Origin of the sequence: Desulfovibrio sp. UIB00 (genome assembly GCF_022508225.1) — a bacterium.
Lineage (GTDB): Bacteria > Desulfobacterota > Desulfovibrionia > Desulfovibrionales > Desulfovibrionaceae > Desulfovibrio.
Genome location: NZ_JAETXJ010000005.1, coordinates 1 through 57,671, shown reverse-complemented (window position 1 = coordinate 57,671; position 57,671 = coordinate 1). Strand labels below are relative to the sequence as shown.

The 57,671-nt window shown below is 59.5% G+C and carries 45 protein-coding genes (1 of these 45 running past the window's edge); 20 read left to right on the top strand and 25 right to left on the bottom strand.

What is annotated here, in order from left to right; translation table 11 throughout:
- A protein-coding gene (locus tag JMF94_RS09490) for an MG2 domain-containing protein (RefSeq protein ID WP_240824863.1) crosses the window boundary here: on the top strand, nucleotides 1–2,350 show its 3' portion. 3,392 nt of this gene lie to the left of the window's left edge; only the last 2,350 of its 5,742 coding nucleotides appear in the window; its start codon lies beyond the left edge, outside the window; its stop codon occupies nucleotides 2,348–2,350.
- A 55-nt stretch (nucleotides 2,351–2,405) separates the two neighbouring features.
- Nucleotides 2,406–4,721: a penicillin-binding protein 1C gene (gene pbpC, locus JMF94_RS09485; RefSeq protein ID WP_240824862.1), complete on the top strand. Its 2,316-nt coding sequence runs from the start codon at nucleotides 2,406–2,408 to the stop codon at nucleotides 4,719–4,721.
- Between the two features lie 60 nt (nucleotides 4,722–4,781).
- On the opposite strand, the gene mutM is transcribed toward pbpC, so the two are convergent.
- From mutM to ffh, 5 genes are all read right to left on the bottom strand, one after another.
- Nucleotides 4,782–5,642: a bifunctional DNA-formamidopyrimidine glycosylase/DNA-(apurinic or apyrimidinic site) lyase gene (gene mutM / locus JMF94_RS09480; protein WP_240824861.1), complete on the bottom strand. Its 861-nt coding sequence runs from the start codon at nucleotides 5,640–5,642 to the stop codon at nucleotides 4,782–4,784.
- A 149-nt stretch (nucleotides 5,643–5,791) separates the two neighbouring features.
- A complete protein-coding gene (gene rimM, locus JMF94_RS09475; RefSeq protein ID WP_240824860.1) occupies nucleotides 5,792–6,370 on the bottom strand; it encodes a ribosome maturation factor RimM in 579 nt (192 codons plus the stop codon).
- A 129-nt stretch (nucleotides 6,371–6,499) separates the two neighbouring features.
- A complete protein-coding gene (locus tag JMF94_RS09470; RefSeq protein ID WP_192113339.1) occupies nucleotides 6,500–6,730 on the bottom strand; it encodes a KH domain-containing protein in 231 nt (76 codons plus the stop codon).
- 220 nt (nucleotides 6,731–6,950) lie between these two features.
- Nucleotides 6,951–7,190, bottom strand: coding sequence for a 30S ribosomal protein S16 (gene rpsP / locus JMF94_RS09465; RefSeq protein ID WP_192113338.1), 240 nt, complete (start codon nucleotides 7,188–7,190; stop codon nucleotides 6,951–6,953).
- Between the two features lie 124 nt (nucleotides 7,191–7,314).
- On the bottom strand, nucleotides 7,315–8,859 hold the full coding sequence (ffh, locus tag JMF94_RS09460) for a signal recognition particle protein (protein ID WP_192113408.1): 1,545 nt from the start codon (nucleotides 8,857–8,859) through the stop codon (nucleotides 7,315–7,317).
- Nucleotides 8,860–9,256: 397 nt separating this feature from the next.
- Here ffh and JMF94_RS09455 point away from each other — a divergent pair, with 397 nt between their 5' ends.
- From JMF94_RS09455 to JMF94_RS09405, 11 genes are all read left to right on the top strand, one after another.
- Nucleotides 9,257–9,397 (top strand): hypothetical protein, encoded by a 141-nt coding sequence (locus JMF94_RS09455; RefSeq protein WP_240824859.1) that lies wholly within the window; start codon nucleotides 9,257–9,259, stop codon nucleotides 9,395–9,397.
- Nucleotides 9,398–9,552: 155 nt separating this feature from the next.
- Nucleotides 9,553–11,010 (top strand): IMP dehydrogenase, encoded by a 1,458-nt coding sequence (guaB, locus tag JMF94_RS09450; protein WP_240824858.1) that lies wholly within the window; start codon nucleotides 9,553–9,555, stop codon nucleotides 11,008–11,010.
- A 310-nt stretch (nucleotides 11,011–11,320) separates the two neighbouring features.
- Entirely contained in the window at nucleotides 11,321–12,856 is a 1,536-nt protein-coding gene (gene guaA, locus JMF94_RS09445) for a glutamine-hydrolyzing GMP synthase (RefSeq protein WP_240824857.1), read from the top strand.
- Between the two features lie 9 nt (nucleotides 12,857–12,865).
- Entirely contained in the window at nucleotides 12,866–13,558 is a 693-nt protein-coding gene (gene tatB, locus JMF94_RS09440; RefSeq protein WP_240824856.1) for a Sec-independent protein translocase protein TatB, read from the top strand.
- Nucleotides 13,555–14,739 (top strand): twin-arginine translocase subunit TatC, encoded by a 1,185-nt coding sequence (tatC, locus tag JMF94_RS09435; protein WP_240824855.1) that lies wholly within the window; start codon nucleotides 13,555–13,557, stop codon nucleotides 14,737–14,739. Before tatB ends, tatC begins: the two co-directional genes overlap by 4 nt.
- 5 nt (nucleotides 14,740–14,744) lie before the next feature.
- Nucleotides 14,745–15,335: an imidazoleglycerol-phosphate dehydratase gene (locus JMF94_RS09430; RefSeq protein WP_240825012.1), complete on the top strand. Its 591-nt coding sequence runs from the start codon at nucleotides 14,745–14,747 to the stop codon at nucleotides 15,333–15,335.
- On the top strand, nucleotides 15,335–15,994 hold the full coding sequence (locus JMF94_RS09425) for a hypothetical protein (protein WP_240824854.1): 660 nt from the start codon (nucleotides 15,335–15,337) through the stop codon (nucleotides 15,992–15,994). The genes JMF94_RS09430 and JMF94_RS09425 overlap by 1 nt, the downstream gene beginning before the upstream one ends.
- Complete coding sequence (gene hisA, locus JMF94_RS09420) at nucleotides 15,991–16,722, top strand: 1-(5-phosphoribosyl)-5-[(5-phosphoribosylamino)methylideneamino]imidazole-4-carboxamide isomerase (protein WP_240824853.1); 732 nt, start codon at nucleotides 15,991–15,993, stop codon at nucleotides 16,720–16,722. The genes JMF94_RS09425 and hisA overlap by 4 nt, the downstream gene beginning before the upstream one ends.
- A 362-nt stretch (nucleotides 16,723–17,084) precedes the next feature.
- Entirely contained in the window at nucleotides 17,085–17,552 is a 468-nt protein-coding gene (locus JMF94_RS09415; protein WP_240824852.1) for an SMR family transporter, read from the top strand.
- Nucleotides 17,552–17,890 carry an SMR family transporter gene (locus JMF94_RS09410; protein ID WP_240825011.1) on the top strand — a complete coding sequence of 113 codons (339 nt, stop codon included), beginning with the start codon at nucleotides 17,552–17,554 and terminating at the stop codon, nucleotides 17,888–17,890. The genes JMF94_RS09415 and JMF94_RS09410 overlap by 1 nt, the downstream gene beginning before the upstream one ends.
- A 33-nt stretch (nucleotides 17,891–17,923) precedes the next feature.
- Entirely contained in the window at nucleotides 17,924–18,463 is a 540-nt protein-coding gene (locus tag JMF94_RS09405) for a hypothetical protein (RefSeq protein WP_240824851.1), read from the top strand.
- 48 nt (nucleotides 18,464–18,511) lie between these two features.
- Here JMF94_RS09405 and JMF94_RS09400 read toward each other — a convergent pair whose 3' ends face one another.
- The 10 genes from JMF94_RS09400 to JMF94_RS09355 form a co-directional block, all read right to left on the bottom strand.
- Nucleotides 18,512–19,087 (bottom strand): histidine phosphatase family protein, encoded by a 576-nt coding sequence (locus tag JMF94_RS09400; protein WP_240824850.1) that lies wholly within the window; start codon nucleotides 19,085–19,087, stop codon nucleotides 18,512–18,514.
- Nucleotides 19,084–20,331: a DVU_1551 family NTP transferase gene (locus JMF94_RS09395; protein WP_240824849.1), complete on the bottom strand. Its 1,248-nt coding sequence runs from the start codon at nucleotides 20,329–20,331 to the stop codon at nucleotides 19,084–19,086. The genes JMF94_RS09400 and JMF94_RS09395 overlap by 4 nt, the downstream gene beginning before the upstream one ends.
- An 87-nt stretch (nucleotides 20,332–20,418) precedes the next feature.
- Nucleotides 20,419–21,543 carry a DVU_1553 family AMP-dependent CoA ligase gene (locus tag JMF94_RS09390; RefSeq protein WP_240824848.1) on the bottom strand — a complete coding sequence of 375 codons (1,125 nt, stop codon included), beginning with the start codon at nucleotides 21,541–21,543 and terminating at the stop codon, nucleotides 20,419–20,421.
- A complete protein-coding gene (trsS, locus tag JMF94_RS09385; RefSeq protein ID WP_240824847.1) occupies nucleotides 21,543–23,012 on the bottom strand; it encodes a radical SAM (seleno)protein TrsS in 1,470 nt (489 codons plus the stop codon). The genes JMF94_RS09390 and trsS overlap by 1 nt, the downstream gene beginning before the upstream one ends.
- Nucleotides 23,009–23,473: a DVU_1555 family C-GCAxxG-C-C protein gene (locus JMF94_RS09380; protein ID WP_022659532.1), complete on the bottom strand. Its 465-nt coding sequence runs from the start codon at nucleotides 23,471–23,473 to the stop codon at nucleotides 23,009–23,011. Before JMF94_RS09380 ends, trsS begins: the two co-directional genes overlap by 4 nt.
- A complete protein-coding gene (gene trsM, locus JMF94_RS09375; RefSeq protein ID WP_240824846.1) occupies nucleotides 23,470–24,315 on the bottom strand; it encodes a DVU_1556 family methyltransferase in 846 nt (281 codons plus the stop codon). The genes JMF94_RS09380 and trsM overlap by 4 nt, the downstream gene beginning before the upstream one ends.
- Entirely contained in the window at nucleotides 24,312–24,527 is a 216-nt protein-coding gene (locus JMF94_RS09370; RefSeq protein WP_192113326.1) for a DVU_1557 family redox protein, read from the bottom strand. Before JMF94_RS09370 ends, trsM begins: the two co-directional genes overlap by 4 nt.
- A complete protein-coding gene (locus JMF94_RS09365) occupies nucleotides 24,524–27,037 on the bottom strand; it encodes a pyridine nucleotide-disulfide oxidoreductase/dicluster-binding protein (RefSeq protein ID WP_240824845.1) in 2,514 nt (837 codons plus the stop codon). Before JMF94_RS09365 ends, JMF94_RS09370 begins: the two co-directional genes overlap by 4 nt.
- A 257-nt stretch (nucleotides 27,038–27,294) precedes the next feature.
- On the bottom strand, nucleotides 27,295–30,021 hold the full coding sequence (locus JMF94_RS09360; protein WP_240824844.1) for a molybdopterin-dependent aldehyde oxidoreductase: 2,727 nt from the start codon (nucleotides 30,019–30,021) through the stop codon (nucleotides 27,295–27,297).
- A 76-nt stretch (nucleotides 30,022–30,097) separates the two neighbouring features.
- The gene (locus tag JMF94_RS09355) at nucleotides 30,098–31,123 is read right to left on the bottom strand and encodes a molybdopterin-binding protein (protein ID WP_346770018.1); all 1,026 of its coding nucleotides are present in this window, start codon (nucleotides 31,121–31,123) and stop codon (nucleotides 30,098–30,100) included.
- Nucleotides 31,124–31,431: 308 nt separating this feature from the next.
- Between JMF94_RS09355 and JMF94_RS09350 the strand changes: the two genes are divergently transcribed.
- The 5 genes from JMF94_RS09350 to hcp all read left to right on the top strand — a co-directional run bounded on the left by JMF94_RS09350 (nucleotide 31,432) and on the right by hcp (nucleotide 36,744).
- Complete coding sequence (locus JMF94_RS09350; RefSeq protein WP_240824842.1) at nucleotides 31,432–31,818, top strand: DVU3141 family protein; 387 nt, start codon at nucleotides 31,432–31,434, stop codon at nucleotides 31,816–31,818.
- 96 nt (nucleotides 31,819–31,914) lie between these two features.
- Nucleotides 31,915–33,711: a polysaccharide biosynthesis/export family protein gene (locus JMF94_RS09345; protein WP_240824841.1), complete on the top strand. Its 1,797-nt coding sequence runs from the start codon at nucleotides 31,915–31,917 to the stop codon at nucleotides 33,709–33,711.
- Nucleotides 33,712–33,850: 139 nt separating this feature from the next.
- On the top strand, nucleotides 33,851–34,540 hold the full coding sequence (locus JMF94_RS09340; RefSeq protein WP_240824840.1) for a Crp/Fnr family transcriptional regulator: 690 nt from the start codon (nucleotides 33,851–33,853) through the stop codon (nucleotides 34,538–34,540).
- A 164-nt stretch (nucleotides 34,541–34,704) separates the two neighbouring features.
- Nucleotides 34,705–35,058, top strand: a complete 354-nt coding sequence (locus JMF94_RS09335) for a cupin domain-containing protein (RefSeq protein WP_240824839.1) — start codon at nucleotides 34,705–34,707, stop codon at nucleotides 35,056–35,058.
- A 60-nt stretch (nucleotides 35,059–35,118) separates the two neighbouring features.
- Nucleotides 35,119–36,744 carry a hydroxylamine reductase gene (gene hcp / locus JMF94_RS09330; protein ID WP_240825010.1) on the top strand — a complete coding sequence of 542 codons (1,626 nt, stop codon included), beginning with the start codon at nucleotides 35,119–35,121 and terminating at the stop codon, nucleotides 36,742–36,744.
- A 524-nt stretch (nucleotides 36,745–37,268) separates the two neighbouring features.
- Here hcp and JMF94_RS09325 read toward each other — a convergent pair.
- The 5 genes from JMF94_RS09325 to JMF94_RS09305 form a co-directional block, all read right to left on the bottom strand.
- Nucleotides 37,269–38,813: an outer membrane homotrimeric porin gene (locus JMF94_RS09325; RefSeq protein WP_240824838.1), complete on the bottom strand. Its 1,545-nt coding sequence runs from the start codon at nucleotides 38,811–38,813 to the stop codon at nucleotides 37,269–37,271.
- Between the two features lie 470 nt (nucleotides 38,814–39,283).
- Nucleotides 39,284–40,348, bottom strand: a complete 1,065-nt coding sequence (locus JMF94_RS09320; RefSeq protein WP_240824837.1) for an ABC transporter ATP-binding protein — start codon at nucleotides 40,346–40,348, stop codon at nucleotides 39,284–39,286.
- A 2-nt stretch (nucleotides 40,349–40,350) separates the two neighbouring features.
- A complete protein-coding gene (locus JMF94_RS09315; protein WP_240824836.1) occupies nucleotides 40,351–42,042 on the bottom strand; it encodes an iron ABC transporter permease in 1,692 nt (563 codons plus the stop codon).
- A 93-nt stretch (nucleotides 42,043–42,135) separates the two neighbouring features.
- On the bottom strand, nucleotides 42,136–43,191 hold the full coding sequence (locus tag JMF94_RS09310) for an ABC transporter ATP-binding protein (RefSeq protein ID WP_240824835.1): 1,056 nt from the start codon (nucleotides 43,189–43,191) through the stop codon (nucleotides 42,136–42,138).
- A gap of 140 nt (nucleotides 43,192–43,331) precedes the next feature.
- Nucleotides 43,332–44,321, bottom strand: a complete 990-nt coding sequence (locus JMF94_RS09305; RefSeq protein WP_240824834.1) for an ABC transporter substrate-binding protein — start codon at nucleotides 44,319–44,321, stop codon at nucleotides 43,332–43,334.
- Between the two features lie 276 nt (nucleotides 44,322–44,597).
- On the opposite strand from JMF94_RS09305, the gene JMF94_RS09300 reads away from it, so the two are divergent.
- The gene (locus JMF94_RS09300; protein WP_240824833.1) at nucleotides 44,598–45,704 is read left to right on the top strand and encodes an alanine--glyoxylate aminotransferase family protein; all 1,107 of its coding nucleotides are present in this window, start codon (nucleotides 44,598–44,600) and stop codon (nucleotides 45,702–45,704) included.
- A 316-nt stretch (nucleotides 45,705–46,020) separates the two neighbouring features.
- A complete protein-coding gene (locus tag JMF94_RS09295; RefSeq protein WP_240824832.1) occupies nucleotides 46,021–47,658 on the top strand; it encodes a bifunctional diguanylate cyclase/phosphodiesterase in 1,638 nt (545 codons plus the stop codon).
- 72 nt (nucleotides 47,659–47,730) lie between these two features.
- Here the strand turns inward: JMF94_RS09295 and JMF94_RS09290 are convergent, their stop codons facing one another.
- The 5 genes from JMF94_RS09290 to JMF94_RS09270 form a co-directional block, all read right to left on the bottom strand.
- Nucleotides 47,731–49,008: a glycosyltransferase gene (locus tag JMF94_RS09290; protein ID WP_240824831.1), complete on the bottom strand. Its 1,278-nt coding sequence runs from the start codon at nucleotides 49,006–49,008 to the stop codon at nucleotides 47,731–47,733.
- A gap of 18 nt (nucleotides 49,009–49,026) precedes the next feature.
- Nucleotides 49,027–51,162: an HD domain-containing phosphohydrolase gene (locus JMF94_RS09285; protein ID WP_240824830.1), complete on the bottom strand. Its 2,136-nt coding sequence runs from the start codon at nucleotides 51,160–51,162 to the stop codon at nucleotides 49,027–49,029.
- 106 nt (nucleotides 51,163–51,268) lie between these two features.
- Nucleotides 51,269–53,230, bottom strand: a complete 1,962-nt coding sequence (locus JMF94_RS09280) for an HlyD family type I secretion periplasmic adaptor subunit (RefSeq protein WP_240824829.1) — start codon at nucleotides 53,228–53,230, stop codon at nucleotides 51,269–51,271.
- A 74-nt stretch (nucleotides 53,231–53,304) separates the two neighbouring features.
- Entirely contained in the window at nucleotides 53,305–55,656 is a 2,352-nt protein-coding gene (locus JMF94_RS09275) for a type I secretion system permease/ATPase (RefSeq protein ID WP_240824828.1), read from the bottom strand.
- Between the two features lie 220 nt (nucleotides 55,657–55,876).
- The gene (locus JMF94_RS09270; protein ID WP_240824827.1) at nucleotides 55,877–57,277 is read right to left on the bottom strand and encodes a TolC family protein; all 1,401 of its coding nucleotides are present in this window, start codon (nucleotides 57,275–57,277) and stop codon (nucleotides 55,877–55,879) included.
- Nucleotides 57,278–57,671 lie beyond the last annotated feature (394 nt).

Genomic DNA, 57,671 nt, shown 5'->3' with positions numbered 1-57,671 from the left:
CCTTACCGCCCCGGCGCGGGCCTTGCCGGGCGATACCGTCACCGTGCGGCTTACCTCCCGGGTGCCGGGCCGCGCGCTGATTTTTGCCGTGGATGAGGGTGTGCTGCAACTCACGGGCTTTACCACGCCAGACCCGCTGCGCGACCTTTTAGGTGACCGGGCGCTGGATGTGAGCACCGCCCAGATATTTGATCTGCTCATGCCCGACCATGCGCGCCTGCGCGGGCGCATTCCCGGTTTCGGCGGCGACATGTCCGGCCCCGGCGGGCGCTTCCTTAATCCTTTCAAACGCAGGGGCGAGCCGCCCTTTGCCCTGTGGCAGGAAATTGTGCCAGTGGACGCCAAGGGTACTGAGGTGCGCTTTACCGTGCCGCAGTACGCCAGCGGCAAAATCCGCATCATGGCCGTGGGCAGCGCCGCACCCAGACAGGGCATTGCCCTGGCGGGCAGAACAGAGGCTTCCATGGAAGTGCGCGGCACGCTTATTCTCAAGCCCTTGCTGCCGCTGGCAGCCGCCCCCGGCGACGAGTTTGACGGCGCGCTGGTTGTGGCCAACACCATTGAAGGCAGCGGCCCCGGCGCGCGGGTACGCGTGAAGATGGAAAGCGCCTCCGGCGGGCTGGCCTTTGCTCAGGAACCCGCACCCCAAACCGTGACCGTGGATGAAAACGGTGAGGCAACCATCAACTTCCGCATGCGGGCGCAGGATATCCTTGGCGAAGCCGCCGTGCGCTTTACGGCAAGCCTTGAAAATCCCAAGGCAGACAAAGCCGGAGCGGACAACGTCAAGGCTGGCAAGCCAGTTATCCGCACACAGACTGTATCCATACGCCCGCCCATGCCGCGTCTGCGCACGGAGAGCGTTACCCCGCTGCGCGGCCCCACAAGCGTTGACGTGCAGCGCAACCTGTATCCTTTTGAGGCCCAGGGACAGGCCAGTGTGGGCGCCATGCCCGTGCTTGCCCTGCGTTCGCTGCTTGCGCGGCTGGACACCTACCCTTACGGCTGCACGGAGCAGCTCATCAGCCGAGCCATGCCCTACGCCGCCCTGCTGGGTTCGCCCGAGGCGCGGCACGAGGTATTGCGCAATCCCAACATCAGCCCCGAGACCATGCTCAAGCGCGGCAACAAGGTTATCAGCGCCGCATTGAGCGCCATCATGGGCAACTTTACCCAGTATGAAGGCGTAAGCCTGTGGCCCGGCGGCACAGCCAATGACTTTGTCACCGCCTACGCGGCGGACTTTCTGCTGACCCTGCGGGACAGCGGAACCGTCACGCCCGAGGGGCTTTCGCACAACCTGCTCGATACCCTTGAATCCATTGTGGGCCGCTCGCCCACCGACATGGCCGATGCCCGCGTCAAGCTCTACGGGGCCTGGATTCTGCAACGTGATGGCCGCATCATGACTCAGGATCTGGAGCGCATCGAGCAGTGGCTCAAGGACAACTTCAAGGGATGGGAAAACGACATAGCCGCCGCCTTTCTGGCGGACAGCTACGATATGCTGCGGCTGCGGCGCAGGGCCGAACAGCGCATGCCTGCGGCACTCACCCGCTGCGATGACGAATTCATGAGCAATGGCGCTGTCCGGGCGCTGCATGCCCTCATGGTGGTGCGGCACTTCCCGGAAAAGAAAAAACAACTGCGCATGGCCGACCTGCTGGACAGCGCCTTCAGCACTAATGCCACCACGGTGGATATGGGCCTTGGGGCTAGGACCCTGCTGGTCATGGGTGAAGCAACCGCCCTCAAGGCTGACAACCTCAGCCTGACCTGCCAGCAGTACGCGCAGGGCTTTACCCCGGCGGAGGGCAAGGCGTCGCCCCTTGGCGGAGCGCTTGTTCTTGATGCGCCGGGCTGCACCCGCTACCGCGTCGAAATGCCGCAGGGCGAACCATTGCTCAGCCTGCTGGTAACCACAGAAGGTTTTGACCGCGCGGTCATGAGCGATGCTTCCAATGGCATCAGCCTGCAACGACGCTACCTTGACTCCAAGGGTGAGACCATAACCGCAGCCAGGCTTGGCGATGTCATCACGGTTGAACTGGCGGTTCAGGCCAGTGGAGAAATCAACAACGTGGTGTTGCTGGATCTGCTGCCCGGCGGCTTTGAACCCGTGCTGGAAAAGAACGGGCAGAGTCAGCCGCAGGACGGGCTGGTGCGCTATGAACGCCGCGAGGACAGGGGCATCTTCTTTGTGGATCTGAACGGCGACCGCCAGACCTTTACCTACAAGGTGCGGGCGGCCTCCAGAGGGCGCTTTGTGCTGCCCGCAGCCACTGCTGAAGCCATGTACAACCCGGCTGTAAACGCCCGCACGGGCGGCGGTAATGTCACTGTCGAATAAGCTTCTGACCCGGTTCCGTATGGCTTTGCCGCTTGTGCGGAACCGGGCTGCCCATATGCCAGACGCCTTCTGCGCCCTGTTGCGACGCAGAAGGCGTCTGGCACTTGCCGCAGGCATGCTGGCTCTGCCGCTGGCGGCTCTTTTGCTCTGGCTGGCCTTTGCTCCCTGCCCGCACCCGCTGGCGGGTGTGGAATTCTCGCGCATGGTGCTGGACAAACGCGGCGGCATCATGCGGGTCAGCCTTTCCGCCGATCAGAAATACCGCATCCGCACACGGCTGGCGGATATTCCCCCTGCTGCCGTGGATACTGTTTTGCGCTACGAAGACAGATTTTTCTGGTATCACCCCGGCATCAATCCCCTTTCGCTCTTCCGTGCTGCCGCAGGCATTATGACGGGAGGCCGCCGCATGGGCGGCTCCACTATCACCATGCAGGTGGCCCGGCTGGCATACGGGCTGGAAACCGGCAAAATGGGGGCCAAGCTGCGGCAGATGCTGCTGGCCCTGCAACTGGAATGGCACTACAGCAAGGAAGAAATCCTCGAGGCCTATTTCAACCTTGCGCCATACGGCGGCAATGTGGAGGGTCTGGGCGCGGCGGCGGTGTGCTATTTTCACAAAACTGCCGCCCAGCTTGCCCCTGCGGAAAGCGCCGCCCTCATGCTGGTGCCGCAAAACCCCTCCCGCCGCAGACCGGCCCGCGACAACAAGGCCTTCAGCCAGGCCGTGCGCAGGCTCAACGAAACGTGGTTCGGCAAAAAGGAATCCGCTCCCCTGCGCGTCTACGGCCCGCAGGACATGCCCTTCATCGCGCCACATCTCAGCACCGAGCTGCTGCAACGCCCCGGCGCGGACATACTGCGCACAACGCTGGATACCACGGCCCAACGCCGCACAGAGCGCCAGCTTGCCCGTTTTGCAGCGCGGCACAGTGCCTACGGCCTCACCAACTGCGCGGCCCTGCTGCTGCACTGGCCCAGCATGGAAGTACGCGCGCTGGCTGGATCCGCCGACTTTTTCAACAAATCCATCGAAGGACAGGTGGACGGCACGCGCGCGCGGCGCTCCCCCGGCTCCACCCTCAAGCCCATGATTTACGCTCTTGCGCTGGAGCAGGGCCTCATCCATCCGCAAAGCCTGATGGCAGACACGCCGCACAGCTTTGCAGGCTATGATCCGGAAAATTATGACGGCGCGTTCCGTGGCCCCCTTTCTGCGGCTGAAGCCCTGCGCGCCAGCCGCAACGTGCCCGCCATAACCCTTGCAGCCAAACTGACCCGCCCGAGCCTGTACGAATTTTTGCGCCGCGCCGGGGTGGAGTTTGCCGATGGCGCAGACCACTACGGCCTGTCGCTGGTGCTTGGCGGGGCGGAAGTGAGCATGCGCGAACTGGCGGGCCTGTATGCCATGCTTGCCAACAAGGGCGTATGGCGGCCCCTGCGCTTTCTATCAGACGAAGCGCCGTCAGCACCCGCCCTCCCCCTGCTGACGCCGGAGTCGGCCTTTGTGACCCTCTCCATGCTTGAAGCGCCGGACCCGGACAAGATAGCCCGCTCGCAGGGCGGCGCTGTGCTGCCCGTACGGCTTAAAACCGGAACGTCCAACGGCTTTCGGGATGCCTGGGCCGTAGGGCAGTTCGGCCCATACGTGCTAGCCGTGTGGGTGGGCAATTTCAACAATACGGCCAATCCGCTGCTGGTGGGCGGCATGGTGGCCGCGCCGCTGTTTATGGATATGGCCCGCGAGCTGACGGCGGCGGAACCCATGACTGACCCTTTCCGCGATCCGGCCCCCGGCCTCAATGTAGAAAAATTGCGCGTCTGCGTGGCAACGGGCGATCTAGATACGTCCCTCTGTCCAGAAACCACGCTCACATGGTTCATCCCCGGAGTATCACCTGTTGCGCCGTCAGGCGTGTTCCGCAGCATCCTGATAGACAAGGCCAGCGGTCTTCGGGCCTGCGCCCCGCAGGATGGCCGCACGGAGCAGCGCGTATGGGAGTTCTGGCCCAGCGATCTGGCCCGCATGTTCGCCCGGGCGGGCATGCCCAAGCCGCCGCCACCACCTTTTGAGGAGCAGTGCCGCCGCGAGCAAAAAATCTCCGGTCAGCCGCCCACCATCATTCAGCCCAAGAGCGGACTTGTGTACCGCCGCACTGCTGACGCGCAAAATGGCAGCATGGTTTTTATGGCCCATGCCGAGGCAGGCGTGAACGAACTTTTCTGGTTTGCCAACGATAGCTATGTGGGCAGCACCGCACCGGGCGAGCCGCTGCTCTGGCAGGCCACTGCAGGCGATGTGAGCGTGAGGGTGGTGGACGATGCGGGCCGGGCCACACGGCGGAACATCCGTGTGAGACCTGCTCCCTAGGGGCGGGTCGTTTGACGTTCGGGAGTGTTGCGGGGGAAAGAAGCAAACGCCCGCTGAATGCTACTTCTGGCAGTGGGGGCAATACACCGTGGCGCGGCCCGCCACCTTGATTTTTTCAAGTGCGCGCCCACAGGCCTTGCAGGCCTGACCGTTGCGGCCATAGACGGCAAAACTGTTCTGGAAAGCTCCCACATTGCCGTTGGCATCACGGTAATCGCGTATGGAGCTGCCGCACTGCGATATGGAAAGTTCCAGCACATCCTTGAGGCAACGCAGCAAACGGCTGCGCTGCGCTGCGGAGAGCGAGCCAGCCTTGCGGCGCGGGTCGATGCCTGCGGCAAACAGGCTTTCATCCGCATAGATATTGCCCACGCCCGCAATGACCTTCTGATCCAGCAACACTGCCTTGATGGCCGAATTTCTGCCGTCAAGCCGAGCAGAAAAGGCGGCGTCCGTCAGTTCCAGCGGCTCGGGCCCAAGCTCCCGCCAGAAGCTCCACTGCTGCATGGTTTGCGGCGTTCCTGCCAGCAGCAGGCCAAAGGCCCGCACATCATCAAAAAAAAGGCGGCGCGTTTGCCCTTGAGCATCTTTCAGGTCAAACACGCAGCGTGTATGCGGGCCAGGCGCGGTGTGGGCGGGGTAAGTCATGAGGCGGCCGGTCATGCGCAGGTGCAGCGCAAGGCGCAGGCCGATTGCGCCGCGCAGGTCTGCCCTGGCAGCTTTTGCGGCGTCCAGCTCAAGCAGCAGCAGTTTGCCGCGCCTGCCCACGCCAGTGATGACGCAGCCCTGCAAATCTTCGGGCCGCAAGCTCAGAGGATGCAGGCTGGAATCGCGCAGCAGGGTTGCGCCCATGATGACGCAGCCTTCCACATGGGGGCGCAGGGTGCGCGCCACCGTTTCAACTTCTGGCAATTCCGGCATGGTCATTCCTGTGTGTGGCTGGCGGTGCGTACAATGACTTCGGGGGAAGAACCTTCCGCCGAAAGCTCCTCCCCCGTTTCAGTGCGGCTCATGCCGCACGATCAAATCTTGCCCGCCAGAGCAGCGGCAAAAATCTTGCGGCGCGTGCCTTAACTGTTTTCGGACTCGCCCTCGGCCTTGTTCTCTGCCTTGCTCTCGGCCTTGCTCTCGGCAAGATAAATATCCAGCAGCCCCTCGGGCGGGTCAATGACCACAGCGGGAATTTCCAGATCAAAACCTGCAATAAATTCAGGCCGCGCAGGAAAGAGAACTTCCTTGTCGTCATCAGTCATGATGACCCACATTTCAAGGCCCGCAGGGTACTCAAAATGGTCGAGCCTGCCGATGCGGGCACCGTCCGGCAGGACCACGTCGCAGTCGAGCAGATCTTCCAGATAGACCTCGTCGTCATCAGGCTCCGGCAGATCCTCGCGCCGCACAAACAGCTTGCAGCCGCGCAGGGCTTCTGCCGCTGTGCGGTCAGCTACACCCTCAAGCAGGAGCAGGGGCCGCTCCTTGTGGCTGCGCACAGCCGCAATCTTGACACGGCGCGGCGCGTCCTTGCCCTTCTGTAGCCAGAGAGGGGTATCCAAAAGCAAGGGGGAGTCCGCATGCCAGTCGATGCAGATCTCCCCTTTGATGCCGTGGGGCCGCGCCAGCGTACCCATATGAATCCAGGTTTCCGTCATACTTCCAGTTCTGCCGGGTTTCCGGCGGGCTGAGGCGTAGCTGCAATGCCAGGCATTGCAGCAGGCGGAACCGGGTTTTTCCCATTCCCCGCTTCCCTCAGGAAGCAGAAGCATGGAAAGAACGCGGCGCTACTCCAGAATTTCCAGCACTGTGCGTTTTTTGCACTTGATGGAAGCGGCGCTCAGAATGGTGCGCATGGCCCTGGCCGTGCGCCCCTGCTTGCCGATAACCTTGCCCAGGTCCTCTTTGGCGACCTTGAGCTCAAGAACCGTAGTCTGCTCGCCTTCTACTTCGCTGACTTGCACTTCTTCGGGATTATCCACCAGGGATTTGGCAATGTATTCTATCAGGGCCTTCATGTGTACCTCCAGTGGGGGTCAGCCAGTGGGCCTCGGGCGCGCCAAGCGCGCCCCCGGCTCAAACGGGGCCTGCTTGCAGACCACCGCCGGTTCTGATGAACCGGGACAGATATTGCCTGAGCTTTCCCAAAAAACAGCCAACAGCAAAGTTCTCCTTCAGGGCATGCCTGAAAGAGATTTGCCGTAGGCTCTGCGTTGCCGCAAAGATAAGCCCAATAAACTAGCCCAGGTGCTCTTTGATAAGAGCGCGCACGGTATTGGTGGGCTCAGCGCCACGACCCAGCCATTCCTTGATCTTTGCGGCATCAAGCTTCACTTCAGCCGGATTGACCATGGGGTTGTAGTAGCCCAGGAATTCCAGCGGACGGCCATCACGACGGGTTTCGTCATTCGCGGCCACCACACGGTAGAAGGGGTGCTTTTTGCTGCCGAGGCGGGTCAATTTCAACTTTACTGCCATGAGTCCAACTCCCTTTGATTGATGTTATGTTAGCGTTGCGCCCGGGAAAGGGCAAGGGCGGGAAGCCCTGGCGCAAAGAGATTCATCGCCGCGCGTGGCGGCGCTCCTTGCCCCGTAAATATTGTTACTTTTTCTTGCGCTTGGGACGCTCTTTTTTCTTGCGCTTTTTAGGCGCAGCCTTGGTTGCGCCAGCGCGAGCGCCGGGCATACCTTCCATACCGGGCATTCCAGGCATTCCACCCATCCCCGGCATGCCGGGCATTCCGCCCATGCCGCCAAGATTGGGCATACCGCCAAGCCCCTTGGGCAGGTTCATGCCAGGGGGCATGCCGCGCATGCGCGGCATTGCGGGCATTTTGGCGCCCTTGCCACCCATCATGCCCTTCATCATCTGGCGCATCTGCTCAAACTGGCGCACAAGCTGATTGACCTGGGCAACAGTAACGCCTGCGCCCTTTGCTATGCGCGCCCTGCGGCTGCCGTTGAGGATGTCGGGATTGCGGCGTTCAGCCATGGTCATGGAACTGATGATAGCCTCGGTGCGCGCCATTTCCTTTTCAGGCATGGCCCCGCTGGCCTCGGCCAGCTTGTCGCGCAGGCCGCCCATGCCGGGGATCATTTTAAGGATGCTGTCGAGCGAACCAAGCTTTTTGATACGGCGCATCTGGGTGCGGAAATCTTCAAGATCAAAGCTGGCCTTCTTCATCTTGAGGGCCAGTTCTTCGGCTTCTTCTGCGTTGATGGCGCTCTGCGCCTTTTCAACCAGGGTGAGCACGTCGCCCATGCCGAGGATGCGGCCAGCGATACGGTCGGGATGGAAGACTTCCATCTCCGACAGTTTTTCGCCCATACCCACAAACTTGACAGGCGCGCCCGTAACAGAACGGATGGAGAGAGCAGCGCCGCCGCGCGCATCGCCGTCCATCTTGGTGAGCACCACGCCGGTGATGCCAAGGCGCTCGTTGAAGCTTTCGGCCACGGTCACGGCGTCCTGACCGGTCATGGCGTCGGCAACAAACAGAATTTCCTGCGGCTGCACGGCCTGCTTGATGGCTGCCAGCTCCTGCATGAGCGGCTCGTCCACGTGCAGGCGGCCCGCAGTGTCGATCAGCAGCACGGTGGCCTGCTCTTCGCGGGCTTTTTCAAGCGCGGCCTTGGCAATATCCACGGGGTTCATGTCCACCGTGGAGGGGAAACAAGGCATGTCGAGCTGCTTGGACAGCACGGTCAGCTGGTCAATAGCCGCAGGGCGATACACGTCGGCAGGCACAAGATAGGGCCGCAGCTTCTGCTTGCGCAGAATATTGGCGATCTTGCCCGCAGAGGTCGTCTTACCAGAGCCCTGCAAGCCCACAAGCATGATGACCGCAGGTTCGCGCCCTTGCAGATTCAACCCGGCGGTTTCGCCGCCAAGCAGCTGCACAAGTTCATCGTTAACAATCTTGATGACTTGCTGGGCAGGGCTCACGCCCTTGAGCACCTCTTGCCCCAGGCACTTTTCGCGCACGCTTTCCACAAAGTCTTTAACGACCTTGAAGTTGACGTCCGCCTCAAGCAGGGCAAGGCGCACCTCGCGCAGGCCAGCCTGCACATTTTCTTCGGTAAGCTGCCCGCGCCCGCTGAATGTGCGGAATACGCCTGAAAGTCTGTCGGAAAGGCTCTCGAACATGAAGTCCCCATTGCGCCGCAGCCTCGCGGCGAAAAAATCGGCGCTCTCGCGCCCGCCCTGCGCCAGCCGCTGTTCACACAGTGCAGCCGCGCATTGGTCGAAGTGCTGATTCATAGGCTGTTTGATGCACCACGTCAAGCCTTAGACGCAGAATGCCCGCGCGAAGCCCGGCTTTTCAAAAGGCCGCCTGCTGAGCCGCACCATACAACACACGGCGGGCCCCTTGCAAATTTTCGCAAAAAGCTGTACGCCGCCAGCACCCCATTGGACTACAGCAGCGCGCCACGCACTGCCGCAATTCAATGCCAAGAGCCGCGCCACACTGTGGCATAACAGCGGCATACACAAGCGGATTGACACAAAAACCAGTAGCCCAAGGGCGCAGCACCGCCCTGACATGCCTCTGATTTCTGGTCGCGCTGACTTTACCTTCACCCTGCGGCGCAAACACTATTGCCTGCTGACGCGCCCCGCCTTGCGGGCCTTGCGCAGTCAGCACATGCACCGCCCGGACGTAAAGCACGCCTTCATGCTTTAGCGCTGAAACCGCCACCGGCAGGAATATCCCGCGTACCCGCTGCCCCTTGAAACACAAGGGCTGGCGAGCGCTGCCATCATTGACATATGGGGCACAAGGGGATAGTCTTTTGGATTATAATTTGCATAATTATCACAGCCAATTACGAGGACGTCATGTTCACCAATCGCGGTAAGGCGCTGACCTTCGACGACATTTTGCTAGTCCCCGGCTTTTCGGACATCACCCCCGACGCCGTTGACATCTCCACCTGGCTCACCCCCGAAATTCCCCTGCGCATCCCCCTGCTCTCCGCCGCCATGGACACCGTGACTGAAGCGGCCATGGCCATTTCCATGGCCCGCATGGGCGGCATCGGCATCATCCATAAGAACATGCCTGTTGCGCGGCAGCGTCTTGAGGTGGAAAAGGTCAAGAAGAGCGAAAGCGGCATGATCCTTGACCCTGTGACCATTTCGCCCAACAACACAGTGCAGGAAGCCCTGGACCTCATGTCCGACTTCCGTGTGTCGGGCTTGCCCGTGGTTGAGAATGGCCGCCTGGTGGGCATTCTTACCAACCGCGACGTGCGCTTTGTGCAGGACGGCGCGGCAGTGCGCGTTTCTGAAGTGATGACCAGCACCAACCTCGTGACAGTGCCCATGGGCACCTCGCTTGAAGAATCCAAGCGTCACCTGCACGAACACCGCATCGAAAAGCTTCTGGTGGTGGACGAAGAAGGCCTCTTGCGCGGCCTCATCACCATGAAGGACATCGACAAAGTCCAGAAGTACCCCAACGCCTGCAAAGACTCCAACGGTCGCCTGCGCGTGGGTGCCGCCATCGGCATCGGGCGCGACTGCGAATCCCGTTCCGAACAGCTGATCGAGGCTGGCGCGGACGTGCTGGTGCTCGACTCTGCCCACGGCCATTCGCTCAACGTGCTCAACGCCATCCGCATGGTCAAGGGCGCGTTCCCCAACTGCCAGCTCGTGGCAGGCAACGTCGCCACCTACGAAGGCGCCAAGGCCATTCTTGAAGCAGGCGCTGATTCTGTCAAAATCGGCATCGGACCCGGCTCCATCTGCACCACCCGCATTGTGGCTGGCGTGGGCGTGCCCCAGGTTACCGCCGTTATGGACGGCAGCCGCGCCGCGCGCGAGATGGACCGTTGCTGCATTGCTGACGGCGGCATCAAGTTCTCCGGTGATATCGTCAAGGCCCTTGTAGTGGGCGCGCACTCGGTGATGATCGGCTCCCTCTTTGCCGGCACCGAGGAAAGCCCCGGCGAAACCATTCTGTATCAGGGCCGTACCTACAAGATTTATCGCGGCATGGGTTCCATTGACGCCATGAAGGATGGCAGCTCTGACCGCTACTTCCAGGAAAAGAGCAAGAAGCTCGTGCCTGAAGGCATTGTTGGTCGCGTACCTTATCGCGGCCCGGTCATGGAAGCCGTGTACCAGCTCATGGGCGGCCTGCGCTCCGGCATGGGCTATGTGGGCGCGCACAATCTGAACGACCTTTTTGAAAACACCACCTTCTGTGAGATTTCACCTGCGGGCCTGCGCGAAAGCCATGTCCACGATGTTGTTATCACGAAGGAAGCGCCGAACTACCGCATCGAGAACTAGGCAAAACCGCTGCCAGCGGTCTTTTGCCCTCTGCGGCATCAGATTTCGCCTGCTTTTCCGGCAACGTGCCGCTAAAGCACCAACCGGGAAAGCAGGCGCGTCTTATTTGGCGGAGGACAAAAAATCCTAAGGCAACACAAGCGGAAAGCGCTGCGACCACAAAGCCGCAGATTGCCCACAGGCCCCGGCATCACGACCATCGGGCAAAAGATCAGACAAAGATCAGGCGAACGATCAGGAGCAAGATTAACCGGGCGCGCAGTAGCGGCGCACAGCAACAGGCCACGGCCAGCACCAGGCGAGGACACATATGCCCAGCAAAGTCATAATTATTGACTACGGCTCACAGGTCACCCAGCTCATCGCGCGCCGCGTGCGCGAAGCCGGGGTTTACTCCGAAATACATTCCTGCATCACCACCGCCGCTCAGGTGGCGGCAATGAAGCCTTCTGCCGTCATCCTTTCCGGTGGCCCGGCCAGCGTGGGCGAAGCCGATGCCCCGGTTCTTGACCCCGGTTTTCTTGAGCTTGGCGTGCCGGTACTCGGCATCTGCTACGGAATGCAGCTGCTGGCCCAGAACCTTGGCGGTCAGCTTGCCCAATCGCTCACGCGCGAATACGGTCCCTCCGACCTCACCCTCACCGCGCCCTGCGCCCTGTGGGAAGGCATCGAATCCACCAGCCGCGTGTGGATGAGCCATGGCGACAAGGTGCTTGCGCCGCCGCCAGGCTTTACCGTGACGGGCCGCACGCCTACTCTGGATGTGGCCGCCATGGCTGACGAAGCCCGCAAAATCTACGCCGTGCAGTTCCACCCCGAAGTGCACCACAGCGTGGACGGCGAGCGCATGCTGCGCAACTTCCTCTTCAAGGTTGCGGGCATCAAGCCCGACTGGACCATGTCTTCATTTGTGGAGCGCGTGGTTGCCGAAATGGCCGAGCAGGTGGGCGACCGCCACGTGGTCTGCGCCCTTTCTGGCGGCATCGACTCCACTGTGGTGGCCGTGCTGCTCAACAAGGCCATCGGCAAGCGCCTGCACTGCATCTTTGTGGATAACGGTCTGCTGCGCCTTGGCGAAGGCGATGAAGTGGTCAGCTACCTGCGCGAACACTTTGACCTCAACCTCGACTTCGTGCAGGCGCAGGAACGTTTTCTTTCCAAGCTTGCTGGCGTGGATGACCCCGAAAAGAAGCGGAAGATCATCGGTCACACCTTTATTGAGATTTTCGACGAAGAATCCAAAAAGCTGCCGCAGGTGGACTTTCTGGCGCAGGGCACCCTGTACCCTGACGTTATCGAGTCCATCTCGCACAAGGGCCCCAGCGCCGTTATCAAGAGCCACCACAACGTTGGCGGCTTGCCCGATACCATGAAGCTCAAGCTCATCGAACCCCTGCGCGAACTCTTCAAGGACGAAGTGCGCAAGGTTGCCGCAGAGCTTGGCATGCCCGATTCCATCGTGTGGCGGCATCCCTTCCCCGGCCCCGGCCTTGCTATCCGCGTGCTTGGCGAAATCACCGAAGAGCGCCTCCAGATTCTGCGCCTGGCCGACAGGATCGTGCAGCAGGAACTGCGCGAATCCGGCTGGTACCGCAAGGTGTGGCAGGGCTTTGCCGTGCTGCTGCCGCTCAAGACCGTTGGCGTTATGGGCGATGGCCGCACCTATGAGCATGTTATCGCCCTGCGCGTGGTCGACAGCGTGGACGCCATGACCGCTGACTGGGCGCGCCTGCCTGCGGAACTGATCGAGCGCATGTCGAGCCGCATCATCAACGAGGTCAAGGGCGTCAACCGCGTGGTGTACGACGTTTCTTCCAAACCGCCGAGCACAATTGAGTGGGAATAAGGGGGCAGCATGTTCGGGATAGGAAGCACTGAACTTCTGGTCATCCTTGTGGTGGCTCTCATTGTACTTGGCCCCAAAAGCCTTGCCAACGTGTCGCGCACGCTGGGCAAGGCCATGGGCGAGTTCCGCCGAGTGTCCACAGACTTTCAGCGCACGCTGAATGCTGAGGCCGAGGAAGAGGAACAGCGTAAGCGCAAGCAGGAAGCCGCCAGAGCGGCAAAAGAAGCTGCTGCCGCCGCCAAGGAAGCACACGCCGCCGAAATGGCCGCTGCTGCCGCAGCGGCAACCGAGGCCCAGCCTGCCGCAACGGCACAAGCTGATAATATTCCTGCCTCAGAGGCGGTAATTGACGCCACGGCTACCCGGCCTGCCGCCGATGCGGGGCAGACCACAGCCACGGCTTCGACAGCAACGGCTCAGCCCGAGGCCCCCAAGCCCACTGTAGCGGAAGCTCCGATTGCCGACGCTCCGGTTGCGGATGCAGCCCACGCGGCAGAGGGCAAGGCCGAGACCCAGCCTGTTGCGGGCACGGCAGCATCCGCCGAAGGGGCAGCTCCGGTTGCACCGCCCGCTGGCAGCCCGTTGGCTGAAGCCCTTGCCAAAACAAAGGCCGAGGCCGAAGCCGCAGAAGCCAAGCTGGCCTCCGCTCCCGCAGGTGCGCCTCAGGCCGCCGCCACCCCTGACAATGGCGGCAAGGCATGAGTGCGGATAAACCCTTGAGCCCCGAGGTGGTCGCATCCCCGTCTACCCCTGAGACCGCAGGGGAACATTCCGACCTCAACAAGACAGATCAAAACGCAGCGGAGCCGTCCCCTCAGGGGGCGGCCCCTGCGGATACGCCTGTAGCAGCGGCAGAACCTTCGGAAGAACCCACCGCAGCAACGGCGCCCGAAACGGCACCGGAAGCCACGCCGGAAACACAAGCTGACGGGCAGCCTCCTCTGCCCCCTGTTCCCCCGGCTGGCGCAGTGCAAAGCCCTGCGCCAGAGCCTGAAAATCTGCCCATCCAGAGCGAAAGCACGCCTCCTGCCACGCCGGAAGACGAGGTGGAGGAAGAAGAGGCTGACGACAGGCCCATGGGCCTCATGGATCACCTCTCGGAGCTGCGCGGCCGTCTGGTTCGCTGCTGCCTCGCCGTCATGGTGGGCTTTATAGCCTGCTGGGCCGTGGTTGATCCCATTTTTGACGCCCTTGTGGCCCCCCTGCTGAGCGTTCTGCCTGACGGCTCGCACGCCATCTACACCACCCTGCCCGAAGGCTTTTTCACCCGCATGCACATTGCCTTTGTGGCTGGCGTGTTTGTGAGCAGCCCTGCAATTTTTTATCAGGTATGGGCCTTCATCGCCCCCGGTCTGTATGAAGAAGAAAAACGGAGCATCATACCCGTTGCCGTCATGTCGGCCTTCTTCTTTATCAGCGGCGGGGCCTTCTGCTACTTTGTGGTCTTTCCCAACGCCTTTGCCTTCTTTATGAGCTACGCCACAGACTCCATTGTGGCCATGCCCAAGATCAGCGACTATCTGAGCTTTGTACTCAAGCTCATACTTGCCTTTGGCCTTGTGTTTGAAATGCCGCTGTTTGCCTTCTTTCTGGCGCGTATGGGCATTATCACGGCAGAACTCATGCGCCGTGTGCGGCGCTACGCCATCTTGGGCATCTTTATTGTAGCGGCCATTCTTTCGCCGCCCGATGTAGTTTCGCAGCTGCTCATGGCCGCGCCCATGCTTGTTCTTTATGAAGTGAGCATCTTTGTGGCGGCTGGCTTTGGCAAAAAAACTGTAAAAGAAGACGAGTCCGAAGAAAAGCCCGAAGGCGAAGACGGTGAAACCGCCGAGGCCGAAACAAAACCGGGCAAGGATGAAAATACCTCGGAGAAGCCATGAGCGACATCGCCCCAAGAACCTCCACGCAAGAGCGCAAAAGCGCCGAAACCGACATCCGACTTGAACTGAACATTGACGGTCAGGGCATTACGGACGTGAAAACAGGTTTTGGCCTGCTCGACCATATGTTGACGCTGACAGCTTTTTGGGCTGGTATGGATTTGCGGCTGGTATGCGAGGGCGACATGGAAGTGGACGCCCACCACACCACAGAAGACGTGGGGCTGCTGCTCGGCAAAGCGCTGCTTGAAGCCCTTGGCGACAGGGCGGGCATTGCCCGCGTGGGCTATGGGCGTGTTCCCATGGACGAAGCCCTGGCGGAAGCCACCGTTGATATCTCGGGCCGCCCCTGGCTTGAGTGGCGCGGCGGCGAACTGCTGCCCCCGGTTCTGGCCGGAGAAGAAAAAGACCTCTGGCGGGAATTTTACAAGGCATTTGCAAGCAGTGCGCGCTGCAATCTGCATGTGGAATTCCGCTATGGTCAGAACGGACATCATCTGCTGGAATCGGCGGCCAAGGGGCTGGGGCTTGCCCTGGCTCAGGCAGTGCGCCGAAACGGCACAACCATTAGAAGCACAAAGGGAGGTCTTGATTGATGCAATCCCGACTTCGTATGCTGTTGCTGCCCGCGCTCTGCCTCATGCTGATCGCCTGCGCCTGCAGCCGCCGTCCCACAAGCACGGCGGACGTTCCCCGCGTTATTTCGCCTTCGTATGTCATATCGGTTGCGCCCTTTACCCAGCCGATCAACGCAAGCCAGCTTATTACCGGGCGTATCCCTGATAATCAGGGCCGCATTGCCGATGAGCAGCTTCCCTCGCTTGACCGTCGGTTCCACAATGTGCTTACCGCTGATTCCAAACGTCAGTTCAAGTATATTGACGCTATTGATCTGTCCAGGGATCTTACGCGCTTCCACAGTTCCGAGCAGCCGCAGGCGCTGCCGCTCTGGATTGCCTATGGCAAGAAGCAGGGCGCGCAACTGCTGCTGGTGCCGCAGATTCTTGACTGGCACGAGCGCCAGGGTTCCACGGCCGGTGTTACCGAGCCAGCCCATGTGCGCGTTGAGTTTTTCCTCATCAACATTGCCAACGGCTCCATCATGTCGCGCTCCGTCTTTGAAGAAAGGCAGGAAGGCCTTGTGGACAATCTGATGAACGTTGGTACGTTCTTCAAACGGCGCGGCCAGTGGGTCACGGCTGAAGAACTGACCGAAGACGGCATGCGCAAAGCAGTAAAGGATATGGGTTTATGATTCTGTTTCCCGCCGTGGACATTCAGGACGGTAAGGCCGTGCGCCTCAAGCAGGGCCGCGCCCATGAAAGCACCGTCTTTGCCGAAGACCCCACAGACGCCGCCAAAGCCTGGGAAGCGCGAGGCGCTCAATGGCTGCACGTGGTTGATCTGGACGGAGCCTTTGACGGCGCGGCCAAAAGCCGCGAGATCGTGCGCCGTATCTGCACCGAGCTGTCCATTCCCGTGCAGCTTGGCGGCGGTATCCGCGACATGGCAACAGCCCAGGCCTATTTTGACGCGGGCGTTTCACGCCTGATTATCGGCACCCTGGCTCTGGAACAGCCCGAGCTTTTTGCCGAGATGTGCCGTGCCTTTCCTGGCCGCATTGGCGTTTCGCTGGATGCCGAGGGCGGCAAGCTCAAAACCCGTGGATGGGTTGCCGATACCGGCCTGACCGTTGACGGGGTTCTGCCCCGCCTGCTGGCCGATGGCGCTGCATTCATCATCTATACGGATATTGAACGCGACGGCATGCAGTGCGGCGTTAATGTGGCCGCTCTGGAACATCTTTCGCGCCTTTCCACGGTGCCTGTCATTGCGGCGGGCGGCGTGGCGACGCTGGCAGATGTGCAGAAGCTCTATCCCCTCACCCGCAGCACCAGCCTTGCTGGCGCTGTGAGCGGCAGGGCGCTGTACGAGGGCACGCTCAACCTTGAGGAAGCCAACGCCTGGATCGCCGCCCAATAAGCGGCACATAATTGCAGAGACAAGGCGGGCCGCATGGCCCGCCTTTTTTATGATGAACTTTCGATCGGTTACGCCTGCAATGTGCAATCATGAGTCAGCCTGAACAGGGCTGCATTCATCAGCCTCAGAAATAGTCAGCGCATACAGCAACCTTGACTCCCCTCTCTCACGGCCTTATGCTCTATCCATGTTATGCTTCAACTCTGCTTTTATGCCTCTTTTACGCCCATGCGTTTCGGGCTTTCCTGAAGAACGCTACTGGCGTTCCCTTCTCTAGCATCTCTCGCTACTTCCTCTGGTCATAGCCATTGTTGTCCTTCAATGCTGAAGGATTGCCTTTCTATTTTCCGCGAGAGATTTTTATGCTTAGATCAAAACCGTATCATTGGTGCTGCCTTGTTGCCTCCGTATTTCTGGAGGTGGGCGGAACACTTGTCATGAAGCTGGCGCAGGGCTGGGCTTTTCCCCACGCACAGGTTTTGGGGCTGGTTGTCATGTGGCTGGCCATCGCCATGTCCTACTTTTTTTTGTCCAAGGCCGTTACGGGCATTCCCGTTGGCGTGACCTTTGCCTTCTGGGAGGGGTTGGGCCTGACCTGCATCACCCTGGGCAGCGTGCTTTTTCTGAACGAAGCCCTGACCTTGCGCCGCGCGCTGGGTCTGGCCTGCGTGCTGTCTGGTGCTTTGCTGGTCAACTATGGTACCGGGCACGGGGCACCCAAGCCCAGCCGCGAGGACTCCCCCACGGCCAGCAACAAGGCTGAAGCCCGCAAGCAGCGCGCAGAAGCGTCCGCCCTGAATAACGGCCTGGCCGCAGGAGGGAACAGATGATGGATATTTCAAGCCTGTTCCAGAACGCCGCCCTGCCGCTGGTTTTGCTGGCTGCCGCCCTGGACGTGACCGCCAATATGCTGCTCGTGCGCTCCGACAGCTTCCGCCGCCGCGCCGTGGGCCTGCTGGCCCTTGCGCTGGTGGGGCTGGCTTTCTATTGCCTTTCACTGGCAGTTCATCATATGGATTTGGCCGTGGCTTACGCCATGTGGGGCGGTTTTGGCGTACTTGGCACATCCCTTGGCGGATGGCTGCTGCTGCGCCAAAAGCTCAACCCTAGCGCATTTGCGGGCATCGCCCTGCTTGTCTGCGGCATGGTGTTGCTGCACACAAGTTGATGTAGGGCCGGATAGCTGCTTTCAGGAGAACGTATGAGCAAAGGTTTTTGGGACTACCTGTCGCACTGGCAGAAGGTCTTTCCCCGTCGCCGTGCCGTCAGCTGGCGCGAAGGATGGCTGCAAAACGGCTATTGCCGCGATTGCCGCTATTGCTGCGGCCCGCAGGATTCCAACGAGCTTTTTCCCATGGGCCTGCTGCCCGAGCAGTTGCGCCCCGGCCTTGCCAACGACTTTTATCTGCTCAACAAGGATACGGCCTTTATGGACGGCCGGGGTTGCCGCTCGTGCACCAATCAGGGTTGCCGTCTGCCCCGGCCTGAACGGCCTGTGGCCTGCGGGCTTTTTCCTTTTGTGCTGAACGCGGGCGAGATGTATCTTTATCAGATTTGCCCGGCGTCGCTCTTTACACCGCTGGCACGCATGGCTGAGCTGGGCCGCGAAGCGGCGGACTGGCTGGCGAAATTCAGCCAGCACGAGCAGGAGCATATCGCCCTGAATCTGCCCGCAGAGGTGCTCACAGACCGTTACATTAAGCTGCACATCCGCGTGTACAATCCCACGGCCTGGATCTGAGGCAAAAGGGAGTGCTGCCAGCGCGTACAGGTTGCGGCTGTGGGCGGGCTACCATTCCGGCACAAAGGCGCGGCAGCCGTAGTATTGGGGTATGCGTAGCACATCCCTGAGCGGCAGGGCAAGGTAGTGGGCCAGCAAGCTGCCCAGAATACCCGCATGCGAAACCATGAGCAGGGTTGCACCGGGGTAGTGCCTGCGCCAGCGCGCCACAGCCGCCAGGGCGCGGCGCTGCGCCTGCATGAAACTTTCACCCTGCGGGGGGCAAAAATGCGCCATATCCTGCCCGCGTGCGGCATATGCGCCGGGCCACGCGCGCTCAATTTCCGCCTTGGTCATGCCCTGCCAGAGGCCAAGATCAATCTCGCGCAGACCGGGCTCCACATGCAAGGGGGGCCGCCCCTGCGGCACTGCCTCCATCAGGATGGCGGCAGTCTCACGGCAGCGGTCAAGATCCGAGCAGATGACCGCGCCAAGCGCGCCCTGCACCGCTGGCATGAACTGCTTCGCCAAAAGCCGTATCTGCTCCCGGCCCGCATCACTTAAAGGAATATCCCTCGCGCCGACCATGCGCCGCTCTGGATTGGGCGGCAACATGCCGTGCCGCACCAGCCAGATGCCGCTCATGCAACCTCACGCCGGGCAACATTGCCGCGCGCAGCATTGCAATTACGCACAAGGGCGCGTTCCGCCACCAAGGCGGGTTCTTTGCCTATTTCGCGGGCAATGCGCTCTTCCAAAGCCTTGACGCGACCAAGCCGCCCCCGGATGGCCTCGCAGGCCGGGGCATCCTGGGCATAAGCCTCCAGTTTGAGGCCAAAGCGCCGCTGCACAGGCACAAAGTTGCCGCCGTAACAGTATTTGTCGGCCAAATAGACCAGCTCGCGCTCTGTGACCGGCTCGTCCTCCGGCAAGGACAGATCACGGTGATCCTGCACCAGACGCGCCATCTCCGGCAATTCCAGCCGCCGTAAAAATTCCCCAGCAGCAGCCTCATGCCTGGGCTGGCCTTTGCAGATATCGTGCAGCAACCCACCAGCCAGCGCCAGGCGGGGATCCACCCCGGCATCATAGCCTGCGGCCTCACGCACGTGCGCGAGAGCCTCGGCCAGGCAACAGGCCACAGCCCCCACTGCCCGCGCGTGACGCAAGCCTTTTTCCGGCACGTTGCACATACGCAGCAAGCATTCCGCCTCAACGGGCGACAAAGTATGCCGCTCACTAGCCAGCACCCGCAGGCGCGCATAGTCGTCTGGGGTGTCCATATCTTCCAGAATCAGGGCGTCAGCCACAGGCACATGCCGCAAAGGCGCGCCTTCCAGCGCCCCGCGCAGCCCGTTTTGCCCCTGGTGCGCCAGAATATGCGGGGCCAAGCTCATGGGAATCAGGGGAGGATGCCCCTCCTGTCCGTCAAATGTCGGCACAAGCACCGGCATGGACGCGGCCTTGCCGCTCACAGCCAGCTCTGCCGCCTGGTTGGCCTCTTCCTGCCCTGCGGCATCAAGCAATGCCTTGATGGTCAGGGGCCGCACCAGCGGTACATCCACAGGCTGCACAAAAAATTGCCCGTTAAAACCGCCCTTCACCAGAGCTTCCACGCCTGTCTGCACAGATGAAAACATGCCCCGCTGCGGGTCGGGATTGCGCACTGGGGTCAGCCCCAGCGCCAGAGCCTCTGCTTCCACAATTTCGGCATGGAAGCCGCTGATGATCACCACATCTTCCACACCAAGGGTATGGTACAGACTGACCAGCCCCCTCAGGGCGGAGCAGCGCCCGCCTTCTGGCAGCGAGGGCAGGGAAAGCAGTGCCTTGGCTGCCCCCATGCGCGAGGCCATGCCTGCGGCAAGAATCAAAACGGCTGGTTTCATGTGCTTTCTTCTTCGCTTTGTTGCGCTGAAAACAATCACTGTGTGGAGCCAGATACAAATACCCATTGTTGGGCATGGCATCAGACGCTAAACACCCCGCCCCTTGGCCGGGCGCACGATGCGCGGCGGCTGCCCGCTTTTGCGTTCAATGCGGCCACGCACAGGGCCGAGCCTGCGCAAGGGGCTGCCGCAGGCGCAAGGGGCTGGCAGCAGACAGGCCACATCACCAGTTCGATATCGCACCAAGGGCATGGCCTGTCGTTGAAGCGTGGTAATGACGACCTCGCCCTCCTCGCCTTGGGCCAACACTTTACGCCCTGAAATATCTACTATTTCTATCAGAACGTCCAGTTCGCGCACGTGAAAACCCTGATGTGCGGGGCATTCCACCGCGCAACCGTAGGCGGTTTCGGTGAGGCCGTAGTGATCCAGAATCTCGCATTGCCACGCCCGGCGCAAGGCCAGACCAAGCGCATCGTCCAGCGGCTCAGCGCTGGTGAGTACGCCCGCAAGCCCCTGCGGCCCCCGTTCGGGGAAATGTTTCAGCAAAAGGGCCAGTTGCGCGGGCGCGGCCACAAGGCAATGGGGCTTTGTCTGCTCCAGCCACTGGGCAAGAGCTTTGCCCGGCTCCGCGCAAGGGTCAGCATCTGGCGATGGGGTCGCGTGGACTTCCGGCGGTGGAGCCAGCACATCCACACCCGCCGCGCCCAAGGCCTGTCGCAGCAGGTCGGCCACGCCGTCAGGCCGTTCCGCACCGGGCAACAGCACTGCCAGCCGCTGCCCTGCGCCCACAAGCTGGCTCATGCCCACGGAAAAAAAATCGCGCGTGCGGGCCAAATCCGCATCAGTAAAGGCAAGCCGCTTGGGTTGCCCCGTGGTGCCTGACGTGTGCAGCGTGACCATACGCTGCACATCCCCCTGCGAAACGCACAAAAAATCCCCCCAGTTGCGCAGGTCTTCCGCTGTGGTGAAGGGCAGGCGCTCCAGATCATCCACACTGGTTATATCCAGATCGCACTCCCGCAAATGCCTGGCATAAAACGCCCCATGCACGGCCTGCCGCAAGGTGCTGCGCAGCAGGGCCGCTTGCGCAATCGCCAGCTTGCCGGGCAGTTCCCCGGCGCTACGTGCCCCGCACTGGCGGGCCAGCCAGCGATCAAGCGGGCAGGAGCCGAAACCCGTTATGGAAGGTTGATTCGCGGTATCTGTCACTATGCGTCACCATACAGGCGCGTGCCATCACTGGCAGTGAGGTTATGCAAGCAGAACGGAATCATGCGCCCGTCAGGCCGCACCACATGGATGCAGCAGCCGCGTACACGGTCAAGGTCGAGGCTCAGGGCATCCTGAAAGGCCATGGCCGAAAGTGTGAAACGCTGCTCTGCCCCAGCCTGAGCCAGAAATCGGCTGAAGCCGTCCGCACTGGCCTTGCTGCCTGCGCTGCCAGCGTCAGAGCCAGATGCGCCCCCACAGGCGCAGGCAGATTCCCCGCCGTCGGTGCCGCCCTTCCAGTGCAGGGCCACAAACTGCTTGGCCTTGCGCGCGCCGTCCTCCGCTGATGGCGGCACTTCCGCGCCAGCGGCCTTCGGTGCTGGCGAGCAGCACGACTGCCCCGCATCGGCCAGCCATTCCAGCGAAGGTACACCGTTTTTTTGCACCCGACGGTACACGGCACTGAAGGAACACAGCTCGTTTTCACATCCAGGCGGGTGCAGGTGGCTAGGGCTGACCATTTCCGGTGCCTGATGGGCCAGTGCTGCCATGACTTCGGGCAGGGTCAGGCGCGGGGCTTCCTCCAGCCGCCAGGGGTAGCGGCCAAAAAATGCGGCTGGCTGCATGTGCAGCCCCCGCACCGCCGGGCCAAGCTCCAACGCCATGCGCAGCAGATCGCCGAGTTCGCCATCGTTGACGCCTCGCACGAGAGTTGCCACCAGCACCACGCCAAGCCCAGCCTCTGCACAGTTGCGCACGGCGCGGCGCTTGAAATCAAGGCATTCCCTGCCCCGAAGGCTTGTAAAACTGCTTTCGCACACGCCGTCCCATTGCAGATAGACAGAATCAAGCCCCGCCTCGCGCAGCACGCGGGCATAGCCCTGCTCGCGCGACAAACGCAGTCCGTTAGTATTGATCTGCACCAGCCCAAAGCCGCGTTGCCGCGCAAGTGTGATGATCTGCGGCAGGTCATGGCGCATGGTCGGCTCTCCTCCGGATATCTGCACGTTGCAGGGGCCGGACGCTCCCTTGAGGGTGTCCATCTGCGCCGCAATCACACTGAACGGAACGTCTGCCGCCTCGCCGGAATATTGGTTCGAGATGGAACCAGCAGAAGCATAGCACACGGGGCAGGACATGTCGCAGCGCATGGTGACCTCAAACAGGCCCGTGCAGGTATGTTGGGCGTGGGCAGGGCAAAGGCCGCAGTCAAAGGGGCAGCCATCGCGGATGGGCGTATGCGGGTTGGCCGGGTAGGAGGGGCTTTTGGGCCGCGACCATGCTGCAAAGGGCGGCGTGGCAACCGCACCGGGCTTGGCCTCTCGCCATACGGGGACACTAAACGTGCCGTGATCCGGGCAGGTTTTGCGCAGCACAACCGTAAGGGCATCCTTGACCGAACGTTCATAGGTGGCCTCTACCCGGCGCAGACACACGGGGCAAAGGCTCTGGGTGCGGCGTAAGGTCATGCCTTTTCCGTCAGATCCAGCTCGTAACTCTGAACCAGTTCCATGATTTTTCCCCAGCATTCCGCTAGCAAGTCGCCGCAGGCCACAGGATTTGGCTGCTCGCCCGCAGCACCGGAAGTCGCGCCGAGCCCAGCCGCAATCTGCCCGCAACGCTGACCGCCGTAAGCTTCCGTGCGGTCATAAAACCATGTGGCGTAGTCATTGAGCAGGGGGGTGAGCATGGGATGCGGGATTTCATCTTCCGCCCCCTTACCCGCGACCAGAGCCAGTGCGCAGGCCCCGCCGGTCAAAAGGCCACAAGGGCCGTCCGATTGACCGATGCCGTGACACAGGCCCTGCGCGGCGCGCACAACGCCGGGGTTCTGCCTGTCCTGAGCCTGCAACATGAGCAGGAGCAGCAACTGGCTGCAACAATAGCCCTGATGCACCAGGGGCAATAATTCCATCATCATGGGATTCATGGGGTCTCCTTTCGGGCAATCCAAAGGCCGTATCCGTAGGCGCGCCAGCTTTTGCCGGGGGCGGTTCCCCCGCACTTGCACCCTTGAACGGGCCGGGTTGCGTCGTCGCCGTACCAGATCATGCGGGCAGCCAGCTCCACCAGAGCGCGGCTGTTGTCCTCATAATGCAGCAGACGCAAGCCAGCCGCTTCCATAAGCCCACGCCACGCAGATTCAGGCCGCGCACCCGCAAGGCACGATGAACCCGGTGCGGCGTATTTTTCCGGGAGTGGCTCAGCTGTCGCTGTTGTCGGCGGGATGGATTGGGACGAGTTCGATTGTACTGCGCTTGCGTGACCGGAACAGGAACAACGGGAGCGGGAAGAGCCTGCACCAGAGCAGCCGGTGCTGCCGGGGCGTTCATACCCTGGCCGCAACATGAGGTCGCTGACCACCATCACCCCGCCGGGGCGCAGGGCGCGGCAGGCGGCACGCAAGGCCGCAAGGGGATTGTGCAACAGGGAAAGAACACATTCGCACACTATGCAGTCGCAGGAGTCTGCGGTCAGCGGCGGGCGCTCAAGATCGGCCCGCACAATGTGGACGTCAGCAGAAGGGGCTGCATCCACAGGAAGTCCGGCCTCAGCGTGTTTGTCCAGCCCCACGGCACGGTAGCCCATCTGCGTGAGCAGGCGCAATGTCGCCCCTGCCCCGCTGCCAAGGTCAAAAACCAGCCCGCCGGGCGCGAGCAGGCCCGCAGAAGCGCACCACGCAAGCGCTCGACGCGTCAGTTCCACGCCGCCGGGACGCCATGCGTCACCAGCCGCGCGGCGAAAGTCCGGTCTTTCCCACAGTGCGTTCATTTATCTTCCAGCAGAGCTTCCACTTCAAGCATCTTGCCTTCGGCAAGAGATTTGGGCACCTGCGTCAGCCCGCACTTGGGGCAGCGCGGCAAAAACACGTCAAAGGCGCTGTTGAGATAAAAAACAGGAACCTTCACCTGCTCAAGGGCAACGCGGCAACGCCCGCACACCCACTGGCCGCCGTCCGGCCCGTAGTTTGGCCCCATGCTCATGACTGTTCACCTCTCTGCCCGCCATTTTGCGCACCCAACATGTTGGGACGCTGCCCATCGGTGCAGCACTGGTGGCTGTTGATGACATCCGCAGCTTCCTGACCGCCGGAACCCGGCACCACCATCCGGTGGCACCACGCATCGTGCAGGACAAAGACCTCGCCCTGCGCTTCGTATTCCACCCAGAAAGTCACCTTTCTGGGCCGCCACGAGCCAAGACGATGCCCGTCATCCAGATTCTCGAACCAGTGCCCACTGGCCTCGGCCCCCACAACGGCCCCTTCCACGTCTGAAAGCAGAATATGCCGCTCTTCCAGCCGCGCCAACACATCCGCCGCCACCAGCACCCTGCCCTTTCCGGCCGGCTCGGGCGTGTCTGCAAGCAGGGCCTGTTGCCCGGCGGCGCTGCCATATTTTTCCAGCAGTTTACGGCGCAAGGCAGCCCTGTTGGCGCGACGCGCCGAAAGGCCCGGCCCTTGAGCCGCGCCGGACTGAGCCTTGCCTGACGCTGGCAGCAACAGATCAAGCAGATGCCAGCACTCCTTGCCGCTGGCCGCCATGCGGTCACGGCACATGATGCACGAGGCAAGGCCGGGGTGCTCAAGCTGGGCGGCCCGGTGATCGCTCATGGCTCGCGCTGTTTCCGGCTGGGCGCACCACACAAGGCCGCCGTAGCCGCAACAGGCTGTAGATGCGCCGGAAAGGCGCGGTTCTTCAATTTTTGCCCCGCATTTGTCAGCCAGACTGCGCACAGCGGCAAGCCAGGCCGCATCGTGCCGGGCGGTGCAGGGATCCTGAATGGAAAATACCGAGGGCAGGGAATTACCAGCAATGGGGGCTTCAAACGGCAAGCCGTCCAGCACCTCCCACACGGAAACGGTCTGCGCTTCCGGCAGAGCCTCCCGCAGGGCCGCAATGCAGGAGGAACAGGCCGCCATGATGCGCGGCTTGCCTAGACCCTCCCAGGCGGTGCGCAGTTTGTCCGTATGCTCCTTGAACAGGGTGGTTCTTCCGGCCCAGCGCGCTGGGATGCCGCAGCAGGAAAGCATGATGCCCACGCCGGATTTCAGGCCGTTGCCAAATTTTTCGCGCAGCAGATCATAAAGCGCCGCCGTTTGTTCCACGCGGGCCGCAGCCAACTGACAGCCGGGGAAGAACAGCCACTGCTCGCCCACCGCCTGACTCGCGTCAGCGCCCTGGGATTCTGCGGCTGGCGACAAGGGCGGCAGCACAAGGGCGCATTCCGGCCCGGAGGCGCTTTCCATATCCTCAAGCGCAAACTCGTGGGCCGTGGGCGGCATAAAGCCGCGTTCCACCATGTCTTCCCGTGCGGAGAGGCACAGCTCGGCCATGGAAAAATTCTCCGGGCACAGCTCCTCGCACTGACCGCACAGGGCGCAGCCATTGATGAGGGCATTGGCCGTGTGCAGGCCCTTGACGATGGACGCGTTGTTATTGACCTGACGTGCGTAGAGGCGCGGATAACCCTTGTATTTCTGCAAATATACGCATTCGCGCACACAGATCATACACTGGCATTGCAGGCAGCGCTCCGCCTCGCGCGCGGATTCCTCCGCCGAATAGAGCGGCTCGCCGCAAACAGCCTGCGCGGCTGGTTCCACGCGCGGCACGGGCGCAATACCTGTCACATCGGTGTGCAGCGGCCCCTGAGATTTGTCCCGCGCTGCTGTGAGGGAAACGCCGCTGGTCACGCGCTCCATTGTCTGGGCGGCATGCCGCCCCTGCCCCGCCTGACGCGAAGGTGAGGCGAAAGCGTGACCTGTGGGAGTGCGGCTTCGCCAGCCAGCGCAGCAGATATTGTCGCGCCAGAGCAGGGTTTCCGCCTCCACCAGCGCTTCGTCTGGTGCAAGACCGGGGGCAAGCTGCTGCACGGCATCAGCATCCACCAGTACGGCGTCATACTCCGCCGCCAGCTTTTCCAGCAGCGCGGCATCAAGCGTTGCCTGAGTAAAACTGACCTTCTGGCGGCCAAGAGCTTCCATGTCTTCGGCCAGAAAATCCTTGGCAATGCCCGCCGTATTGTCTGCCGCCAGTGCGGGATGCGCTGCCAGCAAAAATTCACCCGGCGCGCCAGAGTGAAAGACTGTAACGGGGTAAGCCTTGCGCGACAGATCCCAGGCTGCCGTGAGCCCGGCAAGCCCGGCACCCATGACGGCCATGCGGAATTTTTTGGGCGGCAAAGGCAGCATACGGGTCTGCGTACCCACCGCAAGCATGCACGAGAGTTCAAGCCCATGCATGGCGAGGCTGCCGCCCAGATCCTGCCGCAGACAGGAGTTTTCACAGGGATGATCGCAAATGCGGGCAATGATGCCGGGCAGGGGCAAATGCCGCTCAAGCACCTTGCGGGCCTCCCCCTGCTTGCCCTCAGCCATGCGGGCCATGAAGGCGCGCACATCTAGATCAAAAGGACAGGCCACCCGGCAACGGGGCGGGCTTTCCTGTGTGCAGTGCGACTCTATTTCGTGCAGACGTTGTTGATCCATCATGGCGATTGTTCTCGCTGGCTTGGTGCAGACAGGCGCTGCTGCAAGGGGCAGGCGGCGCAGGTTGCCGCCGAAAATACAAACGGAGCTTTCAGAGATACCCCCGAAAGCCCCGCTGCAAAAACATTGCACACCGTTACGGCGCTCATGGCCCGGCGCGCGGTAAACCTGACGAATAAACATGGGGCTGGGATATGGGGAGAACCCCTTTTCAATCAGGATTCTCCCCAGTGTCTCCAGATGTTTACCGCAATCTTACGCTACTTGGGCATGGCCGCCAACACCTTTTCGGGGCGGGCGGGCAAGTGGCGCACACGCGCGCCGCAAGCATTGTAGATGGCGTTGATGATGGCAGGGTGCGGCGCGGTAAGGGGCATTTCGCCCACGCCGGAAGCGCCGAAGGGGCCAGCCTTGCGGGGGGTCTGCACATAGACGATTTCCATGTCGTCAGGAATCATCTTGATGGTGGGCACGCCCGCGCCAGCAAGGGTGCTGTGCTTCTTCAGGTCTTCGTAGTCTTCGGTCAGGGCAAGGCCAACGCCCTGCGCCAAGCCGCCGTAGATCTGACCGTCAACCACCAGCTTGTTGCACAGGGTGCCGATGTCAGCCACGCACACAAGCTTTTCAACCGTGGTCTTGCCGGTTGCGACCTCAACGGCCACTTCGGCAAGGAACAGACCGTACATGTAGCAGGCAAAGGGTTCGCCCTGGCCCTTGGCATCGCAGTCCTTGGCCGGAGCAGACCACTTGCCGTCATAGTGCACGGGGCGGCCTTCGGCCTTCATTTCCTCATAGGTGAAGAAGCCGCCGCCGGTGGGCTTGCGCATGCCTTCAATAAGCATTTCGCAGGCCACGCGGGTGGCGTTGCCGGTGACAACCTGGGAGCGCGAACCGCCAGCAGGGCCGGAATTGGGGGTCTTGCTGGTGTCGTTCATGACCAGATGGATGTTTTCAGGCTTGATGCCCAGAGGACGCAGCGCTTCATGGGCGGTGCCCAGAGTGCCGGAGTCAGCGCCCTGGCCGTGGTCTTCCCACGAGTTGCCCACAGTGACGCTGCCGTCGGGGTTCAGTTCGGCCCAGGCTTCGGAGGTGTCCGGCCCGTCAAGGCCCGCGCCATACACGCCAAGGGCAATACCCACGCCGCGTTTGACTTCGGCGGTGGACTTGGCCTTAACGGTCTTTTTGGCTTCTTCGTAGTAGGGGCGCATTTTCTGGAACATTTCGGGCAGGCTCATGACTTCAGGCACCTGACCGGAGGGGTTGGTATCGCCTTCGCGGTAGCAGTTCAGCTCGCGGATGTCGAAGGGATCCATGCCCAGCTTTTCAGCCAGTTCGTCCATGAGCACTTCGGAGGGGAATTCGGTTTCCGGCGCGCCGTAGCCGCGGAAAGCCGCACCCCAGCAGTGGTTGGTGGCAACGGTGCGGCCCTTGCCGCGAATGTTGGCAATGCCGTAACCAGCGCCGATATACTGCGCGCCGCGCAGGGTGAGCAGATCGCCGAATTCGGAGTAGGGGCCGTGGTCAACGCTCCAGTCCGTTTCCATGGCAAGAATCTTGCCCTGCTTGTTGGCGGCAAAGCGCACGGTCGTCCAGAAGGGCGAACGCTTGCCGGTGTAGTTCTGCTGCTGTTCGTAGTTGTAACGCAGGTGGCAGGGACGGCCGGTAGCCATAACGGCCACGCCCACAAGGGCTTCCATGGTGGGGCTGAACTTATAGCCAAAGGTGCCGCCGGTGGTGTTCTGCACCAGCACGAGATCCTTGGGGAATTCCAGGCCGAGGCCGGGGGCGATCATCAGCGCGTGCAGATGAATGGCAACGGACTTGGAGTGGAGAACCACCTGGCCCTTGTCGTTCACATAGCCGTAGCCCACGTCGGGTTCGATTGGCAGGTGGGGCTGGCGCTGGGTGTAGTAATCGCCTTCCGCGATGACGTTTGCCGGATCATTGAAGAAGGGAGCGGTATCCGCGCCTTTTTCCTCAAGCTGGTCGTAGTAGATGTTGGGGGTGCCGGGGTGGATTTCGATGGCGTCCGGGGCCATGGCCTCGGGGGCGCTCATGTATTCGGGCAGCAGCTCAAGGTCAAACTTGACCTTTTCAGCCGCAGCGCGGGCGTTGCATTCGGAGTCAGCGCAGACAATGGCCAGCGCATCGCCGTATTGGAAGATTTTGGTATCGTTAAGGATAGGACGTTCCCAGCCATCGCCCTTGTTGGTGGGGAAGGTGATCAGGCCGGTGATGCGGTTCCTGCCCTTCACGTCCTTGTGGGTCAGAACCTTGTACACGCCGGGCATTTTTTCGGCTTCAGAGGTGTCTATGCCCTTGATGTTGGCATGAGATACCTTGGCCTGGGCAATGGCGAGGTGCAGGGTGTTGGCGGGCAGGCGGTGCGCCGCGTCCGCGCCGAATTCGGCAGTGCCCGTCACCTTGGCGACGGCAGAAGGACGGGGCATGGTGGAACCCCAGATGCGGCCATCGGCAGGCATCTTGAAGGTAACGTCGTCCAGCGTTTTATCACCGCGCATGAGGGCGGCGGCGTCCATGACCGCGTCCACCAGGGGCTTGTAGCCCGTACAGCGGCAGACGTTGTGATTTTTCTGGAACCAGTCGCGCACGTCTTCACGGCTGGGATTGGGATTGGAATCAAGCAGGGCCTTGGCCGAAACGATGAAACCGGGGGTACAGAAACCGCACTGGGCCGCGCCGTGGTAAATCCAGGAATGCTGGAGCGGATGCAGATGGTCGGGGGTACCCACGCCTTCCAGCGTGGTTACGGCGGCGTTTTCCGCCACGCGGCTCATTTTGACCACGCAGGCGCGTACAACTTTGCCGTCAAGGATCACCGTGCAGGCACCGCACTGACCCTTGCCGCAACCAACTTTGACACTGGTGAGCTGCAACTGATCGCGCAGCACGTCCACAAGCATATCGTCGGGGTTAGCCAGCAAGCGCCGGGGAATGCCGTTAATCACAAGGGTTTTTGTTTCCATGCGCGACTCCTTTTAATGATGAACAAAGGTATATGCCTGCGCGGTAAATCCGCGCCCGGGGTCAGATTTCCGCCTCCTATTTCCCGAACGGACAGATCGGATAGCGGCATTCTTCACACTGGGAGCAAAAGCCCCCGTGCCCCAATGCCGCCACATCAGCTGCCGTTACCTCAATGCCGGCCAGCAGGCGCGGCACAACGAGATCAAAAATGCTGGCCTTGTGGTACATGACGCATCCGGGCAGCCCCAACACGGGCACCCGTCCTGCCGCCCCCTGGGCATAGGCCAGAAGGAACATGGCCCCCGGATACACAGGCGCGCCATAGCTGACCACCTCCGCTCCGGAAGCGCGGATGGCAGTTGGCGTGCGGTCGTCCGGGTCAACAGACATTCCGCCTGTTACCACAATAAAGTCAGCGCCCTGTTCGAGAAAATCCCTGATTGCTCCGGCAGTCATGGGCACTTCATCGCTGGTGAGGGTCTGCCCCACCACCGTGCTGCCAAGAGCGGCAAACTTTTTGCGCAGCACAGGGCCAAAGGCATCCTGAATGCGCCCGTAAAATACTTCGCTGCCCGTTGTGACCACGCCAACCCTGGCGCGACGCAGAGGCAGAACTTCAACGACCGGCCCATCGACGAAAGATTCTAGCTGCCGCAATTTTTCATCCTCAATCATCAACGGCACCACGCGGGCTCCCGCTACCGAGCGCCCCTTCGTCACGTGCTGCATGGAGTGGATAGTTGCGACAGAAATTTCGCCAAGGCTGTTTATACGGTTGAGAACAGGCACATCCACACGCAGCAGCCCGTCACAGGCGGCCTTGAGGTCGATACGCCCTTCCTTGGGCTCCGTGCATGTCAGGTTGCCGCCGGAAACGGCAGAAATAACACGCGCGGCGGCATCGTTTTCGTGAACCATGCCGGGCAGGGATTCAAAAACATAAAGATGCTCTTTGCCAACCTGCAACAGCACCTCAACGTCTTCTTCCCGCACAACATGGCCTTTGCGAAAAACAGGCCCCTTGCTTTCACCAGGAATAATCCTGGTGATGTCGTGACACAAAATACTGCCCACGGCGTCATGCACATGGATGGTTTTCATTGCCAGTTTGGACATGACCTCTCCCGAAGCTGACTTCTAGATTGTGCATAAAATACCACCCTTACAACAAATTGCAAAATAAAATTCCTTATTTATTAATTGTGCTTTTGCTAACCATCTGGCTTACCATGGTATCAACAGATAAATTCCTGTTTTTTGCAAAAAGCGTGATTATTGCCCCCCCCAACGAGTACTCAACCAAGGTCACAAGCGCGTGCGGCATTGACAGCCGCGCGTTTCTTTGCGAGAGGGAAGGAAAAAAGCCGCTGTATTTGCCCAGAATACGGCAGCCATTAAAAGGAAATGCCATGCAAATGCGTTCAGCTCATTGGCCGATGGCTCTGCCCGGCAAAGGCCGCCTGGGCCTTTCCGGTCTGGCGGTTCTTACGGCTCTGCTGCTCGGCGGGTGCGGCTTCGGCGGGTCCCCGGCCCAGCCGGAAACGCCTCCCGGCCCTGTCACTGGCTTCATGATCGTCTCCGCAGTGGGAGAAACCGCGACTGTTGACGACCCTGATTTTGGCAAGGGGGTACGAGTGAGCCTGGACGAGCTTTTCACCTCGGCCAAGGGCGAAGACTGCAAACGCGGCACCGTGCTTTCAGGCCAGCGTGAAGCGGAAGTTATTGTCATCTGCAAGGACGACAAAGGCCGCTGGAACATGGCCCCCCGCGTGTGGGGCCAGGGTCTTTCGCAGTAGCGAGGCTGAGACTCCGGCGTATTGCCAGCATGCCCTTTGGCAAAAAACGATCAAGGGTGCATTGCCTCTGGCTAAACCGGGCAAATGTGATTATTTATGGAAGCGCACGGCGAATACCACGCCCGTGCGCTTTCCTTGTTGCAGTTGCAGCCTCGCAGCCCTGTTGAACCGACACGCACTGAGCATGTCTCAGCGCCTTCAGACACTGGAGATACAAGGCGTTACGAGGATATTGACCACGGAACCCTGGGGCCATACAGCCTGTTTGCGGAACCACCTCTGGGGGCCATGCAAGCCCGAATCCATTGCATCAACACTGCCATGTCGCACAGAACTATTGTTACTTTTCTGATGATCTTTTTTGCCATGACCACTGCGGTCAAGGCCGAAAACGCGCCCCAGCCCTACGCTGCCAACCTGTTTCAGGGCAATTTTTCGCAGAGCAAGGACGCCGCCAAGGACGCAAAGGATGCCTCCATCATCGCACCTGGCGACCGGGTGGTGCTGCGCCTGTGGGGCGGCGACCTCAAGGTGGACAGCACCCTGACTGTGGCCGCCGACGGACATCTGGACGTACCGGAAGTGGGGGCCATACCTGTGGCGGGCCTTGGCTACGACAAGCTGACCGAAGCCCTGCGCAGCAAACTTGCCGCCAACGGACACGCCGATGCGCAGATTTACGCGGCACCGCTGGATGCCCGGCCTGTGGCTGTTTTTGTCACAGGCGGCGTTGCCAGGCCTGGACGTTATACCGGCACCCCCGGCGACCCTTTGCTGAGCTTTCTGGACAAAGCCGGGGGCCTTGACCCCATGCGCGGCAGTTATCGCGACATCCGCCTCATGCGCGATGGCAAGGCTGTTGCCAGCCTCGACCTCTACCCCTTTGCCCGCAAGGGCGTGTTGCCCGCTGTGCGCGTGCAGGAAGGCGACACGCTTGTGGTGGGCGACAAAGGCCCCACCATCACGGCCATAGGCGCGGTGCGCACCTCTGCAAAATTTGAATTCCCCAAGGGCAAATCCACGGGCACGGCCCTGATTGAACTGGCGGAACCTCAGAACAGCGCCTCGCACATCGCCCTTTCCGGCACACGCAACGGCGCGCCCTACAGCACCTATCTGCCGCTCAAGGAACTGCGCAACCTGATGCTTGAAGACGGCGATCAGGTGCAGTTTATTGCAGATGCGCCCGGCAATACCATGATGGTTGAGGTGCAGGGCGCAGTGCGCGGGGCTTCGCGTTTTCCCGTTCGGCGCGGCGCCCGCCTGCAGGAAGTGAAGAACTTCATTGCCGTTGAGCCTGGTCGCGCCAACCTTCAGGCCATGTACATCAAGCGCAAGAGCGTTGCCGCCCGGCAGAAAAAAGCCATTGCGGATTCCCTGCGCAGGCTGGAAGAAACAGCCCTTACGGCTTCCTCTGCCAGCGCGGATGAAGCGGCCATCCGCGCCAAGGAGGCAGAGATGGTCTCCAAATTTGTGGAGCGGGCCAAGAGCGTGGAACCGGAAGGCGTGGTTGTGCTTGATGGCGGGCCGGACAAAGCCGACCTCTCGCTGGAAGACGGCGATATCATTGTGATCCCGCCCAAGAGCGACGTGGTGCTGGTGAGCGGCGAGGTTATGATGCCGCAGGCCATGCTGTGGGGCAAAAAGAAGGATGTGGACGACTACATCAAGGGGGCTGGCGGTTACACCAACCGCGCAGACCACGACAAGGTCCTTGTGCTGCACCAGAACGGCTCGGTGTCGCAGAACGGCGATGATATTCTGCCCGGCGATCAGGTGATGGTACTGCCCAAGGTGGAATCCAAGAACATGCAGGCAGTCAAGGACATCACTCAGGTTATCATGCAGGTGGTGGTTTCCGCCCGGTTGCTGCTGGGCATGCCATCGCTGTAAGTTTTATATAATTCGGCAAAAAGGGGGCTTTGGCCCCCTTTTTTTATTTCATGCGCGCAAAGTGCAAACGTGCGGTTGCGTCACAAACGTGATGTGGGTTATGGTTGTACAAGGTATGCAGAATCTACAAGAGGAATACATGGAACGCGCCCTGGAAGCATCCCCCCTGTTTTCTGGAATGAGCGGGCAGGAGGCGCGGTTGTGCCTTGCATGCAGTGGCGCATTTGAAGAACAGCACGGCAAGGGCGCGTTGATTTTTGCAGAATCCGACCCGCCGGAAAGGCTGTATGTGCTGCTGGAAGGTGCGGTGAACGTGTGCCGGGAATCAACCGAAGGCAGACGCGCAGTCATGGCGCGCGTTGACGCCCCGGGCGACCTGTTTGGCGAGGTGCATGTTTTTTTGGGCCGCCCAAGCTATGGCTGCAGCGTCCTGGCGGAAACGCCTGTACGCGTACTGGGCATACCCGCCCGGTTTTTCTACGCCACCTGCGAAAAGGCCTGCTCCGTCCATTCACGCATGATTCGTAACATGCTCGGCATTTTTGCGCACAAGGCTTTTTTTCTCACACGCCGCATTTCACTGCTTTCTTCAGGCAGTTTGCGGCGCAAACTTGCAGCCCTGCTGCTGGAACACCGCCGCCCTGACGGCATGGTTTCACTGGCAATGAACCGTGAACAGATGGCTGATTTTCTGGGTGTAACCCGCCCCTCACTTTCACGCGAGCTCGCCGCCATGCGCGACGAGGGGCTTCTGCAAATGGAGGGTAGAAGCATTCGCGTACCGGACATAGCCTCACTGAATTTTTTATGCGAATATTTCCCGGCCTGATTGAAATTTATTCTTTTTTATAATTAATTTCAGGTTATTGCATACTTTCCCTCTTTTTATCCAGCGCCCCAAATATTTTCATTTTCTTGAGCATCCGTAACATTTGTTACAGAACCATTGTCCCAGCCTTGATAGAACGGAATCGTCAACACAAGGAGGGCCTCATGGACCGTATTCTCAAGAACCTTGAATTCGCCGCCGCGCTGCCCCTGGCCGCGCAGGTCGAGTGCCAGCCTGGCCAGATAGCCAGCAAGACCCTTATCCAAAACGCCTCTGTGGGCATCACCCTGTTTGCCTTTGACGCCAACGAAGAAATCAGCGCCCACACCTCCACGGGCGATGCCATGGTTCTCGTGCTCGAAGGCTCGGCGCAGGTAACCATCAGTGGCCAGTCACATACCGTGCAGGCGGGCGAAGTGATTATCATGCCCGCCGGCCAGCCGCACTCTGTACACGCGCAAGAGCGCTTCAAGATGCTGCTTACCGTTGTTTTTCCTACCCCCAAGACCCCCGCGTAGGCGGATCACCCCCCAGCCTCCGCGTTGCGGAGTATCAGGAGACATCTCATGAGTAACGCCATGTTCTGCTATCAGTGCCAGGAAACCGTGGGCAACAAAGGCTGCACCCAGATCGGCGTATGCGGCAAAAAGCCCGAAACAGCAGCCCTTCAGGACGTGCTGGTATATGTGACCAAGGGCCTTGCGCAGGTCGCCACCAAGCTGCGCGCTCAGGGCAAGACCGTGAACCACGAAATCGACCGAATGGTTGTGGGCAACCTTTTCTGCACCATCACCAATGCCAACTTTGACGACGACATGCTCGCCGAGCGCGTGCGCAAAACCTGTGCTGCCAAGAAAGCCCTGATGGCCGAGCTTGGCTCGCGCGACGGCATGGCCGACGCCGCCCTGTGGGAAGCGGACGACAAGGCCGCCATGCTTGCCAAGGCTGCCACTGTGGGCGTTCTTGCCACCAGCGACGACGATGTTCGCTCCCTGCGCTGGCTTGTGACCTTTGGCCTCAAGGGTATGGCCGCCTATGCCAAGCATGCCGATGTGCTGGGCAAGCATGATCCTGCAGTGGACAACTTCCTTCAGGAAGCTCTGGCCAAGACCCTGGACGACAGCCTTTCCGTGGCCGATCTTGTGGCGCTGACCCTTGAAACCGGCAACAAGGGCGTGAGTGTTATGGCCCTGCTGGATGCCGCCAACACCGGCACCTACGGCAACCCAGAAATCACCAAGGTCAACATTGGCGTGGGCACCAACCCCGGCATCCTGATTTCCGGCCACGATCTGCGCGACCTGCAGATGCTGCTTGAGCAGACCGAGGGCACAGGCGTGGACGTCTACACCCACTCCGAAATGCTGCCCGCCCACTACTACCCTGCTTTCAAAAAATTCAGCCACTTCAAGGGCAACTACGGTAATGCGTGGTGGAAGCAGAAGGAAGAATTTGACACCTTCAACGGCCCCATCCTGCTGACCACCAACTGCCTTGTGCCGCCCAAGGACAGCTACAAAGACCGCGTGTACACCACAGGTGTTGTGGGCTTCCCCGGCTGCAAGCACATCCCCGGTGAAATCGGCGAGCACAAGGACTTCTCGGCCATTATCGCCCACGCCAAGACCTGCCCCGCACCCACGGAAATTGAAACCGGCGAGATTGTGGGCGGCTTTGCGCACAATCAGGTGCTGGCCCTGGCCGACAAGGTCGTTGACGCTGTGAAGTCTGGCGCCATCAAGAAGTTTGTGGTCATGGCTGGCTGCGATGGCCGCGCCAAGGGCCGCTCCTACTACACCGAATTTGCCGAAGGCCTGCCCAAGGATACCGTCATCCTTACTGCCGGTTGCGCCAAATACCGCTACAACAAGCTTGACCTCGGCGATATCGGCGGCATCCCCCGCGTGCTTGACGCCGGTCAGTGCAACGACTCCTACTCCCTGGCCGTTGTGGCCCTGAAGCTCAAGGAAGTGTTTGGCCTCGCCGACATCAACGACCTGCCCATCGTGTACAACATTGCATGGTACGAGCAGAAGGCTGTTATCGTACTGCTGGCCCTGCTCGCCCTTGGCGTGAAGAACATCCACCTTGGACCCACGCTGCCTGCCTTCCTTTCGCCCAACGTGGCCAAGGTGCTGGTCGAACAGTTCGGCATCGGCGGCATCAGCACCCCGCAGGACGACCTTAAGGCTTTCTTCGGGTAATCCTCAGTTCAAAGGGGCGGCAGCTTGCTCTCCGCCCCATCATACAAAAGGCGGCGCACTTGTAATGGGTGCGCCGCCTTTTTGGCATTATACGGATGGGGCAGATGCCCCCGGGGCTGTGATCGTGCCTCAACAAATGCAGCAACCGGGGATGACGCCGCATGATGACACGCAACATGGATGCCTCACGTTAGGGCGTATGCCGCTCGCGTGCAAATAATAGAGGAAATGCGGTGGGGGGATTACCGGGAGCACGGCGTTTAATAATGCTGAGCACAGTTGCACGATGTCCAGAGCGGTATCATCCATTCAAGCTGCAAGCACCCATAATCCATAGAATGCCATACCAAAAAAATGCAGCGCATCACTTTGCAGGGGGATACCGCGAGAAGATCAAGGTAGACTCAAAGAGTGGCAGACAGCCCGCATGACTAGCACTGCGGGCTTACAGACGCATGTTGGACGCAGGGCAACAAAAAAGGGGAACCCGAAGGCTCCCCTTTTAATCATAAGGCTAGGTACTCTTAGAAGGAGTACACGAAGCTCACGTTAACGTTCCAGGGATCACGTTCCTGGTCGCTACGGCCGTTCATGCGGCTGTTGCCCCACACAGAGCGGGACTGGTCAAGCCAGGTGGCGATGTAGGCCGCATCCAGCATGATGGTGAAGTTGTCATACATCTTGTAGGAGTTGGTCAGGCCAATTTCCATGGCGGTATCGTTGGTGGTCATGTACAGGGGATCCATGCCGGCAGCAGCGCTGACGGGGGAGCCACCCTGACGGACGATGTAGCTGGCCATCTTGGTGTTATTGGTGCCACCAATAACGTTCAAGCGCAGCGTGTGCTTCAGGTTTTCAACGAAGCTCATGTCCTTCAAGCGGGCACCGATACCCCAGGTACCAGTCATGGTAGAGCTGAGGGTGTTTTCACGGGCAATATAGGGGTTGCCGCTGAAAGCATAGTTGGAGAATTCGTTGTTGCCCGTGGCGCTGATGGTGGGCATGCGCTCGGAACCATTGGCCGGGTTGTCGTCATCGCCAGAAGCGTACCAACCATACAAGCCGGGGGTAGCCCAATCAAGCTTGTATTCGAACAGCAAAGAACCCAACCAGCCAGCGCGGTTGAAGTGGCCGTCGTCATAAGACACGGAACCGTAGTTGAAATCCCACGCGATGCGGAAGGGATCAAACGTGGTCACTTCGCCGGTCAGGCCAGCCCAGAAGGCATTGCCGTATTCGTTCAGCTTCTTGCCGTAGGTGGCGCCGCTCTTATACATGGCACCGTAAGCAGGCACCATACCAGCACGCACGTTACCACGGGAAGCCTGATCAAAGTCGGTCCTATTCAAACGGTCAAAGGAACCATTGCCGTCACGGAAGGTGTTGGGACCAACAGAGGCGTACATGGCCCAGGGGGTCACTTTCACGCCGTCAAAGGTCAGGGGAACCAACAGACCAAAGGCGTCAAAGTTGTCCATATAGTTGTTATGGTTGCCGCCGTGGTCGTTGCCATTGGTGTAGTTGTCGTTGTACAGACGGGCCCAGAAGGCGCTCACGCCAACGTTGTCGTTGAACTGGTAAGAAGCGGTGATACCGGCCACGTCATCATTGAGGACGGAGCTGGCATTGGTGGTGAAGCTGGGCAGAGCCATGCCCTGAATGCCCATGCGGACCTTCAGATCGGTCTGGGGAACGAGCCAGTCAATGTAGGCATTCTTGACCTTGATGGCACCGTTGCCATCAGCGCCAAGAGCGCCGCCGTTGTTGCCGTTAGCGCGACCGGAGTCGCTGGTGCCCCAGTACTGCTGGCCAATTTCGAAGAACACGGTGCCGGACAGGGATTCAGAAGCCACGGCGTCCAACTGCAGGCGCACACGCTGGCTGGATTCGAACTCATCCTGGTTCGCGTTGTAACCAGTGCGGCCGTTACCGCCGGTGAAGTTGCCGTTCTGGCCGTAGTCAAAGCTCATGATCCACTGGCCCTTGGCCTTGAAGTCGATGGCGCTGGCGCCCGTGGCAACGCCGAACACAAGGCCGGCCGCCAACAGAAGAGTAGCGATCTTTTTCATGGTTATCCTTCCTTTCTTTTGCCCCGCTTGGGACTATGGTTTCATACAAACGCCTATGGAGCGGTTTCCCGCTTCGGTGTGAATATATGGAAGGGCTAAACACTTTGCAAGCCCTATCGTGCAAAAATTTTTACCAAAAAAGAGCAACTTTGGCTCAATATTGCATATCTATCTATATTTAAGCAGGTTAAATAAAATCTAGATATAAAAAAAAATTCTGACACATACCTGTCACAGTGTCATTTTTTTGCGGAACACATCCAAATTTCCGCGCTGCTGGCTTACAATCTGTCAAAGGGATGTCGGTTAAAAAATTTTTCACCGCCTGTTTCTCTGCCGCCGCAGATGCAAATCTGGACTTTCCCTGCCAGCCACTGTTTCCAGAATGCAAAACGGCCATGCGCATCTTCTCAAAAACGCATGGCCATAATCAGAGGCAAATATATCTGGTGTATAGGCGAACCACACTGCTAGGTGGCAGCATCCAGGGGGAACCACAGGGGTTTCAAAAAATGCAGGCGACAGTTTTCTCCTTCCTGCGGGCCTCGGGCGTACCGCCCTTTCTGCACCCGCACGCACTGCTCGCCCACACGCACCTGATAGTCGAGCTGTTCGCCCAAGAATGTACGCCGTTCCACAATGCCGGGTACGCCGCCTTCATCCACGAAATCAATTTCATTGGGGCGGCTGGCAACCACGCCGCGCCCGGCCTGCACAATGGCGGCATCAGGAACGCACCCCGCCGGGAAGTCGGCACTTACGCCGTCAAGCTGCATATGGCTTGCCGTTACCGCCATTTCCGTAAAGTTGGACAAGCCTATAAAGCTAAACACAAAACGGTTGGCGGGCCGGGTGTAGACCTCCAGAGGCGAGGCCACCTGCTGCACCACGCCGTTCTTCATCACCAGGATGCGGTCAGAAAGCGCCATGGCCTCCGACTGATCGTGAGTCACATACATGATGGAGAAACCGTAAATCTTTTGCAGCTCCTTGATTTCAAAGCGCATTTCTTCACGCAGATGAGGATCGAGGCTTGAAAGCGGTTCGTCCAGCAACATGACTGAAGGATTGATGGCCAGCGCCCGGGCAAGAGCCACGCGCTGCTTGCCACCGCCGGAAAGATCCGCAGGGCTTTTTTGCGCAACATCCAGCAGGTTGGTATGCCGCAAGGCATCGGTGGTGCGTTTGTGCAGCTCCGCCGAGCCGATCTTTTTGATGCGCAGCGGAAAGGCCACGTTTTCATACACACTCATGTGCGGCCACACGGCAAAGGCCTGAAACACCATGCCGAAATCTCGTTTTTCAGGCGGCAGATAGTATTTTTTGGCGCCGGACGAAAGCAGCTTGCCGTTCACGCTGATTTCGCCCTCGTCCAGATCCTCAAAGCCCGCCACCATGCGCAGGGTCGTGGTTTTGCCGCAGCCCGAAGGCCCGAGCATGGAGAAACATTCGCCATCGCCGATCTCGAGATTCAGGGAAGAAACAGCCTTAACCTTGCCAAAATACTTGCTAACATTGCTGAGTGTAATGGACATAATCAGGCCTGCCTGGACTTGGCGAAATGGTTGATAATGCTCTGCCCCGTCACGATAAGAATGAGGGCAATGCCGGCCAGAGCCGCCGAGGTCACGGTTTCGCCGTCTTCATTGAGGGTGTAGATGGCCACGCCGATGGTACGGCTGGTTGTGCCGTACAGCATGACCGAAACCGTCAGTTCGCGCAGCGCAGGCAAGAAGATCAGAAAGAAAGCCGCAACCATGCCGGGCCGCACCAGGGGCAGCACCACATCGCGCAGGGCCTGCCACATGCTTGCACCGCAGGCGCGGGCCGCTTCCACCAGCGAATCATGCACCTGTTCCAGCGCCGCCGAGTTGGCCTTGAGCGAAAAGGCCATATACCGCGCAATATAGGCGATAAGGATAATCCAGATGGTGTTGTAAAGATTCACGCCAAAGCGTCCGCTCCAGGCCAGTATCACGCCAAGGGCGATGACCGAGCCGGGCACGGAAAAAGGCAACATGCCCAGAAACTCCAGAAAGCCCTTGCCCCGCACCTGCATCTTTACAATGACGTAAGAAATCATGACGCCCGCAAACATGGTGATGGTGGCGGCAGCCAGGCCGAGGCCGATACTGTTCTTGATGGCCTGCTGGGTCTGATCCCACTCAAAAAGCACGTACTTGTAGTTGTCGAGCGACAGATTTTCCCAGGTGATGGGCACGCCGTAGGTTTTAAGCCCGCCCACAAGAAAGATGGTCACAGTGGGCAGCACAATGGTGATGGCTATGTACAGCAGGCAGAACACAAACAGAGGCGTGCGCAGACCGCGCAACTTGAGTTCCATGGGCCGGAAGCTCTTGCCCCCGATGATCTGGTATTTGCCAGACCCCAGCACCTTGCGTTGCAGCCAGATAATCAGGCCTGCCGTAACAACCAGCACCGAGGCCAGCACCGTGCCGGTACGGATGGAGGCAAAACTGCCCGCGCTCTCATGGATGCGTTCGTAAATCAGCGTGGGGATGTTGTAGATGCCCACCTCAATGCCAAGCACAGCCACGGTGCCAAAGTGCGCCATGGAATACAGCATGATGAGCAGCGCGCCCGAGAGGATGCTGGGCAGCACCAGAGGCAGGGTTATCTTGCGGGTGATGGTAAACAGGCCTGCGCCCGAAATCCGGGCCGATTCCTCCAGGGTGGGATCCATGCGCTCAAGCGCGCCGCACACCTGAATGAACACAAAGGGGAAAAGATACATGGTTTCAATGGAAATGATGCCCGCGTAAGAAAAGATGTTGAACAGGGCATCTTCCGCACCTGTGACATCGCGCCAGAGCCTGTTGATGTAGCCCGCGCGCGGCGAGAGCAGCATCTTCCAGGCCAGTGCGCCGATAAACGAGGGCAGCATGAATGGTACAAGAAACATGCTCTTCATAAAGCCCTTGTAAGGAATGTCCGTGCGCGTCACCAGCCATGCAAAGAACGTCCCCACGGTGGTGGCGCAGAGGGTTACGCCGCTGGCGATAAACAGCGAGTTCATCAATGCCTGATAGGTTTCGCCCTCGCTGAGGGTTTTTACCAGATCCGCCGCGTTGAACTGCCCGTTTACAAAAAAGGCGTTGAAAAAGATGAGCGCCACCGGCACCACGACCACGATAACCAAAATAGCAATGGAGAGGAGCAGAATCACCTCTGCCACGCCCCACGAACGCTGTTGTCTGACTGCTTGCATACCTGACCGCCAAATTTGGAGTAATCCTGCGCCCCATATCCTGCCAGCCGGATTGTCCGGCACGCTGCGCGGCGCGCTGCTGCAAAATCCAACCTAGCTGAACCAATGCGCTCCACGAAGGTTAATGACGCATTCGTCCCCTTCGTGCAGCAAGAGGTCGCGGGCCAAGGCCTCATGGGTATCCACCGCCGTGCGCACCTGCTGGCCGCACACGTCAAGCTGATAATCGGTGAACGCGCCCAAAAAGCTGGCGCGGCGCACCGTTGCCCGCAACCCCTGGCCCTGACGGCCCAGTTGCACATCTGACGGACGAAATCCCACCCGTACCTCGCCAGCAAGACCAGCCTGCGGCGCAAGGGGAAAAACATGCCCGTCAATGGTCGCTACTCCGCCGTCCACGGTTGCCCGCAAAAAATTGCTCATGCCCAGAAAGGAGAAAACAAATTCGTCTGCCGGGGTGGCAAAGAGATCTTCCGGCGTACCTATCTGACGGATGGCCCCCCGCTCGTCCAGCAGGGCCATGCGGTCAGATATGGCCAGCGCGATTTCCTGATCGTGGGTGACATACAGGATGGTCACGCCCAGATTTTTTTGCAGCGCTTTGATTTCAAAGCGCATTTCTTCACGCAGGTTGGCATCAAGGTTGTTCAGCGGCTCATCCAGCAGCAAGAGGCTGGGCTGGGCCACCAGGGCGCGGGCCAGGGCCACCCGCTGCTGCTGCCCGCCCGAAAGCTGGGAGGGAAGGCGATCTTCCATGCCGGTGAGGTTCACATCGTCAATGCTTTTTTGCACCAGGGCCGCAGCCTCTGCGGTATCGCGCCGGGCAATCTTGAGGGGATAGCCCACGTTCTGGCGCACCGTCATGTGCGGCCACACGGCATAGTCCTGAAACACAACGCCAAGGCTGCGCTGCTCGGGCGGTAGGGCAGTGCCGCTCTCGGCATCCGCCACCACTTCGCCGCCAATGCTCATGCGCCCGGCATCCAGTGTTTCAAAACCAGCCATGATGCGCAGCAACACGGTTTTGCCGCAGCCGGAAGGCCCGATGAGGGTGAAGCATTCGCCGTCCCGCACCGCAAGAGATAAATCCTTAAGGACCGTATGGTCGCCAAAGGATTTTGATATGTTTTCAAGAAGTATTTCTGCCATGAAAATTCCCGCTTGCGCTGTGCGCGCTGTCGGACAGCGCCTGCCGGTTTCTCTCCGGCAGGCTCGCCCGTGGCTGATTCAGACCTCCCGCGCGGCGTAACCGCGCGGGAGCAGGACGCAAAATTGTAACGTTTCCGTCACTATTTCGACATCATAATATCTGTAAATTTTTTAACAGTGGCTTCCTTTTCACTCAAAATATGCTGGTAATCAATTTTTATACCGCGTTCAAAGGCCTTTTCACTGGTGGGCAGACCAAATTCCGCCGGGGGCACAATGCCCTTGCGCACGGGCAGGGTTCCCTGATCGGCCAGAATCTTCTGTCCTTCTTCTGAAAGCAAAAAGTCCACAAACTTCTTGGCCGCTTCCAGGTTGGGGGTACCCTTGAAAATGGCTGCGGGGCTGGGGATCACCAGCATTTCAGGCGGGTAGACCAGAGCAAGGTCTGCGCCCTTCTTGATTTTGTCGTTCACGATATAATCTACGCCGATGCAGGCCAGAAGATCGCCGGAAGCAGTGTCGTCAATGACCTGACCGGACCCCTTGCCCATGCGCGCCCCATTTTTATGGACATTTTCTATGTATTCCCAGCCGAACTTGTCCACCAGCAACTGAATGCTCATGTAGGACGTGCCGGAAAGCGCCGGATTGGCAATGCCAAAGGCTTTTTTGAATTCGGGCTTCATCATGTCGCTCCATTGGGCGGGAGCTTCCTTCACATGGCGTTTGTTGTAGGCGATGCCAAGCGTACCCAGGCGAATTGCCGTGAACGAGCCGTCAAAATCCGGGAAAGGATTGATGACGTTCTTCAGCTCGGGGGAATCGTATTTTTCCAGAATGCCCTCGGACTTCATGTTAAAGAAGTCCGGCACTTCACTTGTCCAGATAATGTCGGCCATGATCTTGCCCGACTGACGCTCGGTGGCAATTTTCGCCATGAGCTTGCCCGCGCCAGCAGACTGATAATCCATAGCGATATCAGGATATTTTTTTACAAAAGCCTCTTTGAGCGAACCAATAATAGATTCCTTCATGGAGGTGTAGACCACCAGTTTTTCGGCTGCAAAAGCCGAAAACGCCGAGCCCGCCAAGAAGACGGCAGCAATAAAGAGAATGCTGATTCGTTTCATCTGTCATTCGCTCCTTTTGAATGTTCGCTGAAAACCGATCACGTTCCGACCAATTCTTACATCCTGCCGGAATTTTTCTCAAAGGTAGCCAATGCAGGCGATGAAGACAATGCGTTTTTATCCTGCAGGCTCTTCTGTCAGTCCAGTATCGGACAAGCCCCCCGCAAGACGGTTCCGAAACATTTCCATGCGTGGTAGCGTTCTCTATCCGCCGTCGCAACAAGCGCCCGGCATGGGCCTGCCTGCGCAGGCCCCCACACAAACCAGGAGATTGTCATGACCACGGTTTTCGGAACACTGGACCATGTGCTTCTGATGGCCCCCGGCCCCAGCCCGGTTGCGGCCAACGTGCTTGAGGCCATGAGCCTGCCCACTCTCGGGCACCTTGACCCTGACTGCATCAAGGTTATGGACGCCCTGCAAGAGCAGCTTCGCGCTGTGTGCAAAACACGCAATGCCGTGACGTTTCCCATTTCAGGTACAGGCTCCGCTGGCATGGAAGCCTGCTTTGTCAACCTGGTGGAGCACGGCGACAACGTGCTTATTGTCAACAACGGCCTGTTCTGCTCGCGTATGGTTGAAGTGGCCTCGCGCCTTGGCGCGCTGGTAGACACTGTGGAATGCGCGTGGGGCGCGCCCATCTCTGTGGACGCGGTGAAAAAACAGCTGGCGCAGAAGAATTACAAGATTCTTGCTGTGGTGCATGCCGAAACATCCACTGGCGTGAACAACCCTGTGGCTGAACTCGGCGCGCTGGTCAAAAACAGCGATACACTCTTTTTGGTGGACAGCGTGGCCGGTCTGGGCGGCGTGGATGTGCGCGTGGACGAATGGGGCATCGACGCTTTTTACAGCGGTTCGCAAAAATGCCTTTCCACCCCTCCCGGCCTTGCGCCTGCTTCGTTTTCCGAGGCTGCCATGGAGGCCATGGCGCGCCGCAAGACCAAGATACCCAACTGGTATCTGGATGTGCCGCTTATCCGCAAATACTGGGAAGGCACACCCCGTACCTATCACCATACTGCCCCCATCAATATGTACTATGGCCTGCATCAGGCCCTGGACAATCTGCTGGCCGAAGGCCTGGAGGCCTCGTTTGCGCGGCATCAGGCCATGCACGAAAGGCTCAAGCAGGGCATGGGCAAGCTTGGCTTCAAGCCCTATGTGACTGAGGGGGCCGCGCCCCAGGTCAACCTGTTTGTGCCGCCCGAAGGCGTGGACGCCAATGCCCTGCGCGCCAGCCTGCGCAAGGATCACAAGATTGAAGTGGCTGGCGGCCTTGGCGCCCTTGCTGGCAAGGTGCTGCGCGTTGGCGTCATGGGCGAAGGCGCGCGCGAAGAGCCCATTGACCGACTTGTGGCGGCGGTAGCCGCCTGCCTGTAGCACGTTAACTTCCCTGCCCCCCGGCCCAGACCTGCGCCCCGATTGCGTCCAGATTGCCAGCCGGGGGGCAAAACGCGCAGAGCGTCCTCCATCTCCTGAAGCCTCAGGCTCCGCCTTGGCGACAACTCCGCCCTTCCGGGCAGCGTTTGACTTTTTCCCGAGCAGCACCCTATATTGATTACGTTGGCTTCCTTTGACGCAGGATGCAAAGGGCGCTCTTGGTTCCGGTTTGTGCATGACCGCAGCCATTCCACCATGGAGATATTCACAACCTTTGGCAGCACTCCCACGCCAGGAAGACCGGGGAAAACGTCACATGAAGACACTTCGCCTCCGCCTTTCCCTGCTGATCCTTCTGCTCTGCTGCCTTTTTGCGGGCCTGATGCCAACGCAGACAGCCGCTGATGCCACAACCGCGCAGAACAGGCCCTCGGCAAATGCACCAGCCTCTCCACCGTCCTCTCCATTCAACGATCAGGCAGGCTTGCCGGTGTACCCGCCGGAAGAAGAGCACTCCTTTGCAGCCCGCATTGACCGGAGCATAAACTGCTCAATTCAAAAACGTCCCTTCAAGGTTGTTGGCGGCCTCATTGCCTTTTTCCTGAGCGTCATCATTTTTCTGCTCTACTGCCTGGGCTGCAAGTGCAGCCGTATCTGCCGCATGGAAGCCCAGATGAACAAGGATGAACTGACCGGCCTGCCCAACATGGAAAAATTCAAGGTGCTCTGCGACAGCCTCATAACAACCCAGGTCACCTCTGACTACATGCTGCTTTCCGGCGATATCTGCCAGTTCAAGACAATCAACGACCAGTTCGGTTTTGGCATGGGCGACAGCCTGTTGCAGGCCTATGCGGCAATTTTGCAGCGTAACATTCTGCCAGAAGAGTGTTGCGCCAGAATATCCTCTGATCTCTTTGTCATGCTCCTGCGGTTTGATACATGGGAGCAGCTATCGGGCAGAGTCCGCGAAATGGACAAGGAACTGGACGAATGGCGGCGAAGTCAGGCACTGCCCTACACGGTGCGCACCGTCTACGGGGCCTACTGCGTACCCAGGGAGCAGGAAAGGGACATGCAGCTCATGCTGGATCTGGCCAACTATGCGCGGCTGGAAGCCAAGCGCTCGTCCGGCATTCCCATGGTGCTCTACAATGAGCATATGCGGCAGGAGGCCCTGCTGAGCCATGAACTGAACGGCAAGCTGGAAGACGCCCTGACCAACGGTGAAATGCAGGTGTGGTATCAGGCCAAGGTAGACATGCGCACGGGGGCCATTACCGGCAGCGAGGCGCTGGTGCGGTGGAATCATCCCTCACGGGGAATGCTGCTGCCGGGCAGTTTTATCCCCATGTTTGAACGCAACGGCCTTGTAACGTCCATTGATTTTTTTGTATTTGAGCAGGTCTGCCGCAACCTGCGTAGCTGGAAGACGCGCAACCTTCCGCTGCATACGGTTTCCTGCAATTTTTCGCGGCTGCATTTTGACCGCCCCCACTTTACCCAGCGGCTTGCGGATATTGCCGACCGCTATTCCGTGCCGCGCCACCTGCTGGAAGTGGAAATCACCGAAAGCGCCATCATGAACAACCCTGAAGCTGTCTGGCTACAGATCGTTCAACTGAAGGAAATGGGCTTCAAAACGGCCATCGACGATTTTGGCGCGGGCTATTCGTCCCTCGGTATTGTGCAGATGCTTGACGCGGACTGCCTCAAGATTGACCGTAGCTTCATCCAGCGCGACCTGCCGGGCCAAAGGGCGCAGATCGTGCTTGGCAATATCATTCGCCTGGCTTCGGATCTTGGCATGAATGTCATTAGCGAAGGTGTGGAAACAGCTGAACAGTCTGCCATCATCATGAAGCTGGGCTGCTATACGGCGCAGGGCTTTTTTTACGCCAAGCCCGAGCCTTCGCACGAATTTGAAGCAAGGCTCGCCATGCAGGGCTTATAAGCCAGGCTATAGCCGGTCAAACCCGCGCAGCATACTGCCCGGTGCAGCAAAGTCGTCCCGGCTGGCCCGATGTCAGCCTTCTGCACTGCCCTTCATGCTTGCGCTGATGAGATCCATAAATCTGCGCGTCTGCACATCCGCATCATACGAACGCAGCACCGTTTGCCGTGCATTACGCCGTACATGCCCCAGTTGCGGAGCCCGCGCCAGCACATCAGCCAGTTTTTGCGCCATGTTTTCATGATCCCAGAATTCGCACAAAAAGCCGTTTACACCGTCCTGTACCACTTCGCGCACAGGCGGCGTGTCCGATGCCACAACCAGTGAACCGCAGGCCATGGCCTCAAGCAAACCGGTGGAAAACACATGCGGCGCGGCCAGATACACATGAGCGGTGGAATGTTGCAGCATGGCCCGATATTCCTTGAGCGAACGCGCGCCAAGCAGGTGCACACGCGCCCGGAAGCTCTGATCTATGCCCAGAATATCTACCGCACGGCGCATGGCCTTGCCGGTCTCGGTGCATTCGGCTGGCGTATCTGAGCCGCCACCCTGTTTGCGCCCGGTCTGGGCAATATCAAGCCAGGCCAGCACCACAAGGCAGTTAGGACGCAATTCAAGCAGGCGCGGCAGGCACTTGCGGAACTGGTCAAAGCCGCGCGCGGGGTCGTGCATGGGGCCGCAAAAGGTCACCAGCTCATTGCTTGCGCATCCCCAGGAATCAGCAACGCCGTCGCCTGCGGCATCGCCATCCTTTTTTTCCTCGCCGGGCATAAAAAAGCGCGTGTTGATGCCGCTGGGCACAACCTTTATGTCGCGTTGCAGCGCGGGGGGGTACTGGGCGCGTTGCCAGAGGGAGGAGGTAACGGCAAGCTGGCATTCGCCCAACGCGTTGTATTCCCACAGATTGCACACCCGCAGGGGGGCAAAGTCCGCCGGGGGGCGGGGGTTGCCACGCGTAAAAAAGCAGTGGCTCTCGCCATTGTTGTAAAACCAGTCGCCCTGAGCCACATAAAAAGCCTTGGGGAAGATGTCGCGCACGTAAAAACTGCCGCCCATGCTTGCCGCAGCGCAGATGATATCTGGGACAAAACCGTTTCTCCGCAACGACAGCAGGGCATTGCCCGCCCGCGCGCCACGCCGCAGGCGCGTCACGATTTCCTTTTCTGCCGGGTCGTCGCTTTCATAGGGCGCAGGCGGCGCCAAACGCAGCCGCCGCACACCGGGAATGGCAAGTTTTTGCCCGGTTTCTGCAAGAAACAGCACGGTATTGTTCTGGGATGCGCCAAAGGCCTGGGCAAGAGAACGAAAGCGGCCAGGAAAAACAGAATTCAAAAAAAGAATGCGCATTGTTAACCCCTGTACCTATTAGGCGCTGTTTGGCTGAGGATCGCCAAGCAAATGCTCCAGAAAGGCCATACCCTGCTCTGTCTCCAGAAAAGCCCGTAAAGAGCCCACAACCGAGGCGTCATACTTGGGCGGAGTTTCGGACAGGATATTCAGGGCATCTTCCGTACTGTGCGCCTCACGGTAGGAGCGTGGCCGCATAAGCGCGCAGAAGGTATTGGCAACCGCCAGAATCCGGGCGTTCAGACAGATGGCCCCATCATTCAGGGCAAGGGGATAACCGCTGCCGTCCAGTCGCTCGTACATCTGGGTGATGGCCTCCAGCACCGGCAGGCCAAAGTCTATGTCTGCCAGGGCCTCGCGGGCAAATTCCACATGCTGTTGCAGCAATTCCCGTTCCTGCGCCGAGAGCGCGCCTGTCTTGGTGAGCAGATCCTTGGGCAACTGGATCATGCCCACATGCGAAAGGTTGGCTGCCGTGCGCAGGGTGGCAAGGGTTTCCGCATCGCTGCGGCCAAGCCCGCAGGCCAGAGAAACCGCCAACTGCGCGGTAAAGGCCGACTGCCCGCGCAGATAGGTATCCACGGCCTCGATGGCCTTGACGAAAGCGTTGACGGTCTGGGCAACCATTTGCTGCGAACGCTGCTGCGCCACGGCAATATCCGTCATGTCACTGTATACGGAGACCATGCCTGAAAGCCGCCCGTTTTCATCCCGAAACGGAGTGCAGGAGGTAAGATAATAGCGCAGCTTGCCATCCACCAGCAGGGCTTCGGCAAAGCTGAAGGGTTCACCCGCCCTGTGTACGGCCAGCGTATGGGTTACAAGGCTGCGGGCAAGTTCCATATCCAGCTCGGAATATTTCAGCCCGCGCAGCTCCGTGGCTTTTTCCCTGCCGCACAAACGGGCAAAGCTCTGGTTGACGTAGTGGATGACGCCGTTCAGGTCGTTGAGCACAATGCCTGCCGACAGGGCGGAATTTACGCCGTCCATGATCTGCTTTTGCTGGTTGACCACCAGATAGAGCTTGTGCATCTGCTCCGCCACGGCGCGCTCGTTACGGCTCACAAGGCTCCACCACAGGGCGGCCAGCAGACCGCCAACCAGCGCAGCCATGATCAGTGAAGCCACAACAACATTCTGCTTTATGCCGGCAAATCGTTCATCAATACGCCGCACGGGCAAGGTTTGCTCCACAAGCCAGGGCAGGTTGGGCACGGGCAGGGCAAGCCCGTATATCTCGCGCTCGCCTTCCGGCAGGCCGGGATCAATACGTGTGCCGAGCGGCAGCTTTTCGTCATGCAGCGACCAGCCGGGCAAATCCGACACGCCCGACACTTCAGTAGGTGCTATGCGTTGCAGCCTTTCACCAAAAGATTGAAGAATAAATGTATTGTACTGGGTGCCATTGCCCGCTTCGCCAGTGGCCGCAGCAGTTACAGGCAGGACGCTGTAGGTGGCCAGCAGCAGGGAAACCACCCTCCCCCCGGTTGAATCCACATACAGGGGCGCAAAAATGGGAAAGGCCATATCCATGACAAGTCTGCCATTTTCGCGCCGCACAGGCATAAGAACGGGCTGTTTGTTGTTCAGGGCCTGCTGCAAATAGGGCCGCTGTTCCTCATCTGGCGGCTGCACGCCCTCAGGGGCGAGGTACATCTGCATGTCTGTATTAACCAGGCTCGCGCCGCTGAAACTGTTTTTCTCCATGAAGTCTCTGAGATAGTTGACCATCAACGGAAGACGCGGGGCAATTTTTTTCAGAGGGTCACTGTTGCTGGCAGTGCTCGCCAGGGGCGCCGTATCCGCTTCGGCCCCATTCTGGCTTTGCCGGGCCATCTGCAACATATCCGTGGCGGACACGCCCGCACTTGCAACCTCTGCGGCGAACAGCCGCAGCATATCCTGCGTGACAAAAATATTTACCTGACCGGCAAGGGTGCCAGACCACACGGTGAGCAAGGCCACCTTGCCCGAGGCCTGCGAGTTCATGTCCTGCCCCATTTCACGCAGCAGGTGGGCACGCGAATCATGCAGATACCAACGTGCAAAAATAAAAATCAGGCAGAGCGCCAGCACAAACAGTGCCGACATGGTCAGCGCCGCCTTGCGGTTGCGCTGGGCTACGCCTGGGAGAGTCAGTTCTTGGGGTGCCATATATTTTCCTTCATCTGGCGGAGCGTCTCAACAAATCTGCAGCGGATCATTAACCCTTGAAATACTGGTTTACGGCAAGGCCAAAGCCTGTCAGCGCATTTTCGCCCTAGCGCTCGCGCAGGGCGTTCTGCTTAGCCTTGAGAATGGGCTTGAGCAGATAATCCAGCACGGTTTTTTTGCCAATCATAATGTCTGCCGTCACCACCATGCCCGGCATGATGGGAAGAGACTCGTTGTGGTAGACAATGGCATTTTTCTGGGTGCGGATCTTTACAAGATAAAAGTGCTCGCCTCTTTTATCTTCAATGGTATCGGCGCTGATGGATTCAAGCTTGCCTTCAATCCCGCCGTAAATGGAGAAATCATAGGCTGAAACCTTGACCATGACATTCTGTCCCGGACGCAGAAAGGCAACATCTTGCGGTTTGACCTTGGCCTCCACCACCAGAGTGTCGTCAAGCGGCACAAGATCCATGATGGGTTCGCCGGGTTTGACCACGCCGCCCACTGTGGAAATGTATATCTGCTTGACAGTGCTGCGCACAGGAGCGCGCAGTTCTGTACGGGTTACGCGGTCGCGCCCTGCCGAAAGATTTTCGCGCAGGGAATTGAGTTCCTGCCTGCGCTTGTTGATTTCGTCAGTAACAGCAGCGACCTGCTCGGCCCTGCGGGATGCTATGCGCTGCTTGGATTCGTCCGCTGCGGCCTTGGCCTTGGGTATTGTGGCGGCAAGGGAATCTATCTGACCCTGCAATTCCACAACCTTTTGCTGCATGCCGAGGTATTCCAACTTGGAAAAATTGTTGCGCTGCACAAGGGCGTAGGCCGTATTCTTTTGCTCGATGGAAAGCTCGAGGCTGCGGTCAAGCTGCACCTTGCGGGCAGTCAGTTCTTCCACATCATGCAGACGCTGCACATACTGGGACTGTAGGACATCAATTTCCGCGTTGAGCTGCTCGCGGCGGCTGTGCCATGCATTTTCCTGATCCTGAATGATCTGGTGGATGCGCCCCAGCATGCCGGCTTCCACCCTGCGGCCAATGACTTTTTCTGCCCACATGTCAAAATTTTCTGGAAAAACAGGCTTGTCCCCCTTGATCTCAGCTTCAAGGCGGATGATGGCGAGGCTGTTTTCCATGGCCTTGTTTACAGCGTCGCGGTAGGCGCTTTCGGCCATCTCATTGTCCAGTTGCGCCAGCACCGCCCCCTTGTCCACAATCTGCCCCTCATGCACAAGCACTGCGCGCAGGATGCCGCCCTCAAGGTTCTGGATGGTCTGGGTGCGCTGCGAACCTACAACCGAACCTTCCGCATGGGTCACTTCATCTACGCTGGCAACGGCCGCCCAGATGATCAGACATAGAAAAAACGCGCCCACGCTGATGGACAGCGCGCGCACGCCGAACTTGGGCCGCCGGGCGAGGGCCGCGTCCACCTCGTTGGCAAAAAGGATATCATCGGGCGTCAGGCCGCGCAGGGGCGCGTCCATGGCTGCGAACAGGCCAGGATTGCCCTGCTGCTGCCCGCCCGTCATGGCGCCAGCTCCCTGCTGACCGCCCTTGCCCAAAATTCTTTCTACAGTTTCGTGCAACGACTGCCGCAAGCTTTTATCCGGGCGTTGTTCGTGCTCCCCGCCCATCAGCAACTGACGCAAAAAAAGCTCGAGATTACTCGGTTCTTTCTTTTTGGCGGCGGCAGCATCCAGCCCCAGGGGCTGCATGTCGCTGGCACTCTGACCCAGATCGGCCATCAACGTGTCCAGATCAGGCAAACGGCCAGCGCCCGCATCCAAACCTGACCCAAACGAGGCGGTTGCGCCAGAATCAGCAGCAGATTCATGCACGTTCTCGCTGCCGGGCATGGCTGGCAGCGGCACGTCAACATTGGGCCGTGAAAAATGCGAGCCAAAGGGCATACCCGGCATGCCGCCCGGCTGCGGAAAGACCGAAGGCTCCACACCTCGGGGCAGGAGCACATCGGGCTTTGACGTGCCGCATTGCGCCCCTGCTTTCTGTTCTGGCTGATTTTCAGCCCCGGTCATATCCATAGTTTTCTGTGGCAACTGCATGCGCCCTTCTCCAAAAACCGCTGGGCGGTCATTTCAAAACAAAAAGCCAAAACTTTTCAGCAAAGTCAAAAACTTCAGCCCGTTGCGGCATCAGCAGATTTTTCCTGCGGTGCGGCCTGCTGCACATTGGTCACGTTCTTTTTCGAGCGGTCGCGCAGACTTTGCAACACTGCGTCGCGAGGGCCGTCCAGTTTGATCTGTCCGCCTTCCATGACAATGAGCCGATCCACTATACGCAGCATGGAGAGCCGGTGGGTCACAAGAACAAGGGTGCGCCCGCCAATGACCGATTGCAGTCTTTGTTGCAGCAGCATTTCTGAATCCGTGTCCATATTGCTGGTGGGTTCGTCAAGAATGAGCACCTCAGGGTCGCGCACCAGAGCGCGCGCCAGGGCCACTGCCTGACGCTGCCCGCCAGAAAGCGCCTTGCCCTGCTCGCCCACCTGCGCGGCAAAGCCAGCGGGATTATTGCGCAAAAAGTCTGTGACGCCAGCCAGGGAGGCGGCGCGCAGAATGAGGTGGTCGTTGATGGTGGGATCCCCAAGGGCAATATTGTCGCGAATGCTGCCGTAAAACAGCACCACATCCTGCGGCAGCACGCCCACGCGGGCACGCAGTTCCATGCTGGGAATCTGCCTGATGTCCACATCGCCAAACTTCACCGCCCCTTCCTTGGGCTGATAGAGACCAATAAGGAGCTTTGACAGGGTGCTTTTGCCCGATCCCATGGGTCCGATAATGCCCACGCGTTCACCCGGCTCAATGCGCAGTGAAACATGCTCCAGAGCCAGACGTTCCTGCCGGGGATAGGCAAAAGAAACCCCTTCAAGAGCGAACGAAGGCCGCAGCATGCCAAAATCCATGCAGGTTTTTTCCATCTGATTTTCAGAAGGCAGCATCATCAGCATGTCCAGTGCCTTGAGGGCCACATGCGAATTTTGCAAACGGGTGAGCAGGGAGGCCATCTGGAGCAGCGGGGCCATGGTGCGCCCCACCAAAATATTGCAGCCGATAAGCGCGCCCATGGTCATGAGGCCATCAGATATGCGGTACACGCCCCACACCACCATGGCCACAGTAACCAGCTGGGTAATGAGCATGGAAGATGTGACCGCAAGGTTGTTATATTTGCGGGATTCACTGTTGGAGCGAGCCGAAAGGCCCACCACAGATTCCCACAGCTTCTGCATGCGGCTTTCGGCCATGCAGGACTTGAGCGTTTCCAGCCCGCCCACTATTTCCACCAGCAGGGCGTTTTTTTGCATATTCTGCTTGTAGCTGGCCTCGGCGCTCATGCGCGAACGGTGCTGGAGCAGCAGGCCTATGCCGATCATGATGGGCATGGCCCCAATGGACAGCAGCACCATAGGGCCGCCAATGAAGGCCGTAAGCAATAGAAAAATAACAAGAAAAGGCAGATCAATGCAGGCAAGCAGACTAGAGGAACTGAAAAATTCGCGCAGTTGCTCAAATTCGCGCAGGTTGTTGACCAGCGCGCCCGTGGATTCGGGCTTGGCGTCCAGCCGCATGGAAAGCACCTTTTCCACCAGCGAACTGGAGAGAACGATATCCGCATTGCGACCAGCCACATCAACAAAATGTGTACGCAGGGCCGAAAGCAGAAAATTGAAAAGATAGATGATGCAGATGCCGCTTGCCAGCACCCACAATGTTTCTATGGCATTATTGGGAACCACGCGGTCATAGACATTCATCACAAACAGCGGGCTGCCCACGGCAATGAGATTGATGACCACGCTGGCCAGGGCCACGTGTCTGTAGATGGGCGCGTAATACCGCAGCACATCCCAGAACCAGCGCTTGCCACGAGCGATGCTGAGGCGTTCGGAACGGTCATCCGGCGCTGCTTCCACTGCGGCAAAGAGCGCATAGCCGGAGTATTCGTCCGTCAAGGCCTCTACTGGCACCAACTGGGAACTTTCGCTTGTTTCGGGAAAAACCACCTCGGCCATGTCGCCGTCAAGGGCGGTGAGCACGCACGAGCGGTCGTGGGAGAGCAACAGAATGCACGGCAGCACAAGGCCTGGAATATCTGCGATATCAGGCCGATAGGCGATACGCCCGGCCAGTCCCGCCTTGCGGGCCGCCCGCAGGCAGGCCTGAGGCGTTACCTTGCTGCCCGAAAGCCCGGCCATGAGCACATGCGGCGACACTGCCCGCCCGCGCAGGCGCATCAGGACCGAAAGACTGCGCAACAAGCCGGGCATGAAGTCCACGTCTGAAGGGCGCAACGGGCCCATGCCCGGCGCGGTGCGCGGCGCTTGGGTTGTGCCGTGTTCTGCAACGCCGGAGGCTTGCCCCGGTGTCATGTCTGCTGTCTTTTGGGGAGCCCGGCTGTCGCCGGATTCCTGTTCAGGTGATGTGGGCCGTGCCTTTTCTTCTGAATCCGCAGAATTTGTATCCATGCATATTCCATTGATGCTGATGGGGATAACTCGGCATCATCTTTTCGTTATCAGCGCGCAGAGCGGCAAAGCCCCTACCTTGAGGGAATTCACTCGACAGCCCAGAGTCGCAAGGCGCGCCGCATGGGTCAGCCAATTATCCCGGCCTGGTAAAGAAGGATTTGCGCCCTTAAAAAAGCGCCGCATGCCCCGGCTTAACCGGGGCATGCAGAAGGGTTTATCAGTTGAACCAGCCAGGAGCGAACTCCTCGCGAGGATCTTCCGGCTCTTTGGGCGCGCTCTGTCCAAGCGGTCCTGTATTAATGGACATTTCTGGCAGCATATTGCCCGTGAGCGCCGACAGCCTGTACGCGCCCACAAGAATATTGCCACGGGCTGTTTCCGCCTGGGTTGCAGAATTGTACAGCTCACTTTCTGTATCCAGCACATCCAGAATACTGCGCTTGCCAATCTGGAACTGTTCGATATAGGCGGTGCGCGTGTACTTGTTGTACTCTATGGCTTTGGAATAATGATTGTACTGTTCCTGGGCAGCAAGATAGTTGATCCAGGTGCTGTCCACATCCAGCTTGAGATCATCAATAAAGTTGTACATCACCTGACGCGACTGACGCATGCGGGCTGAAGCAGCGCGGCGTTCAGCCACGTCTGCCCCGCTGTTGAAAATATTCCAGCGCACTACGCCCATGACGTCAAAACTGTAGACCCAACGATCACTTGTGCCGCCAAGGTTGGTATAGTTGGGGCCTGCTTCGAGATTGAGGGCGGGAGAAAAAGCCGAATCCGCAAGTTCGCGCTCGGCGCGCGAAGCACGGATATCCTGCAAGTAGGCGGCGAGTTTGGGATTGCTTTTTTTGGCCTTTTCCAGAACAGCCTGCGATGCGGTGTAAAGCTGGGGCGGCATGGTCACGGTCTGCAAACGGCTGGCCGCTGGCAACCCGGTAAGCCGGGTATAGGTTTCCTCGGCCACAAGCAGGGATGCCTTGGCTTCAGAAAGGCTTGAAAGCGCCCGTTGCAAGCGCGACTGCGCCTGGGTTACGTCGGCGGCAGTGTCCGCGCCAAGGCTGGCGCGATCCTGGGCCTGCCCCACAAGAGACTTGTGATGAGCCACGTTTTCTTCGGAAAGCTCGTAGATTTTCCTGCGGCGTAGCAAATCTATATGGGCGATAATCGCATCAAGAGAAAGCGATGTCGCCGTATCGAATACACGGTATTTCTGGGATTCAAGAGTGGATTTGGCAGTGCGAACGCGCGAACGGGTGGCAAAACCATCCCATATGGGTTGCACAAGCTGGGCGCTATAGCCCACCTTGCCCCACATCTGCGAATCAAGGTTCTGGCTGCGGGTGCTTGAATCGCTCAAGACGCTGCCACCAGCCTGCCCTGTAACGTCAACACGGGGGCCAAAGCCAGCCTGAGCGCGCCTCACTTCATGATCCAGCACCTCGCGGTTTTCAATCATGCCCCGCAGATTGTGGTGATTACGCAACACTCCATAGATGGAGTCCTCGACCGAAAGCGGCTTCCCCGCTGGCGGGGGCGGGGGATAACCGGTTTCAGCCGCAGTGGCCGCCGTTGCCAAAAGCAGGGAAAAAAGTGCTCCCCAGATAATCTGTTTCACGGTTGACTCCTCAGCTTGAAGAATGCACCGTCCGCATTCTCCCGCTTGTGGCATATCGACCAGTATGGACCACATTACACAGATGGCAGAGTCCCTTCCCCACCCATATAACGACATGCCTTTTATTAGCTGTAACCACTTAGTCCCAGTCCTGCAAGATATTTAGATACCTTTCAAAGGGCCGGAAACTGCAAAAGGCAACTACCAGAACTATATTTACTCGCAATAACTTTGCATAGTAGATATTTGATTGCTTTTCAAATCTGACAGAGCACGCAGCAGCCATGCTGCCCCGCAACGGTGACGGCTCTGCGTCAGGCGCATGCCGCTTCGCAATCAGCACCGCCCCTTCAAGGGGCGGTTTGATTAGGCCCTATAAGGGCCTGTTACTCGA

What these genes read in the sequence shown, in the direction of transcription:
- JMF94_RS09300 (WP_240824833.1), top strand. Translation starts at nt 44,598, where the DNA reads ATGACCACGGTTTTCGGAACACTGGACCATGTGCTTCTGATGGCCCCC.
- JMF94_RS09335 (WP_240824839.1), top strand. Translation starts at nt 34,705, where the DNA reads ATGGACCGTATTCTCAAGAACCTTGAATTCGCCGCCGCGCTGCCCCTG.
- JMF94_RS09320 (WP_240824837.1), bottom strand. Translation starts at nt 40,348, where the DNA reads ATGTCCATTACACTCAGCAATGTTAGCAAGTATTTTGGCAAGGTTAAG.
- JMF94_RS09380 (WP_022659532.1), bottom strand. Translation starts at nt 23,473, where the DNA reads ATGAATCCCATGATGATGGAATTATTGCCCCTGGTGCATCAGGGCTAT.
- JMF94_RS09425 (WP_240824854.1), top strand. Translation starts at nt 15,335, where the DNA reads ATGCAATCCCGACTTCGTATGCTGTTGCTGCCCGCGCTCTGCCTCATG.
- tatC (WP_240824855.1), top strand. Translation starts at nt 13,555, where the DNA reads ATGAGTGCGGATAAACCCTTGAGCCCCGAGGTGGTCGCATCCCCGTCT.
- JMF94_RS09310 (WP_240824835.1), bottom strand. Translation starts at nt 43,191, where the DNA reads ATGGCAGAAATACTTCTTGAAAACATATCAAAATCCTTTGGCGACCAT.
- tatB (WP_240824856.1), top strand. Translation starts at nt 12,866, where the DNA reads ATGTTCGGGATAGGAAGCACTGAACTTCTGGTCATCCTTGTGGTGGCT.
- JMF94_RS09470 (WP_192113339.1), bottom strand. Translation starts at nt 6,730, where the DNA reads ATGAAGGCCCTGATAGAATACATTGCCAAATCCCTGGTGGATAATCCC.
- hisA (WP_240824853.1), top strand. Translation starts at nt 15,991, where the DNA reads ATGATTCTGTTTCCCGCCGTGGACATTCAGGACGGTAAGGCCGTGCGC.
- JMF94_RS09365 (WP_240824845.1), bottom strand. Translation starts at nt 27,037, where the DNA reads ATGATGGATCAACAACGTCTGCACGAAATAGAGTCGCACTGCACACAG.
- JMF94_RS09290 (WP_240824831.1), bottom strand. Translation starts at nt 49,008, where the DNA reads ATGCGCATTCTTTTTTTGAATTCTGTTTTTCCTGGCCGCTTTCGTTCT.
- JMF94_RS09355 (WP_346770018.1), bottom strand. Translation starts at nt 31,123, where the DNA reads ATGAAAACCATCCATGTGCATGACGCCGTGGGCAGTATTTTGTGTCAC.
- JMF94_RS09280 (WP_240824829.1), bottom strand. Translation starts at nt 53,230, where the DNA reads ATGCAGTTGCCACAGAAAACTATGGATATGACCGGGGCTGAAAATCAG.
- JMF94_RS09285 (WP_240824830.1), bottom strand. Translation starts at nt 51,162, where the DNA reads ATGGCACCCCAAGAACTGACTCTCCCAGGCGTAGCCCAGCGCAACCGC.
- mutM (WP_240824861.1), bottom strand. Translation starts at nt 5,642, where the DNA reads ATGCCGGAATTGCCAGAAGTTGAAACGGTGGCGCGCACCCTGCGCCCC.
- JMF94_RS09360 (WP_240824844.1), bottom strand. Translation starts at nt 30,021, where the DNA reads ATGGAAACAAAAACCCTTGTGATTAACGGCATTCCCCGGCGCTTGCTG.
- JMF94_RS09370 (WP_192113326.1), bottom strand. Translation starts at nt 24,527, where the DNA reads ATGAGCATGGGGCCAAACTACGGGCCGGACGGCGGCCAGTGGGTGTGC.
- guaB (WP_240824858.1), top strand. Translation starts at nt 9,553, where the DNA reads ATGTTCACCAATCGCGGTAAGGCGCTGACCTTCGACGACATTTTGCTA.
- JMF94_RS09415 (WP_240824852.1), top strand. Translation starts at nt 17,085, where the DNA reads ATGCTTAGATCAAAACCGTATCATTGGTGCTGCCTTGTTGCCTCCGTA.
- JMF94_RS09345 (WP_240824841.1), top strand. Translation starts at nt 31,915, where the DNA reads ATGGAAGCGCACGGCGAATACCACGCCCGTGCGCTTTCCTTGTTGCAG.
- ffh (WP_192113408.1), bottom strand. Translation starts at nt 8,859, where the DNA reads ATGTTCGAGAGCCTTTCCGACAGACTTTCAGGCGTATTCCGCACATTC.
- JMF94_RS09350 (WP_240824842.1), top strand. Translation starts at nt 31,432, where the DNA reads ATGCAAATGCGTTCAGCTCATTGGCCGATGGCTCTGCCCGGCAAAGGC.
- JMF94_RS09405 (WP_240824851.1), top strand. Translation starts at nt 17,924, where the DNA reads ATGAGCAAAGGTTTTTGGGACTACCTGTCGCACTGGCAGAAGGTCTTT.
- trsS (WP_240824847.1), bottom strand. Translation starts at nt 23,012, where the DNA reads ATGACCTTACGCCGCACCCAGAGCCTTTGCCCCGTGTGTCTGCGCCGG.
- JMF94_RS09305 (WP_240824834.1), bottom strand. Translation starts at nt 44,321, where the DNA reads ATGAAACGAATCAGCATTCTCTTTATTGCTGCCGTCTTCTTGGCGGGC.
- JMF94_RS09455 (WP_240824859.1), top strand. Translation starts at nt 9,257, where the DNA reads ATGCCTCTGATTTCTGGTCGCGCTGACTTTACCTTCACCCTGCGGCGC.
- JMF94_RS09395 (WP_240824849.1), bottom strand. Translation starts at nt 20,331, where the DNA reads ATGAAACCAGCCGTTTTGATTCTTGCCGCAGGCATGGCCTCGCGCATG.
- trsM (WP_240824846.1), bottom strand. Translation starts at nt 24,315, where the DNA reads ATGAACGCACTGTGGGAAAGACCGGACTTTCGCCGCGCGGCTGGTGAC.
- hcp (WP_240825010.1), top strand. Translation starts at nt 35,119, where the DNA reads ATGTTCTGCTATCAGTGCCAGGAAACCGTGGGCAACAAAGGCTGCACC.
- JMF94_RS09275 (WP_240824828.1), bottom strand. Translation starts at nt 55,656, where the DNA reads ATGGATACAAATTCTGCGGATTCAGAAGAAAAGGCACGGCCCACATCA.
- JMF94_RS09410 (WP_240825011.1), top strand. Translation starts at nt 17,552, where the DNA reads ATGGATATTTCAAGCCTGTTCCAGAACGCCGCCCTGCCGCTGGTTTTG.
- rimM (WP_240824860.1), bottom strand. Translation starts at nt 6,370, where the DNA reads ATGACGGAAACCTGGATTCATATGGGTACGCTGGCGCGGCCCCACGGC.
- JMF94_RS09295 (WP_240824832.1), top strand. Translation starts at nt 46,021, where the DNA reads ATGAAGACACTTCGCCTCCGCCTTTCCCTGCTGATCCTTCTGCTCTGC.
- JMF94_RS09340 (WP_240824840.1), top strand. Translation starts at nt 33,851, where the DNA reads ATGGAACGCGCCCTGGAAGCATCCCCCCTGTTTTCTGGAATGAGCGGG.
- JMF94_RS09400 (WP_240824850.1), bottom strand. Translation starts at nt 19,087, where the DNA reads ATGAGCGGCATCTGGCTGGTGCGGCACGGCATGTTGCCGCCCAATCCA.
- JMF94_RS09325 (WP_240824838.1), bottom strand. Translation starts at nt 38,813, where the DNA reads ATGAAAAAGATCGCTACTCTTCTGTTGGCGGCCGGCCTTGTGTTCGGC.
- rpsP (WP_192113338.1), bottom strand. Translation starts at nt 7,190, where the DNA reads ATGGCAGTAAAGTTGAAATTGACCCGCCTCGGCAGCAAAAAGCACCCC.
- guaA (WP_240824857.1), top strand. Translation starts at nt 11,321, where the DNA reads ATGCCCAGCAAAGTCATAATTATTGACTACGGCTCACAGGTCACCCAG.
- JMF94_RS09315 (WP_240824836.1), bottom strand. Translation starts at nt 42,042, where the DNA reads ATGCAAGCAGTCAGACAACAGCGTTCGTGGGGCGTGGCAGAGGTGATT.
- pbpC (WP_240824862.1), top strand. Translation starts at nt 2,406, where the DNA reads ATGCCAGACGCCTTCTGCGCCCTGTTGCGACGCAGAAGGCGTCTGGCA.